At 71.0% G+C, this 57,671-nt stretch carries 48 protein-coding genes and 1 pseudogene (1 of these 49 only partly in view); 27 read left to right on the top strand and 22 right to left on the bottom strand.

Annotated elements, in window-relative coordinates:
* On the top strand, window positions 1–156 hold the end of the coding sequence (locus tag EF387_RS21500) for a vanadium-dependent haloperoxidase (RefSeq protein ID WP_128378212.1). The gene continues 1,134 nt to the left of window position 1, outside the view; the window shows 156 of its 1,290 coding nt (coding positions 1,135–1,290); its start codon lies off the left edge, out of view; its stop codon occupies window positions 154–156.
* Window positions 157–733: 577 nt separating this feature from the next.
* Here EF387_RS21500 and EF387_RS21505 read toward each other — a convergent pair.
* Window positions 734–1,090, bottom strand: coding sequence for a hypothetical protein (locus tag EF387_RS21505; protein ID WP_128378213.1), 357 nt, complete (start codon window positions 1,088–1,090; stop codon window positions 734–736).
* A gap of 259 nt (window positions 1,091–1,349) precedes the next feature.
* Window positions 1,350–3,011, bottom strand: a complete 1,662-nt coding sequence (locus EF387_RS21515; protein WP_128378214.1) for an acyl-CoA synthetase — start codon at window positions 3,009–3,011, stop codon at window positions 1,350–1,352.
* Window positions 3,012–3,232: 221 nt separating this feature from the next.
* Here EF387_RS21515 and EF387_RS21520 point away from each other — a divergent pair, with 221 nt between their 5' ends.
* The 6 genes from EF387_RS21520 (at window position 3,233) to EF387_RS21545 (ending at window position 10,583) form a co-directional block, all read left to right on the top strand.
* Window positions 3,233–4,033, top strand: a complete 801-nt coding sequence (locus EF387_RS21520; RefSeq protein ID WP_128378215.1) for a crotonase/enoyl-CoA hydratase family protein — start codon at window positions 3,233–3,235, stop codon at window positions 4,031–4,033.
* A 23-nt stretch (window positions 4,034–4,056) separates the two neighbouring features.
* The gene (locus tag EF387_RS21525) at window positions 4,057–4,998 is read left to right on the top strand and encodes a Zn-ribbon domain-containing OB-fold protein (RefSeq protein WP_128378216.1); all 942 of its coding nucleotides are present in this window, start codon (window positions 4,057–4,059) and stop codon (window positions 4,996–4,998) included.
* The gene (locus EF387_RS21530) at window positions 4,995–6,044 is read left to right on the top strand and encodes a thiolase domain-containing protein (protein WP_128378217.1); all 1,050 of its coding nucleotides are present in this window, start codon (window positions 4,995–4,997) and stop codon (window positions 6,042–6,044) included. Before EF387_RS21525 ends, EF387_RS21530 begins: the two co-directional genes overlap by 4 nt.
* Window positions 6,041–7,207 carry a thiolase domain-containing protein gene (locus tag EF387_RS21535; protein ID WP_128378218.1) on the top strand — a complete coding sequence of 389 codons (1,167 nt, stop codon included), beginning with the start codon at window positions 6,041–6,043 and terminating at the stop codon, window positions 7,205–7,207. Before EF387_RS21530 ends, EF387_RS21535 begins: the two co-directional genes overlap by 4 nt.
* 95 nt (window positions 7,208–7,302) lie before the next feature.
* Window positions 7,303–7,533: a DUF397 domain-containing protein gene (locus EF387_RS21540; protein ID WP_420802608.1), complete on the top strand. Its 231-nt coding sequence runs from the start codon at window positions 7,303–7,305 to the stop codon at window positions 7,531–7,533.
* 830 nt (window positions 7,534–8,363) lie between these two features.
* A complete protein-coding gene (locus EF387_RS21545) occupies window positions 8,364–10,583 on the top strand; it encodes an NADP-dependent isocitrate dehydrogenase (RefSeq protein ID WP_128378220.1) in 2,220 nt (739 codons plus the stop codon).
* A 56-nt stretch (window positions 10,584–10,639) separates the two neighbouring features.
* Here EF387_RS21545 and EF387_RS21550 read toward each other — a convergent pair whose 3' ends face one another.
* The gene (locus tag EF387_RS21550) at window positions 10,640–11,374 is read right to left on the bottom strand and encodes a leucine-rich repeat domain-containing protein (protein ID WP_128378221.1); all 735 of its coding nucleotides are present in this window, start codon (window positions 11,372–11,374) and stop codon (window positions 10,640–10,642) included.
* Window positions 11,375–11,773: 399 nt separating this feature from the next.
* On the opposite strand from EF387_RS21550, the gene EF387_RS21555 reads away from it, so the two are divergent.
* On the top strand, window positions 11,774–12,271 hold the full coding sequence (locus EF387_RS21555; protein ID WP_128378222.1) for a hypothetical protein: 498 nt from the start codon (window positions 11,774–11,776) through the stop codon (window positions 12,269–12,271).
* A 38-nt stretch (window positions 12,272–12,309) separates the two neighbouring features.
* On the opposite strand, the gene EF387_RS21560 is transcribed toward EF387_RS21555, so the two are convergent.
* Both EF387_RS21560 and EF387_RS21565 read right to left on the bottom strand, forming a co-directional pair.
* Window positions 12,310–14,328 (bottom strand): N-acetylmuramoyl-L-alanine amidase, encoded by a 2,019-nt coding sequence (locus EF387_RS21560; RefSeq protein WP_420802604.1) that lies wholly within the window; start codon window positions 14,326–14,328, stop codon window positions 12,310–12,312.
* A gap of 229 nt (window positions 14,329–14,557) precedes the next feature.
* The gene (locus tag EF387_RS21565) at window positions 14,558–15,733 is read right to left on the bottom strand and encodes an aminoglycoside phosphotransferase family protein (protein WP_128378224.1); all 1,176 of its coding nucleotides are present in this window, start codon (window positions 15,731–15,733) and stop codon (window positions 14,558–14,560) included.
* 235 nt (window positions 15,734–15,968) lie between these two features.
* On the opposite strand from EF387_RS21565, the gene EF387_RS21570 reads away from it, so the two are divergent.
* Window positions 15,969–17,465, top strand: coding sequence for a DNA-binding protein NsdB (locus tag EF387_RS21570; RefSeq protein WP_128378225.1), 1,497 nt, complete (start codon window positions 15,969–15,971; stop codon window positions 17,463–17,465).
* 49 nt (window positions 17,466–17,514) lie between these two features.
* On the opposite strand, the gene EF387_RS21575 is transcribed toward EF387_RS21570, so the two are convergent.
* Window positions 17,515–18,933, bottom strand: a complete 1,419-nt coding sequence (locus EF387_RS21575; protein ID WP_128378226.1) for a PP2C family protein-serine/threonine phosphatase — start codon at window positions 18,931–18,933, stop codon at window positions 17,515–17,517.
* Window positions 18,934–19,366: 433 nt separating this feature from the next.
* Entirely contained in the window at window positions 19,367–20,971 is a 1,605-nt protein-coding gene (locus EF387_RS21580) for an alpha/beta hydrolase (protein ID WP_128378227.1), read from the bottom strand.
* A 153-nt stretch (window positions 20,972–21,124) separates the two neighbouring features.
* Here EF387_RS21580 and EF387_RS50070 point away from each other — a divergent pair, with 153 nt between their 5' ends.
* Window positions 21,125–21,403 (top strand): chaplin, encoded by a 279-nt coding sequence (locus EF387_RS50070; RefSeq protein ID WP_128378228.1) that lies wholly within the window; start codon window positions 21,125–21,127, stop codon window positions 21,401–21,403.
* A gap of 85 nt (window positions 21,404–21,488) precedes the next feature.
* Entirely contained in the window at window positions 21,489–22,328 is an 840-nt protein-coding gene (locus tag EF387_RS21590; protein WP_128378229.1) for a GNAT family N-acetyltransferase, read from the top strand.
* On the opposite strand, the gene EF387_RS21595 is transcribed toward EF387_RS21590, so the two are convergent.
* From EF387_RS21595 to galE, 4 genes are all read right to left on the bottom strand, one after another.
* Window positions 22,309–23,448 carry an acyltransferase family protein gene (locus tag EF387_RS21595; RefSeq protein WP_128378230.1) on the bottom strand — a complete coding sequence of 380 codons (1,140 nt, stop codon included), beginning with the start codon at window positions 23,446–23,448 and terminating at the stop codon, window positions 22,309–22,311. The genes EF387_RS21590 and EF387_RS21595 overlap by 20 nt on opposite strands.
* Before the next feature lie 88 nt (window positions 23,449–23,536).
* Window positions 23,537–24,268, bottom strand: a complete 732-nt coding sequence (locus tag EF387_RS21600) for a class I SAM-dependent methyltransferase (protein ID WP_128378231.1) — start codon at window positions 24,266–24,268, stop codon at window positions 23,537–23,539.
* A 6-nt stretch (window positions 24,269–24,274) separates the two neighbouring features.
* A complete protein-coding gene (locus EF387_RS21605) occupies window positions 24,275–28,639 on the bottom strand; it encodes an aminotransferase class I/II-fold pyridoxal phosphate-dependent enzyme (RefSeq protein WP_128378232.1) in 4,365 nt (1,454 codons plus the stop codon).
* Between the two features lie 219 nt (window positions 28,640–28,858).
* Window positions 28,859–29,950 carry a UDP-glucose 4-epimerase GalE gene (galE, locus tag EF387_RS21610; RefSeq protein ID WP_128378233.1) on the bottom strand — a complete coding sequence of 364 codons (1,092 nt, stop codon included), beginning with the start codon at window positions 29,948–29,950 and terminating at the stop codon, window positions 28,859–28,861.
* A gap of 483 nt (window positions 29,951–30,433) precedes the next feature.
* On the opposite strand from galE, the gene EF387_RS21615 reads away from it, so the two are divergent.
* Complete coding sequence (locus EF387_RS21615; protein WP_128378234.1) at window positions 30,434–31,207, top strand: GNAT family N-acetyltransferase; 774 nt, start codon at window positions 30,434–30,436, stop codon at window positions 31,205–31,207.
* 85 nt (window positions 31,208–31,292) lie between these two features.
* Here the strand turns inward: EF387_RS21615 and EF387_RS21620 are convergent.
* The 3 genes and pseudogenes from EF387_RS21620 to EF387_RS21630 form a co-directional block, all read right to left on the bottom strand.
* Window positions 31,293–31,722 (bottom strand): annotated as a pseudogene (locus EF387_RS21620) (MFS transporter); the annotation flags it as partial.
* Between the two features lie 127 nt (window positions 31,723–31,849).
* Window positions 31,850–32,740 (bottom strand): GNAT family N-acetyltransferase, encoded by an 891-nt coding sequence (locus EF387_RS21625; RefSeq protein ID WP_128378235.1) that lies wholly within the window; start codon window positions 32,738–32,740, stop codon window positions 31,850–31,852.
* Between the two features lie 47 nt (window positions 32,741–32,787).
* The gene (locus EF387_RS21630) at window positions 32,788–33,402 is read right to left on the bottom strand and encodes a GNAT family N-acetyltransferase (protein ID WP_128378236.1); all 615 of its coding nucleotides are present in this window, start codon (window positions 33,400–33,402) and stop codon (window positions 32,788–32,790) included.
* A 103-nt stretch (window positions 33,403–33,505) separates the two neighbouring features.
* Between EF387_RS21630 and EF387_RS21635 the strand changes: the two genes are divergently transcribed.
* The gene (locus EF387_RS21635; RefSeq protein ID WP_238431620.1) at window positions 33,506–34,303 is read left to right on the top strand and encodes an ArsR/SmtB family transcription factor; all 798 of its coding nucleotides are present in this window, start codon (window positions 33,506–33,508) and stop codon (window positions 34,301–34,303) included.
* Between the two features lie 119 nt (window positions 34,304–34,422).
* Here EF387_RS21635 and EF387_RS21640 read toward each other — a convergent pair whose 3' ends face one another.
* Complete coding sequence (locus EF387_RS21640) at window positions 34,423–34,896, bottom strand: SPW repeat protein (protein ID WP_128378238.1); 474 nt, start codon at window positions 34,894–34,896, stop codon at window positions 34,423–34,425.
* Window positions 34,897–35,120: 224 nt separating this feature from the next.
* Here EF387_RS21640 and EF387_RS50075 point away from each other — a divergent pair, with 224 nt between their 5' ends.
* Together EF387_RS50075 and ssuE are read left to right on the top strand one after the other, a co-directional pair.
* Window positions 35,121–35,204, top strand: a complete 84-nt coding sequence (locus EF387_RS50075; RefSeq protein ID WP_420802609.1) for a putative leader peptide — start codon at window positions 35,121–35,123, stop codon at window positions 35,202–35,204.
* 266 nt (window positions 35,205–35,470) lie between these two features.
* Window positions 35,471–36,025: an NADPH-dependent FMN reductase gene (ssuE, locus tag EF387_RS21645; protein WP_128378239.1), complete on the top strand. Its 555-nt coding sequence runs from the start codon at window positions 35,471–35,473 to the stop codon at window positions 36,023–36,025.
* An 80-nt stretch (window positions 36,026–36,105) separates the two neighbouring features.
* Here ssuE and EF387_RS21650 read toward each other — a convergent pair whose 3' ends face one another.
* Window positions 36,106–37,146 carry an acyl-CoA dehydrogenase family protein gene (locus tag EF387_RS21650; RefSeq protein WP_128378240.1) on the bottom strand — a complete coding sequence of 347 codons (1,041 nt, stop codon included), beginning with the start codon at window positions 37,144–37,146 and terminating at the stop codon, window positions 36,106–36,108.
* A gap of 109 nt (window positions 37,147–37,255) precedes the next feature.
* Between EF387_RS21650 and EF387_RS21655 the strand changes: the two genes are divergently transcribed.
* The 3 genes from EF387_RS21655 to EF387_RS21670 all read left to right on the top strand — a co-directional run bounded on the left by EF387_RS21655 (window position 37,256) and on the right by EF387_RS21670 (window position 40,998).
* On the top strand, window positions 37,256–37,612 hold the full coding sequence (locus tag EF387_RS21655) for a YciI family protein (RefSeq protein WP_128378241.1): 357 nt from the start codon (window positions 37,256–37,258) through the stop codon (window positions 37,610–37,612).
* A 445-nt stretch (window positions 37,613–38,057) separates the two neighbouring features.
* Entirely contained in the window at window positions 38,058–39,239 is a 1,182-nt protein-coding gene (locus EF387_RS21665; RefSeq protein WP_128378242.1) for an RNA polymerase sigma factor, read from the top strand.
* A gap of 367 nt (window positions 39,240–39,606) precedes the next feature.
* Entirely contained in the window at window positions 39,607–40,998 is a 1,392-nt protein-coding gene (locus EF387_RS21670; protein WP_128378299.1) for a phosphoinositide-specific phospholipase C-related protein, read from the top strand.
* Between the two features lie 28 nt (window positions 40,999–41,026).
* On the opposite strand, the gene EF387_RS21675 is transcribed toward EF387_RS21670, so the two are convergent.
* Together EF387_RS21675 and EF387_RS21680 are read right to left on the bottom strand one after the other, a co-directional pair.
* A complete protein-coding gene (locus EF387_RS21675) occupies window positions 41,027–41,542 on the bottom strand; it encodes a mycothiol transferase (RefSeq protein ID WP_128378243.1) in 516 nt (171 codons plus the stop codon).
* A gap of 109 nt (window positions 41,543–41,651) precedes the next feature.
* Complete coding sequence (locus EF387_RS21680) at window positions 41,652–42,554, bottom strand: LysR family transcriptional regulator (RefSeq protein WP_128378244.1); 903 nt, start codon at window positions 42,552–42,554, stop codon at window positions 41,652–41,654.
* A gap of 109 nt (window positions 42,555–42,663) precedes the next feature.
* Here EF387_RS21680 and EF387_RS21685 point away from each other — a divergent pair, with 109 nt between their 5' ends.
* Both EF387_RS21685 and EF387_RS21690 read left to right on the top strand, forming a co-directional pair.
* The gene (locus EF387_RS21685; protein ID WP_128378245.1) at window positions 42,664–43,653 is read left to right on the top strand and encodes an aldo/keto reductase; all 990 of its coding nucleotides are present in this window, start codon (window positions 42,664–42,666) and stop codon (window positions 43,651–43,653) included.
* Window positions 43,654–43,795: 142 nt separating this feature from the next.
* On the top strand, window positions 43,796–44,071 hold the full coding sequence (locus EF387_RS21690; RefSeq protein WP_128378246.1) for a DUF1905 domain-containing protein: 276 nt from the start codon (window positions 43,796–43,798) through the stop codon (window positions 44,069–44,071).
* Window positions 44,072–44,109: 38 nt separating this feature from the next.
* On the opposite strand, the gene EF387_RS21695 is transcribed toward EF387_RS21690, so the two are convergent.
* Window positions 44,110–44,478 carry a nuclear transport factor 2 family protein gene (locus EF387_RS21695; RefSeq protein WP_128378247.1) on the bottom strand — a complete coding sequence of 123 codons (369 nt, stop codon included), beginning with the start codon at window positions 44,476–44,478 and terminating at the stop codon, window positions 44,110–44,112.
* A gap of 451 nt (window positions 44,479–44,929) precedes the next feature.
* On the opposite strand from EF387_RS21695, the gene EF387_RS21700 reads away from it, so the two are divergent.
* The 4 genes from EF387_RS21700 (at window position 44,930) to EF387_RS21715 (ending at window position 49,556) form a co-directional block, all read left to right on the top strand.
* The gene (locus EF387_RS21700; protein ID WP_128378248.1) at window positions 44,930–45,340 is read left to right on the top strand and encodes a hypothetical protein; all 411 of its coding nucleotides are present in this window, start codon (window positions 44,930–44,932) and stop codon (window positions 45,338–45,340) included.
* 101 nt (window positions 45,341–45,441) lie between these two features.
* Window positions 45,442–47,817 carry an ABC transporter ATP-binding protein/permease gene (locus EF387_RS21705; protein ID WP_128378249.1) on the top strand — a complete coding sequence of 792 codons (2,376 nt, stop codon included), beginning with the start codon at window positions 45,442–45,444 and terminating at the stop codon, window positions 47,815–47,817.
* A 12-nt stretch (window positions 47,818–47,829) separates the two neighbouring features.
* A complete protein-coding gene (locus EF387_RS21710) occupies window positions 47,830–48,555 on the top strand; it encodes an SH3 domain-containing protein (RefSeq protein ID WP_128378250.1) in 726 nt (241 codons plus the stop codon).
* Entirely contained in the window at window positions 48,555–49,556 is a 1,002-nt protein-coding gene (locus EF387_RS21715; RefSeq protein WP_128378251.1) for a serine/threonine-protein kinase, read from the top strand. Before EF387_RS21710 ends, EF387_RS21715 begins: the two co-directional genes overlap by 1 nt.
* Before the next feature lie 127 nt (window positions 49,557–49,683).
* Here EF387_RS21715 and EF387_RS21720 read toward each other — a convergent pair whose 3' ends face one another.
* Window positions 49,684–50,970, bottom strand: a complete 1,287-nt coding sequence (locus tag EF387_RS21720) for a streptophobe family protein (RefSeq protein ID WP_128378252.1) — start codon at window positions 50,968–50,970, stop codon at window positions 49,684–49,686.
* 197 nt (window positions 50,971–51,167) lie between these two features.
* On the opposite strand from EF387_RS21720, the gene EF387_RS21725 reads away from it, so the two are divergent.
* Window positions 51,168–52,475 carry a DUF6777 domain-containing protein gene (locus EF387_RS21725; RefSeq protein ID WP_128378253.1) on the top strand — a complete coding sequence of 436 codons (1,308 nt, stop codon included), beginning with the start codon at window positions 51,168–51,170 and terminating at the stop codon, window positions 52,473–52,475.
* A gap of 189 nt (window positions 52,476–52,664) precedes the next feature.
* Here EF387_RS21725 and EF387_RS21730 read toward each other — a convergent pair whose 3' ends face one another.
* Window positions 52,665–53,540, bottom strand: coding sequence for a dienelactone hydrolase family protein (locus tag EF387_RS21730; protein WP_128378254.1), 876 nt, complete (start codon window positions 53,538–53,540; stop codon window positions 52,665–52,667).
* A 218-nt stretch (window positions 53,541–53,758) separates the two neighbouring features.
* Between EF387_RS21730 and EF387_RS21735 the strand changes: the two genes are divergently transcribed.
* Window positions 53,759–55,027 (top strand): helix-turn-helix domain-containing protein, encoded by a 1,269-nt coding sequence (locus EF387_RS21735; protein ID WP_128378255.1) that lies wholly within the window; start codon window positions 53,759–53,761, stop codon window positions 55,025–55,027.
* 43 nt (window positions 55,028–55,070) lie between these two features.
* Here the strand turns inward: EF387_RS21735 and EF387_RS21740 are convergent, their stop codons facing one another.
* Entirely contained in the window at window positions 55,071–56,579 is a 1,509-nt protein-coding gene (locus EF387_RS21740; protein ID WP_128378256.1) for a CAP domain-containing protein, read from the bottom strand.
* A 350-nt stretch (window positions 56,580–56,929) separates the two neighbouring features.
* On the opposite strand from EF387_RS21740, the gene EF387_RS21745 reads away from it, so the two are divergent.
* Complete coding sequence (locus tag EF387_RS21745; RefSeq protein ID WP_128378257.1) at window positions 56,930–57,646, top strand: hypothetical protein; 717 nt, start codon at window positions 56,930–56,932, stop codon at window positions 57,644–57,646.
* Window positions 57,647–57,671: the final 25 nt, after the last annotated feature.

Consider the following 57,671-nt stretch of genomic DNA (forward strand, 5'->3'; position numbering starts at 1 on the left):
ACGCGCCGCTACGACAGCCTTCAGGCGGCGACAGCCGAACTCCTGGAGGCGCGAATCTGGGCCGGCGTGCATTACCGCTTCGCCTCCGAGCACGGGCACCGGCTCGGGCTGGCGGTCACCCTCGACGTCCTGAACCGCGCCTTCCAGCGGCGCTGACGCGGCCGTCCCTTCCACAACCGCCGGGAGGACAGCTCGGGACAGCACCGACACCGGCGCCCTGGCCAGTCGCCTCGAAGCCGACAGATACCCCTTAGGGCTTGCCGGGAAATAACTTGCGTGCTCCAGGTCTTGACACCGCAGCTCAGGAGCGATGCTCGCCGACGAAATATTTATCGGCGAGCCCTTAGGGCCGGTCCGTCGCCGTATTCGGTCATGCTGCCTGATTGTTGCGGGCAGGGCGCGACACTGAGCATCCAACGGAGTTCCTCGTGCGACAGAAGGATCTTGGTCGATCTCCTGTCTATGGGGAACTCCGTTGCCGCGTGGGGCTTTCGCCGGACAACCACCCAAGTGGCGTGACGCGCCGTTCGGATGGTGGTCCTGGCGGCGCTGGCGGAACAAGGACACTGCTTAGGCACGCTGCGCGGTGACGATCCGCCGTGCGCTGATGACTCTGGTCAGCCGTTTGCCTCAGTCCTGCTCCCGTGGCGAGGACGAGCCACGGGTCCGGGATCGGTCTGGCGATCATCCACGCAGCGGCTGTCTCGTGCGCCGTCGTGCACCGCGCCCCCTTTCAGGCAGCCGCCCATGGAACACGACAGATGTGCGGCGCCATGCCCTCCGGACACAGGGTCTTGATCACTGTCTTGCCGACCGCCCGCCACGTCCGTAGGGAGCACAATAAGTGGACGCGCAGCTCTATGGGTTCCCGTGCGCCGCTGCTCTGGGCAGGATGTTCCACAGCCCACTGTTCCGCCAGGTGGTCGTACACGTCAGCGGTCGACAGCTCGCTGCCGGGAAAAGTGCGGACGATGGTCTCATCGACGATCCGGGCGCTCCGGGATCCCACGGCCTCCTCGACGAGTTCGCTGACCCGTGCCAACCCCTGCTCGTCTGCGTACAAGCCGAATTTCAGGACGCGCGTCCTCATCGCATCAGGCCTTTGTGATCGTCGTCATCGCCCATGGCAACAGGCGGTGGCGAACCAGGTGCAAACGGGAGCGAGTGTCGGTGATGCGGGCCATCCATTGATCGTCGCCACGAGTTGCCAGTAGCGCTCGGTGTGTGGGTCGGTGGTTGTATGCAGGCGGGCGAGGAGCCAGCGGCGCAGATCGCCGTTGTCAGCACGCTCGGCTCGATCGAGCCGACACCGCCGGGCGACGACAGGGCAAACGTTGCTTGATACGGCCCTAGCGTGCCGCGCCAGTGGGTCCCACCCGTCCGGGAGGCTGCGACTGGGCCGCCTCCACCGCCACGCTCCGCGCCCAGCGGTAGTCCGCCTTGCCGCTCGGTGAGCGCTGGATCCGGTCGGTGACGACCAGTTGGCGCGGGATCTTGTAGCCCGCGAGGTGGTTGCGGCAGTGGGTCTGGATGTCCTCCAGGGACGGCCGGGCCGCGCCCGCGCGGAGTTCCACCACCGCCGCCACGTGATTGCCCCACTTCTCGTCCGGGACCCCGGCCACCAGCGCGTCGTACACGTCGGGATGGGACTTCAGGGCCTGTTCGACCTCCTCCGGGTACACCTTCTCGCCGCCGGTGTTGATGCACTGCGAGCCCCGGCCGAGGACGGTGACGACGCCCGCCTCGTCGACGGTCGCCATGTCGCCGAGCAGCACCCAGCGCTCGCCGTCCTTCTCGAAGAAGGTCTCCGCGGATTTCACCGGGTCGTTGTAGTAGCCGAGGGGGACGTGACCGCGCTGGGCGACCCTGCCCACCTCGCCTACCGCCACCGGCTCGTGCGTGGCCGGATCCACCACCCGGGTACGGGAGTGGACCCGGATACGGAAGCCCCGGCCGGGCCCCGAGTCGTCGGTCGCGGTGCCGTTGAAGCCGGACTCGGAGGAGCCGAAGTTGTCCAGCAGCATCACGGTCGGGACGAGTTCCTGGAACTGCTTGCGGACCGTCTCCGACATGATCGCCCCGGACGACGACACGGTGAACATCGAGGAGCAGTCGGTGCCCCGCAGCGGCCCCTTCAGGGCGTCGATGAGCGGCCGCAGCATCGCGTCGCCCACCAGCGACATACTGCTGACCTTCTCCTTCTCGATGGTGCGCAGGACTTCCTCCGGCACGAACTTGCGGTGCAGCACGACGCGTTGGCCGAAGTTGAAGGCGATGAAGGCGGTGAGGGTCGACGTGCCGTGCATCAGGGGGGGAGTGGGGAAGAAGGTGAGCCCGGCGCCCCCGGCCGCCACCCGCTCGGCCAGCTCCTCCGGCTTCTTCACCGGCTCACCGGTGGGCGCTCCGCCGCCCATCCCCGAGAAGAACAGGTCCTCCTGACGCCACATCACACCCTTGGGCATACCGGTGGTGCCGCCGGTGTAGATGATGAACTGGTCGTCGGCGGAGCGGGGCCCGAAGTCGCGCTCCGGTGATCCGGCGGCCTCGGCGTCGGTGAACGCGAGCGCATCCAGGTCGGGCGCCCCCGCGGGCGGGGTGCCGACGCGGACGAGGTGGCGCAGCTTCGGTGCCTGTGGCCGGGCCCTCGCCACCCGCTCGGTGAACTCGGCCTCGAAGACCAGCCCGACCAGGTCCGCGTCCCGGTAGAGGTAGACCAACTCGTCCTGGACATAGCGGTAGTTGACGTTCACCGGGACGAGCCGTGCCTTGAGGCAGCCGAGCGCGGTCTGCAGGTACTCGACGCCGTTGTAGAGGTGCAGCCCGACGTGTTCGCCGGGGCGGATGCCGCTGTCGATCAGATGGTGTGCGACACGGTTCGCGGCAGCGTCCAACTCCGCGTAGGTCAGGCGGCGTTCGGCACCGGTGCCGGGGTGGTCGAGGTACAGCAGGGCCTCCCGGTCGGGGACCACGTCGACGACCGACTCGAACAGGTCGGCAAGGTTGTACTCCACCGTTCCTCCTGACGCCGGACGGCACTGCCCTGGAACCTGGAAAAGATCCGCAGAAGGTCCCGGGGCGGCCCCGTGAACCTCCGCTCGCCGGTCATCAGAGCAAAGGGGGCCACAACTGTGAAGGGGCCGCGCAAGAGAAATCTGACTGACTGTCAGAAAACTCTTGAAGTGGCCCGGCGGCTCCTGCAACCTGTTCTCGTTCCTGAGACGGGAGGATGGCGATGGGTGGGACGGAACACCTCACCGTACGGCGCGAGGGCGCCACACTGGTGCTCACGCTCAACAGGCCCGAGGTCAAGAACGCGCTCTCGCTGCCGATGCTCGTCGGGCTCCACGACGGCTGGGTCGAGGCCGACGAGGACGACGAGATCCGCTCCATCGTGCTCACCGGCGCCGGCGGCGCCTTCTGCGCGGGCATGGACCTCAAGGCACTCGCGGGAAAGGGCATGGAGGGGCAGCACTACCGCGACCGGCTCAAGGCCGACCCCGACCTGCACTGGAAGGCGATGCTGCGCCACCACCGGCCCCGCAAACCGGTGATCGCCGCCGTCGAGGGGTACTGCGTGGCCGGGGGCACGGAGATGTTGCAGGGCACCGACATCCGGGTCGCGGGCGAGTCCGCGACCTTCGGGCTTTTCGAGGTCAGGCGGGGGCTGTTCCCCATCGGCGGCTCGACCGTACGCCTCCAGCGCCAGATCCCGCGCACACACGCCCTGGAGATGCTGCTGACCGGCCGCCCCTACACCGCGCAGGAGGCCGCCGGCATCGGTCTGATCGGCCATGTCGTCCCCGACGGCACCGCCCTCGACAAGGCGCTGGAGATCGCCGAACAGATCAACGCCTGCGGCCCGCTCGCGGTCGAGGCGGTCAAGGTCTCGGTGTACGAGACGGCCGAGATGACCGAGACCGAGGGCCTCGCCGCCGAACTCAAACGCGGCTGGCCGATCTTCGACACCGCCGACGCCAAGGAAGGCGCCCGCGCCTTCGCGGAGAAGCGGCCGCCCGTCTACAAGCGTGCCTGACCCTCCCAAGGAGGCAGTCCCCGATGCCCGATGTCCTCAAAGCGCCGCTCGTCGTCGAGTTCCCCTTCACCCGTTCCCTCGGACCGGTCCAGAGCGCCTTCCTGACCGGCCTGCGTGAGCGCGTCGTCCTCGGCGTACGCACCGGCGACGGCCGGACCCTCGTCCCGCCCGTCGAGTACGACCCCGTCACCGCCGAGGAGATCCGCGACCTCGTCGAGGTCGCCCCCACCGGCACGGTCACCACCTGGGCGTGGAACCACGAACCCCGCCGCGGCCAGCCCCTCGACACACCCTTCGCCTGGGTACTGGTAAAACTCGACGGCGCAGACACCGCTCTCCTGCACGCCCTCGACGCCCCAGGACCCGACGCCGTCCACACCGGGATGAGCGTCAGGATCCGCTGGGCCGAGGAACGCTCCGGCGCCATCACGGACATCGCCTGCTTCGAGCCGAACGACGGCACGACCGCCCAACCGTCCGGCCACAGCGGAGAGTTCGAGGACCAGGCGACCGGTATCGTCGCCGAAGCCCGGCTCGACTACGTCTACAGCCCGGGCCGCGCCCAGTCCGGCTACATCGGAGCCCTCTCCGAGCGCCGCATCGTCGGCGAGCGCTGCCCCTCCTGTCGCAAGGTGTACGTCCCGCCCCGCGGCGCCTGCCCCACCTGCGGTGTCGCCACGGCCGAGCAGGTCGAGGTCGGACCGCGCGGCACCGTCACCACCTTCTGCATCGTCAACATCAAGGCCAAGAACCTCGACATCGAAGTCCCGTACGTCTACGCACACATCGCCCTCGACGGAGCCGACCTCGCGCTGCACGGGCGCATCGGCGGCATCCCGTACGACCAGGTACGGATGGGGCTGCGGGTCGAACCGGTGTGGACCGAGGGCGGCCGGTACCCGGACCACTACCGGCCGACCGGCGAACCCGACGCCGACTACGAGACGTACAAGGAGCTGCTGTGACCCGCGAGATCGCCGTCGTGGCCTTCGCCCAGACCGACACCCTGCGCACCACCGAGGAACAGTCCGAGGTGGAGATGCTCATGCCGGTCCTCCACGACGTACTCCAGCAGACCGGCCTGAAGACCGCCGACATCGGCTTCACCTGCTCCGGCTCCAGCGACTACCTCGCGGGCCGCGCCTTCTCCTTCACCATGGCCCTCGACGGCGTCGGCGCCTGGCCGCCGATCTCCGAGTCGCACGTGGAGATGGACGGAGCGTGGGCGCTCTACGAGGCCTGGACCAAGCTGCTCACCGGAGACGCGGACACCGCTCTCGTCTACGCGTACGGCAAGTCCTCCCCGGGCTCCGTACGGGACGTGCTCACCCGCCAGCTTGACCCCTACTACGTGGCCCCGCTGTGGCCCGACTCCGTGGCGCTCGCCGCACTCCAGGCGCAGGCGCTCATCGACGCGGGCCACACCGACGAACCCGAGCTCGCCGCCGTCGCCTCCCGCAGCCGGGCAGACGCGCTCAGCAACTCCCGCGCCCAGCTGAGCGGTTCGGTGCCGCACGGCGACTACGTCGTACGCCCCCTGCACCGCGGGGACTGCGCGCCCATCGGCGACGGCGCCGCCGCCGTGGTCCTAGCCGCCGGGGAGCGGGCCCGCGAGCTCTGTGAACGGCCCGCCTGGATCCGCGGCATCGACCACCGCATCGAGGCACACAGCCTCGGCGTGCGCGACCTCACCGACGCACCGTCCGCCCGGCTCGCCGCCGAAAAGGCCGGAGCCTTCGAACACCCCGTCGACACCGCCGAGTTGCACGCCCCCTTCACCTCCCAGGAAGTGGTCCTGCGCAAGGCGCTCCGGCTGGACGACAGCGTGCGGGTCAACCCCTCCGGGGGAGCGCTCGCCGCCAACCCGATCATGGCCGCCGGTCTGATCCGCATCGGCGAGGCCGCCGCCCGCATCCACCGCGGCGAGTCCGACCGCGCCCTCGCGCACGCCACGTCGGGCCCCTGTCTGCAACAGAACCTGGTCGCCGTACTCGAAGGGGATCCGCGATGAGCAAGGAACCCGTGGCCGTCGTCGGAATCGGCCAGACGAAGCACGTCGCCGCCCGCAGGGACGTGTCGATCGCCGGACTCGTCCGCGAGGCGGCCGGACGCGCCCTGGAAGACGCCGAGTTGACCTGGGCCGACATCGACGCCGTGGTCATCGGCAAGGCACCCGACTTCTTCGAGGGCGTCATGATGCCCGAGCTGTACCTCGCCGACGCGCTCGGCGCGGTCGGCAAACCCATGCTGCGGGTGCACACCGCCGGATCGGTGGGCGGCTCCACCGCGCTCGTCGCCGCCAACCTGGTCGCCGCCCGCGTCCACGGCACCGTCCTCACCCTCGCCTTCGAGAAGCAGTCCGAGTCCAACGCCATGTGGGGCCTGTCGCTGCCCATCCCCTTCCAGCAGCCACTTCTCGCGGGCGCCGGCGGATTCTTCGCACCCCACGTTCGGGCGTACATGCGGCGCACCGGCGCCCCCGACACCGTGGGCGCCCTCGTCGCGTACAAGGACCGCCGCAACGCGCTGAAGAATCCCTACGCGCATCTCCACGAGCACGACATCACCCTGGAGAAGGTGCAGGCCTCACCCATGCTGTGGGACCCCATCCGCTATTCGGAGACCTGCCCGTCCTCCGACGGGGCCTGCGCGATGGTCCTCACCGACCGCAGGGGAGCCGCCCGTTCGCCCCGGCCGCCCGCCTGGATGCACGGCGGGGCCATGCGCAGCGAGCCAACTCTCTTCGCCGGCAAGGACTTCGTCTCGCCGCAGGCGGGCAAGGACTGCGCTGCCGATGTCTACCGGCAGGCCGGGATCACCGATCCGCGCCGGGAGATCGACGCCGTGGAGATGTACGTGCCGTTCTCCTGGTACGAGCCCATGTGGCTGGAAAACCTCGGTTTCGCCGAGGAGGGAGAGGGCTGGAAACTCACCGAATCGGGTGTGACAGAACTGGACGGCGACCTTCCGGTGAACATGTCGGGCGGAGTGCTCTCGACCAATCCCATCGGAGCGTCCGGCATGATCCGGTTCGCCGAGGCGGCCCTCCAGGTGCGCGGCCAGGCCGGAGAACACCAGGTGGACGGGGCGCGGCGGGCGCTCGGGCACGCCTATGGCGGCGGCTCGCAGTTCTTCTCCATGTGGCTGGTCTCGGCCGAGCCGCCGACCACCTGAATCCCTCCCCGCGCCGCGGCCTGTGCGCCGCCGGTACCGATCGCTAGGCTTGCCGCGGACGACGAACCGGGAGGAGCACGGACGTGGCCAAGAGCATGACCCAGCAGCACCCACTCACGGGCTGGGACAAGCCGGAGCTGGACCTCACCAACGCCGAGTGGCAGTCCAGCAGCCGAGGGCTGGGGGACGTTCAGATCGCCTTTGTCGAGGGCTTCATCGCGATGCGCAACAGCCGCCGCCCCGACGGAGCGTCCTTGATCTTCACGCCCGCGGAATGGGGGGCGTTCGTCTCGGGAGCCCGCGAAGGGGAGTTCGACCTGACCTGACCTACCTGATCCCGGGGGTCCGGGGGCCGGAGGACTGCCGGGGATCCGGGGGACTGCTTGGGTAACGGAAGACTGCTTGGGGTACGGGGAGTCCGCGGTTCACCTGGGGATCTGGGAGACCCGTCGGGATCCCCGGGGACTTTCGGGATCGTCGAGGACGGCGGCCCGCGCAGCGGTGTGGTGCGGTGAACTCCGAGTCCGCGCCGAGCACGGGGTCGTGCCACGGCCGTCGGTTTCTCGGGTTTCTCGGCGACTGCTGAGGGATTCTGAGATTTGCGGGGACGACTGCATCCGGATCCGGGGCTTCCCGGGATCCGGGGATTGCCGGGGATCCGGGGATCCGGGGACCGGATTCGCGGATTCCGGGACCACTGGGGAATCGGATCCGCGAGACCCCGGGATCCCGCGACCCCGACCCCGACCCCGATCCCGACCCCTGAGAATGCCCCCGCGCTCGGAAATTCGCGGGGCCACCGGGGATCGGATCCGTGGGGCCACCGGGGATCGGATCCGTGGGGCCACCGGGGATCGGATCCGTGGGGCCGCCAGGGATCGGATCAACGGGGTCCGAGGGATGCCGGGGACCACCGGGAGTTCCGGTGACGGGCGGACTGTTCGCTCCGCGTGGGACCGGTCGGGAGCCGGGGCGGGTGGACGGGGATGCGGGGTGCGGGGTCTGCCGGAGTCCGGAGTACGCACTCCGCGCCGACAGGAACCCGACCGGCGCGGGCCCCGGGTCCCGCCGAGCGGGCCCCTGTCGAGCCGCGCTCGAACACGAGATATCTTGATGTCGAGCAATGTTGCAGACGTGGAGCGGAGCGGAGCACCCGGTGACTGACTCGACCATCATCTACACGCACACTGACGAGGCGCCCGCCCTGGCGACGTACTCGTTCCTGCCCGTCGTCCAGGCGTACGCCGGGGCCGCCGGAGTCGCCGTGGAGACCCGCGACATCTCCCTGGCCGGACGGATCATCGCCGTCTTCCCCGAGTACCTCGAGGAGGGCCAGCGCATCCCGGACGCCCTCGCCGAGTTGGGTGAGCTCGCCAAGACGCCCGAGGCCAACATCATCAAGCTGCCGAACATCTCGGCGTCCATCCCGCAGCTGAAGGCCGCCGTCGCCGAGCTGCAGGAGCAGGGCTACGCCCTGCCGAACTATCCGGACGACCCGAAGACCGACGAGGAGCGCGAGATCCGCGCCCGCTACGACAAGGTCAAGGGCTCCGCCGTGAACCCGGTGCTGCGCGAGGGCAACTCCGACCGCCGCGCCCCCGCCTCGGTCAAGAACTACGCCAAGACCCACCCGCACCGCATGGGCGCCTGGTCGCCCGAGTCCAAGACCAACGTCGCCACCATGGGCGTGGACGACTTCCGCTCCACCGAGAAGTCCGTGGTGATCGCCGAGGACGGCGCGCTGCGCATCGAGCTTAAGGGTGACGACGGCTCCACCACCGTGCTGCGCGAGTCCGTACCCGTACTCGCCGGCGAGGTCGTCGACGCCTCAGTCATGCGCGTCGCCGCGCTGCGCGAGTTCCTCACCGCGCAGATCGCCCGCGCCAAGGCCGAGGGCGTGCTGTTCTCCGTGCACCTCAAGGCCACGATGATGAAGGTCTCCGACCCGATCATCTTCGGTCACGTGGTGCGCGCCTTCTTCCCCAAGACCTTCGCGAAGTACGGCGAGACCCTCGCCGCCGCGGGCCTCACCCCGAACGACGGCCTCGGCGGCATCTACAAGGGCCTGGAGTCCCTGCCCCAGGGCGCCGAGATCAAGGCTTCCTTCGACGCCGAGCTCGCCGAGGGCCCGGAGCTCGCCATGGTCGACTCCGACCGCGGCATCACCAACCTGCACGTCCCGTCCGACGTGATCGTCGACGCCTCCATGCCGGCCATGATCCGCACCTCCGGCCACATGTGGGGCCCGGACGGCCAGGAGGCCGACACCATCGCCGTCCTCCCGGACAGCAGCTACGCCGGCGTCTACCAGGTCGCCATCGACGACTGCCGCGCCAACGGCGCCTACGATCCGTCGACCATGGGCTCCGTCCCGAACGTCGGCCTCATGGCGCAGAAGGCCGAGGAGTACGGCAGCCACGACAAGACCTTCGAGATCCCGGTCACCGGCACCGTCCGCCTCGTCGACCAGGCCGGAAACGCCCTCATCGAGCAGACGGTCTCCGCGGGCGACATCTTCCGCGCCTGCCAGACCAAGGACGCCCCGATCAAGGACTGGGTGAAGCTGGCCGTCACCCGCGCCCGCGCCACCGGCGACCCGGCCGTCTTCTGGCTGGACGAGACCCGCGCCCACGACGCCAATCTGATCGCCAAGGTCAACCAGTACCTGCCGGAGCACGACACCGAGGGCCTGGACATCCGGATCCTCTCCCCGGTCGAGGCGACCAAGCTCTCCGTGGAGCGCATCCGCCGTGGCGAGAACACCATCTCCGTCACCGGCAACGTCCTGCGCGACTACCTCACCGACCTGTTCCCGATCCTGGAGCTGGGCACCAGCGCCAAGATGCTGTCGGTGGTCCCGCTGATGGCGGGCGGCGGCCTGTTCGAGACGGGCGCCGGCGGCTCCGCGCCGAAGCACGTCCAGCAGCTGGTCAAGGAGAACTACCTGCGCTGGGACTCCCTCGGTGAGTTCTTCGCCCTGGTCCCGTCCCTGGAGCAGTACGCGACCGCCACGGGCAACGCCCGCGCCAAGGTCCTCGCCGACACCCTGGACCGCGCCACGGCGACCTTCCTCAACGAGGACAAGTCCCCGAGCCGCCGGCTCGGCGGCATCGACAACCGCGGCAGCCACTTCTACCTGGCCCTGTACTGGGCCCAGGAGCTGGCCAAGCAGACCGACGACGCCGACCTCGCCAAGGCGTTCGAGCCGCTCGCCGAGACGCTCACCGCACAGGAGCAGACGATCGTCGACGAGCTGATCGCGGTCCAGGGCAAGCCGGCCGACATTGGCGGCTACTACCAGCCCGACCCGGCCAAGGCCGCTGCGGTCATGCGCCCGTCGGCGACCTTCAACGAGGCGCTCGCGACCTTCGCCTGAGCCTCAGAGCTGTGTCACATTCCCGGCGGGGCGCACGGGTGATGTGACACAGCATCTCACCGTAGGACGACGCACCCGCGTGCGCTGAGGTCCCGCCCGAGCCCGGGCGGGACCTCAGCGTCGTCCAGGTCGTTCCAGCGCAGATCGAGTTTCTCCAGGGCGGGCAGTTCGGCGAGCCAACTCGGCAGCCCCCGCAGTCGGTTGGACCGCAGATCCAGTCGCCGCAACGCCGGGAGGCCGCGCAGGGCCTCGGGAACCTCGCCGAACTCGTTGTCGCGCAGCTCCAGTTCACGCAACTCGCGCAGACTCCCCACGGAGCCGGGGAGGGTGGTCAGGCGATTCCCGCGCAGCCAAAGCTCACGCAGTGCGGTCAGGCCGCCGAGTGAACGGGGCAGCTCCGTCAGCCGGTTGTGCTGTGCCCGCAGCTCGATCAGACCGGCCATGGAACCGATCTCCTCGGGGAGTTCGGTGAGCCGGTTCTCGCCCACGTTGAGGTAGCCGAGCCTGGTCAGTCGGCCCAATGTGGCGGGCAGAGCGGTGAGTTGGTTGTCATGGAGGTACAGGCAGCCGGTGAGGCCGGTGAGGTCGCCCAGTTCCTCCGGGAGTTGCCAAAGTTCGTTGTGTCCGAGGTCCAGCGTACGGAGAGAGGTGAGGGTGCCGATGCTGGTGGGGACGCGTGTGAGCCGGTTGTCCGCCAGGATGAGCACCTCCGGCGCGGGCTCCTCCCACACCTCGTCCGGCACCTCGCCGAGCCCGGCGCGCCAGTAGTCACGTACCCGCGGGTCGCTCACGATTTTCTTCGCCCCCTCCGCCGCTACCCGTCCCTCCCCCGAGCTCTCGGCTTCGCTCGAGCAGGGGGGACTCCCATCGGGGCGCTCGCTGCCCCGGACTCCGCTCCTCAAACTCCCCCAAGCTCTCGGCTTAGCTCGAGCAGGGGGACTCCATGAGGGGCTGGGTGGTTCAGCCTGTCCTGCGTTCGAGGACGAGGCCGAAGGCCGATACGGGGGTTGGGGGCGGAGCCCCCAGGTACGGGACAGGTAGGGGCGGAGGGGGCGAAAAACCTACCCCGCCCACCGGGGCAGCGGGTCGCGAGGAGGGGCGCGAGTGAGGCGGAGGGGCGCGCGATGTGCGGAGGAGAGTGGGACGCGCCCCCCGGGCGCTCCACCCCACCGGGCACGTACCATTGCGGCATGTCCTTCCTCCGCCGCCGCAGCGCCACCCCCGCCGGCCCCGACTTCGACGTCCTGGCCATGGATCCCGGGGACTGGCCGGGCAATCTCGGTGCGGGCCTGCTCCCCGCCCCCGACGGCAGTTGCCAGGGTGTCTTCCTGCGCTACGACCTGTTCGGCGGACGGGGCCCCGCGATGATCATCGGCAATCTGCCGGAGGGTTCCCCGGCCCGTGACGTCGCGGAAGGAGAGGTCCCGTTCGAGGTGGCCCAGCTGCTGCTGGCGCTGGAGAACGAAGAGGAGATCACGGTCGTCGAGACCGAGGACATGCCCGTCATGCAGGGTGACAACCTGCTGATCGTGCGCCGCCTCAAGCTCTCCGAGAGCCGGATCTCCTGCGTCCAGTTCGACCGCAGCGACAAGGTCCTGGTGACCATCGCCGCCTGGGACCGCCCCATCACCGATGATCTGTACGCCCTGCTGAAGCCGCTGCCGGCGGAGCTGTTCCAGCAGGGCTGAGGGCACGCGGGCGGCCGCGCGGGCCCCGAGGCGTCCCGTCACGGCCGGGACCCCACCACCCGCACATCGGCTGCCCGCACGAACGCCACCCGGTGCCCGTACTGGATCTCGTAGTACTCGTCCTTACCGATCACGACCCGGTGCTCCGCCGGATCGAACGACGGCGCATGGAAGTACTCGCCCGGGACGCTGCCGCCGATCACGTACTTCTGGCCCGCCGGCACCGTGTAGGGGAGCGGGGAGAGCGGCTGGGCGGGTACCCCTGGCGGGTAGGCGGTGGTCTCCGGGTAGGCGCGGCCGTACACGGCGATGTCGGTGCGGCCCGCCGTGGGAGTGATCACCGGGCCGGTGGCCTCCACCGCGGTCGGCCGGCTCTCCGGGTTCTCGAACCACGCCTTCCGGCCGAGATACCAGATGGCCGTCCAGTCGCCGCGGCGTTCGGCGACCGCGAACTGCTGACCGGTGGAGACCCGCGATCCCAGGTCGTTCACATCGGTGGTGGACGTACCGGTGCCGGGGTGGGTGCCGATGTCCTTGACCAGGGGGGCGTCCCGCCGGGGCTCAGAGTGCAGACGCACCGCGCTGGAGCCGTGCGCCGCACACCGTGCGTTCCCCGCGGCACAGCCGGTGAACTCCGGCCGGTTCTCGGCGAATTCGGGCAGCACGGTCACCAGGCCGCCGTTCGGGACCGGAGGGCTTCCCAGCGGTGCGCCGAGCAGTTCGAAGTAGTGCCGCCAGTCCCAGTACGGGCCGGGATCGCTGTGCATCCCGGGGATGTCCGAGGTCGTCGGCCCCGGCACGGTGTCATGGCCGAGGATGTGCTGCCGGTCCAGCGGGATGCCGTACTTCCGCGCCAGGTACGCCACCAGCCGGGCCGAGGCCCGGTACATCTCCTCCGTGTACCAGGCGTCCGGTGAGGCGAGGAAACCCTCGTGCTCCAGGCCGATCGACGTGGCGTTGACGTACCAGTTGCCCGCGTGCCAGCCCACGTCCTCGGCCTTCAGATGCTGGGCGATGTGTCCGTCCGTGGAGCGCAGGGTGTAGTGCCAGGAGACGTAGGACGGGTCCTGGGTCAGAGCGACCGAGCTGTCGTAGTACCCCTCGACGTCGTGGACCACGATGTACCTGATCTTCTGGGAGCGGGGCCGGTCGCCGAGGTCGTGGTTGCCGTAGTCCCCGTCGCCCAGTTCCGCGTAGGCCGCCGGGATCCACTCGCAGGCCACGGTCGCCGGGCATTCCGTCTCCTGCGCGGCCGTCGGTCGCAGCCGTGCCTGCTCCAGTTGTGCCACCTCGGGGCGCAGCCCGGGCCGGGCGGTCAGCGTCACCCGCTCGCCGGTGTCGGTGAGACGGGTGACGCCGTCCCGGATCACGGCGAAGACGTCATTCGCGTACGCCGCCGCAGTGGCCACGTCGTCCGCGCCCGAGAACCGGGCCACCGCCGCGTACCAGTCGGCCGGGTCGTCGCTCCAGGGGTCGCCCAGCCGCTTCCGGGCGTCCGCCAGGAGAGCGGCGCCGCCCGCGACATTGGCGGACGCGTCCGTGCGCAGCCGCCGTGCGGGAAGACCGGTCAGCTCGGCCGCCCTGCCCAACGTCTGGAGCCGGGCGGGAAGTTGGGCTTCGGAGAGCACCCGGGCTCGTGCGGCCGGGCCCGAGCGGGAGCCGTGACCGCGGGCGCCCTCCGCGCCGTGGCCGCGCGACACAGAGGCGAGTGCGGTGCGGGCGTCGGTGAGGTGCATGGGGCCGTAGCCGCCGCTGACACTCGGTGCCCCGCCGTGGGTGTCCCAGCGCGACTGCACATAGGCGACACCGAGCAGCACGCTCCGCGGAACCTCGTACTCGGCCGCGGCCGCCGTGAAGGCGTCCTCCAGCCGGGTGGCGGACGTGCCGCCGGGGGCCGCACCGGCGTTCGGCGCGGCGCCGAGCAGCGGCAGCAGCAGCGCCGCCGAGCCGAACGCGCCCGCCACCCTGCGGGTACGTCTGCAAGCGGAGACGGGAACGGGGGCGGCGAGGACGGGAGCGGTGGGGACGGGAAAGGGGTCGGTGGGGGATCTTCGCACGGCGGCCTCCTGGAACGGTCGAGCATGCTGACGTCCCGTCAATCCTGGCCGTGGCGAGGCGATGTCCCATGGCAGCGAAATGCCGGTGAGCGGGCGGCGGTGCGGTGAGCAAGCCCTCCGGGCGTAAGGGGAGTAGCCCAGAAGGACGCCACCCGTGACGTGGGCCCGCGACGCACCGCTCTCGCAGCGCATCGCGGGCCCACGTCAGGCCGCTGAGGTCCGTCGTCCCTCAGCGCGTGCCGACCGCCGCTCGTACGGCCCTACGGGCCATCTGGCAGTCGTCGTGCAGTCGCCTCAGCAGCAGCCGCTGCTCCTCACCGGACGGCGCCGTACTCGGGTGGCCCGCAGGTGCCGTCGGAGCCGCCTCGTGCAGGGAACGCTGCACCGCCGTTTCGTACGTACGGATCTCCCGGGTGAGTACCAGCATCAGATTGACGAGGAACGCGTCCCGGGCCGCCGGGCCCGCCGACTGCGCCAGCTGACTGATCTGCCGCCGGGCCACGGGCGCGTCGCCGAGGACCGCCCACAGCGTCGCCAGGTCGTACCCGGGCAGGTACCAGCCCGCGTGCTCCCAGTCCACCAGCACTGGACCGGCTGGTGAGAGCAGGATGTTCGACAGCAGTGCGTCGCCGTGGCAGAACTGGCCCATGCCCTGCCGTCCCGCAGCGTGCGCGATGCCGTGCAGCAGCTTCTGCAGGTCGCCCATGTCGCGGTCGGTGAGCAGCCCCAGGTCGTGGAAGCGGGAGATTCGTTCGGCGTAGTCGAGAGGGGCGTCGAACGTGCCCACCGGTGGCCGCCACGCGTTCAGCCGGCAGATCGCCGCCAGCGCCGCCCGGATGTCCGCGCGGGGCGGGGCCTCGGACGGATGCCGCTGCAGCGCCGCGACGCGGCCCGGCATGCGTTCGATCACCAGGGTGCAGTTGTCCGGGTCCGCCGCGATCAGCCGGGGCACCCGGACCGGCGGCCGGTGCCGCACGAAGGACCGGTATGCGGCTATTTCGTGCCGGATCCGCTCCTCCCAGATGGGGGAGTGGTCCAGCAGGCACTTGGCCACCGCGGTGCTGCGCCCGGTGGTGCCGACGAGCAGCACGGACCGTCCGCTGCGCCGCAGTACCTGCACCGGAGAGAACTCGGGACAGATCCGGTGCACCGAGGAGAGCACCGTACGCAGCTGAGCGCCCTGAGGGCCGGACAAGTCGAGTCTGCCGCTGAGCGGTTGAGTGCCGACCCCCGGAACGCGCCGCGTCCGGCCGACACCGAGCACGGCGGCCGCGGAGCGCGCGGGGTCGAGGTAGGGGCCGCCGCCCGCCGCCGGGCTCTCCCCCGGCCGAGCCGGGCCAGGAGCCTGTGGACGGGGACGCAGCGACCTGGGCGGGGCGGACACGGAGGACGATGCTGCGTACATGGGCGATACAGATCCCTTCGTGTGCCTGCGAGTTGCGTGCGCCACCCGGCCCGGCCCCCGGTTCGCACCCTGGGGAGTGATCCCACGGGAAACCGGGTCGAGGTGGCGCACTCCTACCTGACACCCGATGGCCCGTGGCACACCATCTGGCGAGGCCTGGCGAACCCTGGCGAATAGTCGCCCGGCAAGTTGCGGCGGGCTACTGTCAACTCAGCCGAGAACCTGGGGGCTTGACGTGAGCGGACAACCCAACACCCGCCTTGCGGATCTGTTCGGCCTCGCCGGCTGGTCCAAGGGCGAACTCGCGAGAGCGGTCAACCGGCAGGCGGCGGCCATGGGCCACCCCCAGCTGGCGACGGACACCTCGCGGGTGCGGCGCTGGATCGAGACGGGTGAGATCCCGCGCGATCCGGTCCCGCGGGTGCTGGCGGCGCTGTTCACCGAGCGTCTCGGTCGTGTCGTGACCATAGAGGATCTCGGTCTGACCCGGCGCGGGCGTACGGGTACGCGGCGTGACGACGGGAGTGTGGAGCATCCCGACGGTGTGCCGTGGGCGCCCGACCGGACGGCTGCGGTCCTCACCGAATTCACGGGAATGGACCTCATGCTCAACCGACGCGGCTTGGTGGGCGCGGGCGCCGCGCTCGCCGCAGGATCCGCACTCTCAGGCGCCATGCACGACTGGCTGCACTCCGATCCGGCCCTGACGGCCGACGCCCCCCGCATCGACGATCCACTGCACGCCGACCCCGCCGGGTTCGACCGTTACGAGGCCGCTCCCATCGGATCCCAGGAGATCGAAGAGCTCGAACGTTCGGTCGAGGTCTTCCGCGCCTGGGACGCGGCCCGCGGCGGCGGGCTGCAGCGCAAGGCCGTGGTGGGCCAGCTCAACGAGGTGGGGGGCATGCTCTCCTACCGGCACCCCGACCATCTGCAGCGGCGCCTGTGGGGCGTCGCCGCCAACCTCGCCGTCCTCGCGGGCTGGATGTCGCACGACGTCGGTCTGGAGCCCACGGCACAGAAGTACTTCGTCATCGCCGCACACGCGGCGCGGGAGGGTGGCGACCGGCCCCGCGCCGGAGAGGCGCTGTCCCGCGCCGCCCGTCAGATGGTTCACCTGGGCCGGCCCGACGACGCCCTGGACCTGATGAAGCTCGCCAAGTCGGGCTCGGGCGAGGCCACTCTGCCCCGGACGCGGGCCATGCTCTTCACCATCGAGGCCTGGGCCCAGGCCTCGATGGGCCGCGGCCAGGCCATGCGGCGCACCCTGGGCCAGGCGGAGGACCTCTTCGTCTCCGACAAGGGCGATGTGCCACCGCCGAGTTGGATGCAGATGTTCGACGAGGCGGACCTCCACGGTATGCAGGCCCTGGCGTACCGCACCCTCGCCGAGCACGACCCGGCGGCGGCCGGCACGGCCCAGCGGCACGCCAAGGAGGCGCTGCGGCTGCGGGAGAAGGGCCGGGACCGGTCGAAGATCTTCGACCACCTCTCCCTGGCGTCGGCCTGTTTCATCGCCGACGACCCCGAGCAGGCCGACCGGTACGCGCGCCTGGCCCTCGCCTCGATGGGGGCGAACTCCTCGCACCGCACCTGGGACCGGCTGCGCGAGATGTACCGGCTGACGGGTCAGTACGCCACCTACCCGAAGATCAACGAACTGCGTGAGGAGATCGAACTGGCGCTGCCCAAGGGCCTTCCGAAGCCCCGTGGCGGGAGCGCCCGGGCCTAGCCCGGGCGGAGGGCGACCTTCGAACGGCAACCTTGCGAACGGCGACCCCTCAGGAACCGACCCTGGCGATGAGCACGCAGGCGTCGTCCTCGCGCTCGGTCTCGCCGAACTCCTCCACCACCGCCCGTACGCAGTCCTGTGCGGTGCGCGCCTCGTCGAACCGCGGGGCGAGTTCCAGCAGCCGGTCGACCGCTGCGTCACCGCTGCGCCGGGGGACCAGTCCATCGGTGTGCAGCAGCAGCAGGTCGCCCGGTTCGAGCGGTACCTCGGCCTGTCCGTAGACGGCACCCGAGGTGGCGCCGAGCAGTACTCCGTCCGGCGGGGGCAGTGCACTCCCCGTCCCGCCCCGGAACAGCAGCGGGGCGGGGTGTCCTGCCTGCGACCACACCAGCGTGCGGGTGCGCGGCTGGTAGCGGCAGCAGACGGCACCGCCCAGCGCGGGCTGGACGGTGGTGTCCAGTAACCGGTTGAGCAGGCCCATGAGCCGGCCCGGCTCGGTGCCCGCCACGGCCATCCCGCGCAATGCGCCTATCAGCAGCGCCATGCCCGAGGTCGCGGTGACGCCGTGGCCGGTGAGTCCGCCCACGGTGAGCAGGGTCTGCCCGTCGGGGAGTTCCAGGGCGTCGTACCAGTCGCCGCCGATCAGCGCGCTGCTGGACGACGGCAGATAGTGAGCGGCCAGGTCCAGCGCCTCGGCGCACTGGCGCGGGAGCCGCAGGGGGCCGCGCCACGGCGGCAGCACGGCCTCCTGCAGCTCGACCGCGAGCCGGCGCTCCGTCTGCGCGATGTGCCGTTCGCGCTGCAGCGAGTCACGGGTCTCGCTCACGGCACGCTGGCTGCGTCGCAGCTCGCTCACGTCCCTCAGCACGGCCCACATCGAGGCGGTGCTGCCGTCGGAGTCGAGCACGGGTTCGCCCATCATGTGTACGGTCCGGACTTCGCCGTCGGGGCGGACGATCCGGAACTCCCCGTCGATGGGTCTGGCGTCGACCAGGCAGTCGGTGACCATCGCCGTCAGCTTCGGCCGGTCCTCGTCGAGCACCAGCGAGGGCAGTTCGTCCAGGGTGAGGGCGGGGGCGGACGGCTCGCGGCCGAGGATCTGGTACAGCTCGCCGGACCAGGTCGCCTCGTCGGTGAGCAGGTTCCACTCGGCGCTGCCGACCCTGCTGAGCAGGGACTCGCGGCTGGGGATCGCGGGCACGGCCGGGGCGGCCGGAGCCATGGTCACCTCGGGCGGGCCGTCCCGCAGCTGAGCCAGGTGCTCGTCGAGGTCGTTCAGCTGGTGCAGCGCCAACTCGCACAGCGCGCGCTGCCAGCGGCTCTCGGGGTCGGTGCCGTCACCGGGTGCCTCACGGCGCACCGCGTCCACGTCGCCGCGCAGCCGTCGCGTCTGCGAAATCAGCGCGTCGACCGCACCGCGCGGAGGCGGCTCGGCGGCGGGGTGGTCCGCGGACACATGGGACGGCATGACGTACTCCGATGCAGGCGGTTTGCGACCGGACTCACGGAAGCGCAGTTACGACTCTTGCACAGCCTGCGACGCCCTGTAAGGGATTTGGCAACACCCGATTCGGCGGTGCTTCTGGCATATGCCAGCGTCCCGATCGACGGTCTGACCAGGGCGGATTCGGTACGCGGCGAGCCCGGTGCGAGCGTAGGAGACCTACGCGCCTTGGTGCGGATCCGGGGTGGACAGGGGCTACGTCCAGCCATGCGTTCGATGGTCGCTTGTGCGATCACGCGCCCCGGGCGCCCCGGCCGATGCGAGCACCGCGGCAACCTGGGCACTCCGGCGACCCGACCGCCCCATGGGCCCCAAAGACCCCAATCGGACCCCAAAGCCCCAGACGCCCACAAAGGCGCCCAGAGGCCCGAAGCCCCCAGGCGCCCCGGACCGACGGTCATTCCTCGCCAGGGCCGCACGAACTCCCGTTCGCAGGGAGGGAACCGTACAGCAGGAACTCGTCCACCGCCTCGTGCACACACTCGGAGGACGCGTATCCGGTGTGCCCCTCGCTCCGGTTGTCCAGGACGACGGCCGAGGAGCCGAGCCGTCGCGCGGTCTCCACCGTCCAGCGGTACGGGGTCGCCGGATCGCCGCGCGTGCCGACGAGCAGCATCTTCGGGGTGTCGAGGTCACGCACCCGGTCGCGGATGAAGTCGGTACCCCTGGGGCGGCCGTAACACATCAGGGTGAAGGTGAGCTGGTACTGCCCGAAGACCGGGGAGGCCTGCTCGTACTCGTCGCGGAGCCGCTCGATGTTCCGGCCGAGTTCGGCGCCGCTCGGCCGGTCGGGGTTGTCCGCACAGTTGATGGCCAGCAGCGCGGCCTGGAAGTTGTCCGCCGGGACCTGGTTCTCGTCCACGACGTCCTCGTCGCCGCGGCCGCCCGGCGACGCGCCGACGGTGCCCGCGAACTGCATCAGCGCCTGGGGCTCGCCGTGCTCGACGAGCAGCGCGATCGCCCGGGACAGTGCGGGCCACCACTGCTTGGCGTAGAGCCCCTGGGCGAGGGCGGCCACGAAGTCCTGGCCGGAGAAGGAGCCGCCGGCGTACATGGGCACGGGGTGCGCGTCCAGCGAGCGGACCAGTTCGACGACCTGCTCCCGGCCTGCCCGCGGGTCCTGCCCGAACGGGCAGGCGACGTCCTCGGCGCACCAGGTGATGAAGTTGTCCAGGGCGGTCTGCTGGCCCTCAGCTGTCGCGCGCCCCTGCTCGGCCAGGGGTTCGGTGAGCGTGTCGACTCCGTCCAGCACGAACCGGCCCACCCTCCCGGGGAACTGGGCCGCGTACACGGCGCCGAGCCGTGTGCCGTACGAGAAGCCGAGGTAGTTGAGCTTGTCGTCGCCGAGCGCTTGGCGCAGTACGTCGAGGTCGCGTGAGGTGTTGACGGACCCTATGTGGTCCAGGACCGGGCCGGAGTGCTCGGCGCACCGTTGCGCGGCCTTCCGCAGCCATCGCAGATCGGCCTGCGTCCGCTGCTCGTCCGGGGTGGAGTCGTCCGGTCCCTGCATGACCTCGTCGAACCCCTCGCCGCAGCTGACCGGTGACGACCGGCCCACGCCGCGCGGATCGAAGGTGACCACGTCGTAGTTGTTGGTGAGGCGCATGAACTCCTTGCCGCCGTACGCGAGCTGCGGCACCCCCGCGCCGCCGGGGCCGCCGAAGTTGAGCACCACGGAACCCTTGGAATCGCCCGTCGCCCGGTAGCGTGCCAGCGCGAGTTCGAGCGAGCCCCGTCCGGGGCGGGCGTAGTCCAGCGGGACCCTGACGGTGCCGCACTGCAGGTCCTTGGGTGTCTCCTCACCCTTGCAGGCGGACCAGCGGACCCTCTGGTCGTAGAAGCGGTCGAGGTCGGGGTCGTCGGCCGACGCGGGCAGCCCGGCGCCCAGCAGAGCCAGCGTCGCGGCGCTCGCGAGCGCACCGCACGTGTGCCACGTGGGTATCCGGTGCTCGCGCCGTGCGGAGCGCCTGTGCCGTATGTGGCCTTTGTGCCGCTTGTGCATGGAGCCTCCAGGACGCCCCCGGTGTGCGGACCGGGGATCTCCCCCGGATCACGATAAGCGGGACCCGCCGACCGCGCCTGTTCGAGAGCCGGAGGGGGCGAAGGGGGCGGAGGGGCACGGAGGACTAGAGGGTCCGGTGAGACAGCGGGGTCCGTGGGGCGTCGCGACGGGACCGTAACCCGGACGGCGCATTCGCGTTCTAGAGGTCGCGGGCGGCCGCCCGCGACCGTCTCGGCAAGGCAGGGAACCGATGAGACAGCCGCGGGTGGTCCGACGGGCTCTCCGGGGCCGATCGCGGCGACGCCGTCCAAGTTGCCGTTGGAGGTCCCGGTGGGTCTGTGCGGTAACACCGGGAAAACGGCCGGAGCACTGAGCCCCGCCGCCGGAAACCGGTGCCCGACCGTGCAAGACCGCTCCCGCCCGTACGGGTGACGTACGGACTGCACGGGCGACACCCGGCAGGGCGGTCGACTGCCCGCCGATCCATTGACCGCCCGCCCGCGGACAGGAGCAACCGATGAACGCCGCAGACCTCGTCATCAGCACCGCCACCCTCGAGGACTGGGAGGTGGTCGGCGGATGGGCGGCCGAGGAGGGATGGAATCCGGGAGTGGGGGACGCGGCCAGTTTCTTCGCGCAGGACCCGGAAGGGTTCTTCATCGGACGGCTCCACGGGGAACCCGTCTCGGCCGTGTCCGTCGTCAACTACGGCGCCGACTACGCCTTCCTGGGGTTCTACCTGGTGCGGCGCGATCTGCGCGGACAGGGCCTGGGCATCGCCACCTGGAATGCGGCGCTCGCGCACGCCGAGGCCCGAACGGTGGGGCTCGACGGAGTCCCCGACCAGCAGGACAACTACCGCCGGTCCGGCTTCCGGCTCGCCTACACGAGCGCACGGTTCGGCGGCACCGCCCCGGCGGGCGGCACCGCCCCGGGTGTCCGGCCCGCCGCGCCGGAGGACTTCGCGGACATCGTGACCTACGACAACGCCTGCCACCCCGCCGACCGGCCCAGGTTCCTGCGGCGATGGCTCGGCGCGCCCGGCCACCGCGCCCTGGTCCGGGTGGTCGACGGGCGGCTCACCGGATACGGGGTGATCCGGCCCGCGCGCGACGCCGCACGCATCGGTCCGCTGTTCGCCGACACGGCCGAGGACGCGCGGGCGCTCCTGACCGCGCTGACCGCCGACGGTAAGCCGTTCGCCATCGACGTACCCACCACCAACACGGCCGGTGTCGCCCTCGCCGAGGAGTTCGGGCTCACCCCGTCCTTCGACACGGCCCGGATGTACACCGGGCCCGTTCGCCCCTACGCGGAGGACCGCGTCTTCGGCGTCACTACGCTCGAGCTCGGTTGAACGCCCAGTCCATGCGTGGTTCGACCACGGACCGGAACACCCGCCGGACCGGACTCGTGCACAGCAGCGTGATCCCGGCGACCGCGATCCCCGTGACCAGCAGCTCACCCAGCGGGGTGTGCAGCCACGGACGGTCGTACCACCCCCAGAACCGGGACGCCTTGATGATGAAACCGTGCAGCAGATAGCCGTACATCGTCCCCGTGCCGAGCGCCGTGCACCACATGTGCCGACCCGGGACCCAGGCCAGGAAACAGGCCGTCAGCACCAGCGCCAGCGCGAACAACGCCGGCGTGCTGACCAGTCCGACCCACCGTGAGACGCCGAGGCCCTCCACACTGCCGCGGTGGTAGAGCCAGCCCGCGTCGAACCACGGCGACGCCCAGTACGCGGCGGCCAGGGTGAGAGCCGCCACCGGAAGCGCCGCGACCCGCACCCGCCAGGTGCGCAGTCGCGAGAAGTGCTCGGCCCGAAGCCTCAGTCCGAGCACGAAGTACGGCAGGAAGGACAACACGCGCTGCAGGGACAGATCGCCCCCGAGGTCCGGCGAGACCGACGCCAGCACCGCCACACCGAGCGCGATCGGCACCGGATGGCGCAGCGCCAGCCAGATGGGCGTGGTGAGCCGCCAGATGAACAGTGCGACCAGGAACCACATGACATACCAGGGATCCAGCAGGCTGAACGGGTAGCCGGGATCGTCCTGGGCCGAGCGGTAGAACAGCGTGTACGCCGTCTCGAACACCAGGTACGGTACGACCACGCCCGTGAGCAGCCGCTTCAGCCGCCCCGGCGCCATGTCGAAACTCCGGGAGAAATAGCCGGAGATGAGTGCGAAGGCGGGCATGTGGAAGGCGTACACGGTGAGGTACGCGGCATGCACCGCCCGGCTGTCGTGCGTCAGCGGCTCCCACGCGTGACCGCAGGCCACTAAGACGATGGTCAGGTACTTCGCGTTGTCGAAGTAGGCGTTCCTGTGCGCGGTGCCGGGCGGCCGGCCCGTCGGCGGCGGACCCGAGGAACGGGCGGGGGGCTCGGCGGCCCCGGACTGGGGTGCGTCGGGCGGCCGTGGTGCCTTGGGCCGTTCCGTCGTCGGGGCCGGGGAGTTGTACTGCGCCACGTGTCGAGTCCCAGGGTCGGAGGATGGAGGACCCCAGCCGCCTGCCCGGACCGGTGGATCTCACTCCTCCACGTGGCCACGACGTGGCCTATGTCTCGTCGGCGATCGCGGTGAGCAGCACCATCCCGGAGTCCCCGTAGTCCGGCAGGGTGGGGTCGGCGTCGATACGGGTGACGGAGAGCTCCCGGGTGAGCGGTGCGAACACCTCGGTTACCGTGTCCGGGCTCACGGGACAGGCCGGCCAGGACGCCTGGCCGAGATGGTAGGAGGGCAGGTTTTCCATGAACGCCGCCACCAAGCGCCCGCCGGGAACGACCGTGCGGACGAAGGCATGGCAGAACGCGGTGAACTCCGCGAAGTCCTCGGTGGCGCCCTCGGCGACGAAGTTCATCGACGCGAGGTCGTATGTGCCGGGCTCAAGGGCACGGACGTCGCTGTGGACGACATGGACGCGGGCCAGTGACTCGGGCAGTGTCGCGGGCACATCGGGATTGAGCCGTCGGCACAGCTCGTGGAACGGCCGCCAGCTCTCCTCCGGCCCTTCCGCCAACTGCCGCCTGAGATAGGCGACGTTGGCCGCACCCGCCTCCACCGCGTCGATGTGGCGGCACGCGGCGGACGCGACCATCAGCGGATACAGATTCGGCCCGGCGCCGAACTCCACCGACCGGCCGATGCTGTCCGGGGCGAGCCGACCGTAGAACTCCGAGTGGTGGGCGATGACGGCGGCGTCCGCGGCATGCAGCTCGCGGTAGTTGTCGGCGAGGTAGTCCTGCACCGGCCAGTGGTCCCAGTTCACATCGTCGTTGAAGATCACCATGCGGTCTCAGCCCTTCTTGCGCAGGGGGAAACGCGCCGACAGCCGCGTCAGCGTGTCGTTGAGCCGGTCGATGTCGTCGTCGGAGTTGAGCGCTGTGATCTGAACGCGGAAGCCGACCCTGTCACGGGGAACGAGAGGGTAGGCGGCCAGGGTCACATAGATGCCCTCTTCCCACAGGAACGCCGCGACCGCGTCCAGGTCCTCGTGGTGGGCGAGGGGGAGCTCCACGATGGGCAGCTGGTCCGTGTTGAGGGTGGCCAGGCCGAGGGTGTCGAGGTGGTCGAGCACCCTGAGGGTCTTGCGGTGCAGATCGGCTCGGATGGCGTCACCCCGGCGGTCGTTGACGTCCAGCCCGGCGAGAGCCGAGGCCAGTGACGCCGTCGGGGAGGGACCCGAGTACAGGTACGGTGCCGCCGCCGTCTTCAGCTGGTTCTTCAGCGCCGTGGGCAGGGCCAGGAACGCGAGCAGCGACGAGTACGCCTTGGAGAAGCCGGCCGCGAGGACGATCCCCTCGTACGACTCCCCGGTGTGCCGGATCACGCTGTTGCCGCGGGAACCGTACGGGCACGGCTCCTGCGGCCCGCGTTCCCCGATCACGCCGAATCCGTGTGCGTCGTCGACGTACAGCGTCGCGCCGTGCTCGCGGCAGACGGCGGCCAGGGTGGGCAGGTCCGGCACATTGCCCGTCATGCTGTTGACCCCGTCCAGACAGACCAACCGGGTCTCCCCGGGCGGCGCCGCGGCCAGCAGACCCTGCAACTCGTCCGGGCGGTCGGCGTGGAACCGTTGCAGCCGGGCGCCCTGACCGTGGGCCGCGACACAGCCGTCGTACAGCGTCCGGTGCGCGGTCGCCTCGATGAACACCGTCCCCTGGTTCGCCAGGACCGGGATCACCGCGGAGTGGATGAGGGTCAGGGTGGGCAGCAGCAGTGTGTCCGGCGCCCCGAGGAGCGCGGCGAGCCGGTCCTCGATCTCTGGATACAGCCGAGGACTGCCCAGCAGCCGGGACCAGCTCGGGTGCGTCCCCCAGCGCCGCACGGTGGGTTCGATCGCTTCGATGATCTCCGGGTCCCAGTCGAAGCCCAGATAGTTGCAGGAGGCAAAGTCGATCAGCCAGTGGTCCCCGCTGCGGATGTGCCGGCCGCGCACCTCGTCGAGGACGGCGTCGCTCATGCGGCTGGTCCGCCGCAGACGCTCCAGCTCCGCCGCGCGCGGGTCGCTGCGCACCTGCGAGGCCTCCCGTTCGGGGCGCTCGGACGGTGCGTCGTAAGCCTCGTGCGCGGGCCCCGCTGCCGTGCCCCCGTCCGCTGTCCCGCCGGCCGTCACGGGCGGTGCGAACAGTGCGCCGCTGCGCTGACGCAACACGGACTCGCTCTGGTCCACCGACATCGGCCGGAAGAACAGATAGCCCTGCCCGAACTGGCAGCCTATCTGGGTCAGCAGGTCACGCTGGGCGGGCTCCTCGATGCCCTCGGCGATCACCTGCAGGCCCAGTGTGTCGGCGATGTGGACGATGCCCTCGACGAGCGCGACCTGCTGGGTGTCCGCGGCGATGTCGTCGATGAACGACTTGTCTATCTTCAGTACGTCGATGGGGAAGTCCCGCAGATAACGCAGCGAGGAGAAACCCGTCCCGAAGTCGTCGACGGCGATGCGCACCCCCATGTCCTTCAGCGAGTGCAGCACGCCTTCGATCTGGTCGTCACGGCGCAGCAGGACCGTCTCGGTCAGCTCCAACTGCAGCGAGCCGGGCGCGAGTCCGGGTGTCCGCAGCACCTTGCACACCTGCTCCAGGAAACCCGCGTCGCGGAACTGCCGGGCGGAGACGTTCACGCTGACGTACGGCAGTGGATCCGACTTGCTGGCCAGCCGTTGCAGGTTGGCTATGTCGAACGTGGCGGTCTCCATGACCCATGCGCCCAGCGGTGTGATGTAGCCGGTCTCCTCGGCCAGGTTGATGAACTCGTTGGGGGAGACCCGGCTGCGCGGTGCCCGAGGCCAGCGGGCCAGCGCCTCGAAACCGACGACCTCCCCCGCGGTGATGTCCACCACGGGCTGGTACTGGACGGTGAACTCCTTCTCCGCGATCGCCCGGTCGAGACGGCTCTGCAGATCGTGGCGCTCGACCATGCGCATGTGCAGCAGGGGCTGGAAGCGGCGCCACTGGCGTTTGCCCGCCGCCTTCGCCGCGTACAGGGCGAGGTCTGCGTGGGCCAGCAACTCGTCCGCGTCCGTGCTGTCCTTCGCGGTGGCCACGCCCACACTGGCGGTGATGCTCACCGACTCGTCGGGCAGGGTGAACGGCCTGGCGAGCGTCTGGATCACCTGCGCGGCCAGCAGCTCCGCGTCCAGCGGTTCCTTGGCGTCCTCCATCAGTACGGCGAACTCGTCGCCGCCCAGCCGGGCCGCGGTGTCGCTGCGGCGCAACGCCTTGGACAGCCGGTCGGCGACGGAGACGAGCAGATGATCGCCGGCGGTGTGGCCCATGGTGTCGTTGACCAGCTTGAAGTCGTCCAGGTCGATGAAGAGCAGACAGGTGAGCTTGGACTCGCGGCGGCCACGCAGCAGCGCGCGCTGGATCCGCTCCAGCAGCAGGGTCCGGTTGGGCAGACCGGTCAGCGAGTCGTGAAAGGCCCGCTGGGTCAGCTCGTGTTCCAGCCGACGCTGCTCGGTCACGTCCCGCAGGGTGACGACCAGGCCGCCCACGGTGCGCTCGTCCCGGAAGTCACTGCACCGCACCTCGACTTCGACCCTGTCGTCGTCCCGCCGCACCCACCAGTGGTCGTGTGCGGCCTGGTGCCCGTTGTTGCGTACGGCCCGCAGTTCCCGGGCCGCCCGCTCACGGTCGCGGGGGTCCACCAGGTCGGGCAGCAGCGAACCGACCAGCGGCACCTGGCCGAACACGGCCCGCGCGGAGGGACTCGCGTACCGCACCGTGTCGTCCTCCTCGACGATGAGGATGACGTCCGAGGCGTTGCGCACCAGCGTGCGGAAGTACGCCTCGTTCTCCTGGCGGATGACCTCTTGGCGCAGGGCGAGGCGTTCCACGGCGAGTCCGGCGTGCGAGGCGAGGATCTCCAGCGAGCCGTGCATCTCGGCGAGCTGTTCCTCGGGACCGGCGACCAGCAGCACGCCCGGCACCGATCCGACCTGCTGGCCGGCTTCCGTCTGGTGTTCGGGCGGAATCATGGGGCACACCAGCACGGTCCGCAGCCCGTCGAACTTCGCGGCGACGGCCGGCTCGAGAGAGTCGGTCGTGGTCAGCCGTGTGCGGCCACCGGTCAGATCCGCCGCGTGGTCGGCCGGCAGCAGCAGCGTCCGGTGCCGGTTCCGCTTGCCGAACAGGGCCTCGACCGTGGTGTCGCAGACGTGCGTGACCTCCTCCTGCCGGGTGGCCACGACGAGTGACGCGGCCGCGTCGCGCAGGGCGTGTTCGCGTGCCACGGCCTTGCGGTGGGCCACGACCATTCCCGTGAACCGGAGGATGACCAGGAAGAACAGCACGCCGAGGAAGGCGGCGATCACGGCCGCGTCGTTGACGCCGCCGGTCAGCCCCTCGATCAGCAGGATCGCCGGGGCGATCAGTGTCGCGGCGGCAAGCAGCAGGAGCCGCCGCGGCGGCGGGATCAGGGTGTCACCCTGCGGGACGGACGCCGTCAGTTCCACCATGGAGGGGTGCAGCCCGGCGAGGCCCCACGCCGTGTAGAACATGATCCACCCGGCGTCCATCAGCGTTCCCGCCTGCCAGGTGGCGTTCAGTTGCAGGATCCCGTAGACGACGTCGGAGAGGAGAAGGATCGCCGTGCCCAGGAACAGCAGCTGCACGGAACGGTTGTGGCCGCGGTTGGTGCCCGGCGTCACCAGCCGGGCCAGCATGGCGAGGACCAGGACGTCGCCGAGCGGATAGGCGATGCTGATGGCCCGTTGCACCCATGTCAGCCCTTCCAGCACGGAGAGCGGCTGCACGAGATACACCCACACGGGCAGTGCGAGCGCCGCCGTGAAGATCAGCGCGTCCAGCAGGCTCGGCAGGTCGTGGCCTGACCAGCGGTACCGTACGAGGCCGAACAACCCTATGGCGAACAGCACATAGACCATGAGGTAGCAGGCGTCGGCCGGGGAGGGGAACGGGTTGGAGGTCTGGAAGTACTGCTCCACCGCGTAGTAGTACGTGTCGCCCGCAACGAAGGTGAGCAGAGCCGCGGCGAGGAACCACCAGGGCCATCGGTGAGCGGGGCGGTGGATGGCGGCGCCGGTGAGCACGGCGATGCCACCGGAGACGCCGATCACGGCCCAGCTGGGCGTGCGAGCCTCGGGCATCGTCATGAAGACGCTCGTGGCGATCGCGACCAGTACGACGTAAGCAGCCATCAGCCGATGTACCGGCAGCAATGGCACCTCCCGGGATCGGAGGAGAACGGCCGTCTGCCTGAACTGGGTCTCGCTCGATCGTAGGCACGGGCGGTGCGGCGGTGCATCTCGGAACGCGCCTGTCACGCCCGGCCGCACCCGGCTCGGCCCTGGTACGGCCGGGGCGGCTCGGGCGTGGTCGGCGGGCGCGCGGGAAGGGACTTTGTCCCTCCGCCGCGGTCACCTCTTGGTGCTGGGGCGTCGGGCCGAGCCCGCGTAGCCGTTGGGATTGAGTTGTTCGAAGTGCCAGGCGTCCCGGCACATCGCGGTGAGGTCCCGGGTGGGGTGCCAGTCCCAGGCGCGGCGTACCGCGCTCACGTCCGCGATCAGCTCGGGGACGTCGCCCTCCCGGCGCCCGACGATCTCGTACGGAATCGGCCGGCCGCACACCGCCCCGAACGTGTCGATCACATCGAGGACCGAACGGCCCAGGCCCGAACCGATGTTGAACACCCGCATGCCGGGCCCGTCGGAGAGCCGGTCGAGGGCGACACGGTGGGCCTCCACGCTGTCCATCACATGGACGTAGTCGCGGATCGCGGTTCCGTCCGGAGTCGGGTAGTCCCCGCCGAAGACGTGTACGCGCGCCCTCCGTCCGGCGGCGACCTGTGCGACGTTCGGCACCAGGTTGTCGGGGACGCCACTTGGGTCCTCGCCGAGCAGCCCGCTCGGATGGGCGCCCGCCGGGTTGAAGTGGCGCAGGCACAGGACGGTGAACTCGGGGTGACGGCGGCAGACGTCGGCGAGTATCTGCTCGCACAGCCACTTCGAGGCGGCGAAGGGGTTGGCGGGCCGGGCGGGTGTCGACTCGTCGAGCGGGCCGCCGTCCGCGTCGCCGTAGAGGGAGCCGGTCGAGGAGAAGACCAGCTGATGGACGGCGTGCTCCCGCATGGCTGACAGCAGGGAGATCGTGCCCGCGACGTTCGTGTCGTAGTACTCGATGGGCATCCGCGTCGATTCGCTCACGGCCTTGTGCGCGGCGAAGTGCACGACGGCGTCCACGGAGTGCCGGTCGAAGACGGCCGACAGGGCGCGCCGGTCGCGGATGTCGAGTTCGTAGACGGCGCCCACGAAACGTCCGGCGAGCCGTTCCACGCGGGTGAGCACCTGGGGGGCGCTGTGCGCGTAGTTGTCGACCACGATCACCTCGTAGCCGTGGTCGAGGAGTTCGACACAGGCGTGGCTGCCGATGAAGCCGGCCCCGCCGGTCACGAGGACCGTCGCCGGTGGGTTCGCGGTCCAGGACCTCTCCTGTGGCGGCTGGGTGTCCACCGGTCTCACCGGCCCGGCGGGGCGGCGGGGTCCGGGTGTGGGTAAGGCTCCGTGATCACTGGAACTCCCGCGTGATCAGGTCGGCGAAGTCCGGCGCGCCGCGGAGCGGCCGATGAGCTTGGCATGATCGTCGAACGTCGTATGCCAACATCGTATGTTTACGAGGTATATGCACCACTCTTCCACCTTCTGCCCGTCGGCTCCCGGCGTCAAGTGGAGGCGGAAGCGGAGGCTGAGACAGCTGACCGGCAGGCGGGGCACGCACGCGGCTGTCCCAGCCCTTGGGGGTGGCACTGCCTGAGTTGTGCGGAGGAAGCCATGCAACGATGCGGCTGGGCCCCGCAGGCGGCTGCCGGGCCCTGCTTGGGCGGCTGCCGAGACCTGTACGGGTGGCTGCCGAGACCTGCTCGGGCGGGGCTCGCTCGCGGCGCCGGGGCCCAATAACCGCTTGCCGCCCCCGGCCGCGGCTGCTGGAGTGGCCGAATGGATCACGCTTCGGTATTGGCTTTGTTCGACCGCGACATGCGGCAGGACGCCCGGCCCGACGGGCCCCGGGCACGGATCGAGCGGGTCGAGGGCGTGGTCCGCCAGGTCGGGGGCGAGGCCGGCTGGAACGGTGTGCTCTGGTCGGAGCTGGGCGAGGTCGGGGCGGAAGGGGTCATCGACGAGCAACTGCGCTACTTCACCGGACTCGGTCTCTCCTTCGAGTGGAAGCTCTACGCGCACGACACGCCGTACGACCTGGGTAAACGGCTTCGGGCGGCCGGGTTTGCGCCCGAGCCGGAGGAGACGCTGATGGTCGCGGAGGTCGCCGATCTGGACCTCGGCCTCCCCGTCCCCGAAGGCATCGAAGTGCGTCCGGTGACCGATGCCACCGGCGTCGGCCTCGTGGTGGAGGTCCATGAGCGGGCCTTCGGCTCCGACGGCTCCCAGCTGAGACGGCAGATGCTCGACCGGCTCGCGGCGGACCCGGAGGCGGCGGTCGCCGTGGTCGCCCTCGTCGACGGCGAGCCGGTGAGCTCGGCACGGATGGATCTGCCGCCCGGCGCGCGTTTCGCGGGACTGTGGGGCGGTGGCACGGTCGAGGAGTGGCGCGGGCGGGGTCTGTACCGGACGCTGGTCGCGTACCGGGCCCGAGTCGCCGCCGCACGGGGCTACCGCTACCTCCAGGTGGACGCGATGCCCACGAGCCGCCCGATCCTGGAACGACTCGGCTTCGCGTCGCTGACCACGACGACGCCGTACCTGTCGCCCTGATCGTTCCGGGAAGCCGGAACGGCCCGCCGGACATCCGGCGGGCCGTCGGGGACGACCCGAGGCCGGAACGGCTCCGACCCGGATCTCACATGTGCACCACAGGGTGCCGCGTCGGGGTCGGTGGCCGGTACGGAGCGGCGGTAGAGCAGCACGCGGACGATCAGGCCGGCGGCGAAGAAGACGGCCGACCACCAGCAGGCGGTGGAGTAGGCCTCCAGGCCGGCCTGGGCCTGGACGGCAGGATCCCTGGGGTCCTTGCCGACGACGTAGTCGGTGGCGGCGCCGGTTGCAAGGGTGTTGAGCAGGGCCGTGCCGATCGAGCCGCCGACCTGCTGCATGGCGTTCACGGTGGCGGAGGCCGCGCCGGCGTTCTCGGCGCCCACGCCGGCGGTGGCCGGGCTCATGGCCGGGGCCATCACCAGGCCGAGACCGAGGCCCGCCACGATCAGCGGGGGCAGGATGTCGCCGGTGTAGCCGCTTCCCATGTCGAGGCCTGTCAGGTGGTGAGTCCCCGCGTCGCGGGGGGCGGTAGCGCCGGTCTCGACGCTTTCGCCGAGGTGCGGTGAGTGACCGTACAGGAGACGATCCGCGTGGCGGGGACCCTTGACGAGGCGCGGCGGCATGCGCGGGCCGTGGCACCGCTCAGTGGGTGAGCAGGTCCAGTTGGTACTCCAGGGCCTTGTGGGTCGGTACATAGCCGAGGGCCTCGTTGATGGCGCGCATCGGGCCGTTGCTGTCGGCCGTGTCCGTGAGCAGGCCGGACAGTTCCGGGTGGTGCTCGCGGGCGCGGCGGATCGACTCCGCCTTCATCCACAGGCCGAGCCCGTGTCCGCGGTGCTCGGGCAGGACACCGGTTCCGTAGTGCTGGGCGTTGCCCCGGCCGTCGCCCGGCACGACCAGTTCGGAGAACCCGGCGATGGTGCCGTCGGACATGTCCACCGCGGCCACGGTCTGCAGCCGGTCCCCGCGTCTGCCGATCGCCTCGGCCGCCGCCACGACGCGCTCGACGTCCCAGTCCACGGTGCCGTAGTCGGTGTCGTCCATGGGCATGTCGTCCATCGCGCGCCGTGAGTCGGCGAAGGTCCGCGCGAGCTGTGGCGGGACGACGCCCTCCCAGTACGTCAACTCGTAGCCATGGTGCGACCGCAGGGCCGTCCGCGTGATCCGCTCCAGGTCGGCGTCGGCCAGGGACAGCCGGGCATACGTCAGGGCCAGCACGCGGCGAAACCCGCGCACCGCCAGGAACCCGTCACCGGGCGAGCCCTCGCGCGCCTGTGCGAGCACCGTCCGGCGGCCCTCCGCCCGGGCCGTGGCGATGACCGCGTCGAGCAACCGCCCACCGACACCCCGCCGCCGTTCGGCCGGGTGCACGGTGACGTCGGCCTCGGCGAGATGCTCCTGACCTCCCCCGGTGAACAGGCGCAGAAAAGCGGACCCGACGGGGTGTCCCTCGGCGTCGGAAGCCAGCCACGCGAGGCGACGGCTCGACGCTCCCCGCTCCGGATCGGCGAGCGGGGTGATGTGCACGGTCAACGGCGGGCCTGCCTTTCGGTCCTCAACGACGGGACCCAGAAGCCTAGTTACCGCCCCGTGCGTCGGCCCGGAGTTTCAGCGCGCCGTCCGCTCTCCCGGCTGCCGCCGGGCCAGCAGCCGTACTGCCAGGTCCGCAGCACGAGTCGCCGACCCTTCGACGTACGGATCACCGGGGCGTCCTGGGCGAGCTCGAAACCGCTCGCGCGGGCCACCCCCGCACTCGGGACGTTGGCCTCCTCGATGCACAGCACCAGGCGGCGCGGGCGCAGGCGGCGGACGGCGTAATCCGCGAGCAGGCGAACCGCCCGGGTGGCGAGCCCACGCCCGCGGAACGGGGCGGCGACGCCATAGCCGATCTCCGCGTCGCGGGGGTCCACGTCGCTGCGGAACAGCAGCACCTCGCCGCGCGGCCGCAGTCCGTCGGTGGTGATGGCGAGTTGCACCTTGCGCCCCTCGGCCCGCGCCACCCGGGCCTCATGCAGGTAGGTACGTGCGGCAGCGGTGTCGAAGGGCGAGACGATCGGTGTCCAACGGTCGATCTCGGGGTCGTCGTACAGCTCGACGAGCGCAGGCACATCGTCGTCGGCCCACTCGCGCAACCGTATTCCGTCACCTTCGAGGCGCAACTGCTCGGGGAAAGCCCAAGTCGGCTCGGTGTCCATGTGCCCCGATCCTGCCTTGCGCCGGGCCCGAGACCAAGAGCGCGGCAACGTCCTGAGGGGACGCCCGATTGACATGCAGGTAATTGCCTGCATAACGTTGAGTGTGCACACCAGTGATGAGACGGACGACGAGACGGACAAGGCCTTCAAGGCGCTGGCGGACCCGACGCGCAGGCGGCTGCTCGACCTGCTGCACGAGCGCAGTGGGCAGACGCTGGGCGAGCTGTGCGGGCACATCGACATGGCCCGGCAGTCCGTGACCCAGCACCTGGCCGTCCTGGAGGCCGCGAACCTGGTCAGCACCGTGCGGCGGGGGAGGGAGAAGCTGCACTACCTCAACCCGGTGCCGCTGCACGAGATGCAGGAACGGTGGATCGAGAAGTTCGAACGCCCGCGCCTGCGAGCGCTGAGCGCAGTCAAACGACGAGCCGAGGAAGTCATGAGCGACAAGCCCACATTCGTTTACGTCACCTATATCGAGAGCACCCCGGAAGCGGTCTGGCGCGCGCTGACGGATGCCGAACTGACCGCCTCCTACTGGGGTCACAGCAATGTCTCCGACTGGCGGCCGGGCTCTCGCTGGGAGCACCGTCGCACCGACGGCTCCGGCATCGCCGACGTCGTCGGCACGGTGCTGGAGAGCGAACCGCCCACCCGCCTCGTGACCGTGTGGGCCGATCCCGCCGACGAGGACAACCCCGACAAGCAGTCCCGGGTGACGTTCGACATCCATCCGCACGCCGACATCGTCCGGCTCACCGTGACCCACGAAGACCTCCCGGACGAGACCGCGCGCGGCGAGGTGGCCCTCGGCTGGCCGGCCGTCCTGTCCAACCTCAAGTCCCTGATCGAGACCGGCAGTCCGCTGCCGCAGGAGCCTTGGCTGGTGCCGAGCCGCTGACCGCGACGGTTCGGTCCGCCATTGTGGTCCGCCGTGGTCCGCCACGGTTCGGGGTCCACGATTCGGAACCCCACGGTTCGGCCGGTCCGCGGTGTGCGGGCCGGCCGAGATTTCCGCGGCTACGCCATGGGCGGGGTCGCATCGCGGTAGGACCGGGAGGTGCCGCCCCTCCTCATGGTCGCCGCGGCGCACACCACCCCGAGGACGACGGCCAGTGCGCCCACAATGATGTTGTTGACCACGACTCCGGCGTCCGGGTCCGTCCCGACGATCCACGGCGAGATGATCAGCCAGGTGCCGATCGCGCACATGGCCCAGCTCAGTCCGTACATCCTCGACGGAGTGGTGGTGAACCCGAGGGCCAGTGCACCGAGTGCTATCCCGATGATCAGGTTGTGCGTCACCAGCGGAGGCTGGCTCGTCGTGTAGTGGAGGATCCACGGGGATGCGGCGCAGTACAGACCGAGCAGGAACACCGGTCCGTCGACGAGCGCCACATCGTGACCACCGAGCACGCGGGCGTATCTGTCCCGCATCTCGGTCACATCGGGGTGGGTGGTGATGTCACCTCTCGAGCGTGAGACGTCGGCCATCACTCGCCTCCTTCGTTCTCCGCGAAACTGACCGCTCTGGTGCGATATGCAGAGAAGCGCGGCTTATAAATATTCTGCTCTTATTTTTTCCTTATGTGTAGCGGAGTGGAGCGCTGCGCCCGGCAGGGCGGGGCGTCGGGGGGACTCTCCCGACCGGGTCCGGCATACGAGACCGAACGACCACTCCTTGACTGGCCGGAAGTACCACTGCGACGATCCTTGGCATGAACAAGCAGCTGGACCTCACGCGGCGACGCCACGTCGACCTCGCGCGCGTCTCCAGCGCCTTCTGTTGCCGCGCAGCCTGACGAACAACAGGGCCCCTCTCGCGCGGAGCGTCGACGGAACCACTCGCCTCGCCATCGATCGGGGCTGTCCACCGGGCACCGAGACGGCATTCCCTAACGCGTTTCCCGGTGTCCGCGCAAGCCGTCCGCTCCCGGGTCCGGTTTCCCGCCCGAGGCGGGCCACCACGTCCGTCTGCCATCCGCACCGGTGCACACGCACCGGACCGCGGGGCGGAGCGCGCTCGTCGCGCCGTTCCGTTCCCGCACCCGCCACGAAAGAGGGCCCCATGGCCACCGTCCTGTCCGTCTCCGGCAGCCCCTCCGTCTCCTCCCGCACCGCCAAGCTGCTGCGCCACCTCGACACCCGGCTCATCGACCAGGGCCACGACGTCATCCCGCTCGACGTCCGTACCATCCCCGCCGAGGCCCTCCTCGGCGCCGACTTCCGGCATCCGGCCATCGTCGAGGCCACCGCGCTCTTCGAGCGCGCCGACGGCGTGGTCATCGGCACCCCCGTCTACAAGGCGGCCTACTCCGGTGTGCTGAAGGCGCTGCTCGACCTCCTCCCGCAGTACGCGCTCACCGGCAAGACCGTGCTGCCGCTGGTGACCGGCGGCAGCACAGCCCATGTCCTGGCCCTCGACTACGCGTTGCGGCCGGTCCTCAACTCCATGGGTGCCGCGCACATCGTCCAGGGCTGGTTCACCCTCGACAAGGACATCACCGCCGACGAGGACGGCCGCATCACCGTGGCCCCGGCCACCGACCGCCAACTGACGCAGGTGCTCGACCAGTTCTCGGCGGCCCTGGGCCGGACATCGCTGTTGGCCCCGGCGGGCTGACCGTCGTGGGCTGACGGGGGTGGGCTGACGGTCGTGGGCTGACGGTCGCGGGGGCGGGTGCGCTCGGACCGGCCGGCGGCCTACCGCGCCGGGCTGGTCAATGCCTCCAGGTGTGCTCGGCGTGATTCCGCAGTCTGGCCCTGGACCAGGAGGAACAGACCCTCGCGGGCGAGTCGCTGGGCCCTGTTGGCCAAGGTCATCGCGCGGCCGCCGCCCGACACCACCGCCGCCGTCGTGGCCGCCTGCAGCAGTTCGTAGGCCTTCGTCCTGAGGGCCAGGCGCTCCCGAAGGTGCTCGTGCGGCACCGGGTGGTCGGCCAGGGCGTAGGCCCGGCGCCTGACCTCGGCGAGGCGAGCGCGCAGGGGCTCCGCCCTGTCCTCGTCCAGCAGGGTGAGCGCCGCCTCGGCGACGCCGAAGACCGCCGGTGGGGTGTTGACCGTCTTCGGGCGGTCGGTGGCGGCCCAGGTCTCGTACGGCGTGCGCTGCACCAACGCCTCCTCGGGCAGCCACAGCCCGTCCAGCTCCAGCGACACCGTGCGCGCGGCACCGAGCGCGGCCAGGCGCAACGGGGGCGAGGGGCGCACGCCCGGCTGTTCCCGGGCCTCGGTGAAGGCGAGGACCACCTCGTCGTCCTCCGTCAGGCCCGCGATCAGCATCACGTCGTTGAGGCCCCAGCCCGTGTACCAGGGGATCCGGCCGTCGAAGCGCAGGCCGCCACGCTCCCGGCCGACCCGTACGCTCACCCGAGGATGCGCGCGCAAGTAGGCGTACGCCACCCCGGACAGCAGTTCACCCCGGGCCAGCGGGCCCAACAGGCGTTCTCTCACCGGGAGTCGGCTGCCCGCCAGGGTCGCCAGAGGCGTGTTGTGCTGGGTCTGCACGAACCAGGTGGAGCAGCACGCCCCGGCCAGGATCTCGGCGGTCTCCCGGGCCACCGCGGCGGGCGCGCCCGAGCCGCCGTACTCGACGGGGGCGCTCAGCCCGAGCAGCCCCGACCGCTTCACCGCCTCGATGCTGCTCATCGGCACGCCCTCCTGGTCGACCCGCTCCGCCTGCGGTGCGAGCACCTCCGCGGCGAGGCGGCGCGCACGGTCGACCAGGGGGTGTGGCGGGGTGGTCATCGAAAAATCTCCCGGTGGTGTCGTGGATGGTGTCGATCCGGCGGTCCGCTGTTCGTGTAGGGAGTAGAGCCTCACCAAGACGACCAGCACCGACCAAGAAGGACACATCATGAAGTACTACCTGCTCAGCGTGATGCAGCCGGTGGGGGACCCACCCCCGCCCGAGTCCATGCGAGAGATCATGCACAACCTCGAAGTGTTCCACGCGGAGCTGCGCGAGGCCGGGGCCTGGGTCTTCGCGGACGGACTGCACGGCCCGGAGTCGGCCACCGTGCTGCGGGCGAAGGACGACGGCGAAGTACTGATCACCGACGGCCCGTACACCGAGAGCAAGGAGTTCCTGGGCGGGATCGTCCTGATCAAGGCCCCGGACCTGGACGCGGCGCTCGACTGGGGCCGCAAGGCGACGCTGGCGACCACGCTGCCGATCGAGGTGCGCCCCTTCCAGCACGAGGCAGAGGACTGATGCCCACGGACCCCGACCCCGACCCCGACCCCGAGTCCGAGTCCGAGTCCGAGTCCGAGTCCGAGTCCGAGTCCGAGTCCGAGTCCGACCCCGAGTCCGAGTCCGACCCCGCCCCCGAGCCCGAGCCCGAGCCCGAGCCCGAGCCCGAGCCCGAGTCCGAGTCCGACCCCGAGTCCGACCCCGAGTCCGACCCCGAGTCCGAGTCCGAGTCCGACCCCGAGCCGGCTCCCGGCCATGACGCACGTCCCGATACCGATCCCGGCCCTGGCCCTGGCTCCGCCTCGGGCGCTGGCGTCGGCTCCGCCTCGGGCGCCGGCTCCGCCCCGGGCGCTGGCGTCGGCTCCGCCTCGGGCGCCGGCTCCGCCCCGGGCCCTGGCGCCGACCCCCACCAGGCCCCGGCACCCACCCCGGCAGTCGCGGTGATTTCGGTGCCGGCGTCGAGGCGATCTTCCGTGCGGAGTACGGGCGCGCGGTGGCCGTTCTGGTCCGTTTCCTCGGTGACATCGACCTCGCCGAGGAAGCGGTTCAGGAGGCCTTCACCACGGCACTGGTGAACTGGCCGGTGGCGGGTGTGCCGCCGAGCCCGGCCGGCTGGATCATCACCACTGCCCGGAACCGCGCCGTCGACCGGCTGCGCCGCGAGGCCGGACGTGCCGAGCGGCACGCCGAGGCGGCCCTGCTGCACGCCCCCGACGCGCCCCCCGAGGAGGGCCCCGTGCGCGACGACCGGCTCCGTCTGATCTTCACCTGCTGTCACCCCGCGCTCGCCACCCGGGCGCAGGTTGCCCTCACCCTGCGCCTCCTCGGGGGCCTGAGCACCGCACAGATCGCCCGCGCCTTCCTGGTTCCCGAGCCGACGATGGCCCAGCGCCTCGTCCGTGCCAAGGCCAAGATCCGCGACGCCCGCATCCCCTACCGCGTCCCCCGCGACGCCGACCTCCCGGACCGCCTGAAGGGCGTGCTCGCCGTCATCTACCTGATCTTCACGGAGGGACATACGGGCGAGGCGGAGCTGAGTGCCGAGGCCGTACGACTCGGCCGCCTGCTCGCCGACCTCATGCCGGACGAGCCCGAGGTCATCGGCCTCCTCGCGCTCATGCTCCTCATCGAGTCCCGGCGCCCGGCCCGCTCGGGCCCCGCCGGCGAACTGGTCCTCCTGGCCGATCAGGACCGCCGCCGCTGGGACCACGACCTCATCGCGGAGGGCCGGCGCCTGGTCCGGCTCTGCCTGCGCCGCGGGCGGCCGGGCCCGTACCAGATCCAGGCCGCGATCAACGCCGTGCACAGCGACGCCCCGGCCATCGCCGACACCGACTGGGCGCAGATCGTGCGGCTCTACGACCAGTTGCTGGCCCTCGCGCCCAGCCCTGTCGTCGCCCTCAACCGGGCCGTCGCCGTGGCGGAGACCGAGGGGGCGGCGGCGGCCCTCGCCCTCGTCGACGAACTCGACCTGGACCGCTACCACTCCTTCCACGCCGTACGAGCCGAACTGCTGCGCAGACTGGGAAGAGTCACCGAGGCTGCGCGGGCGTACGAGACCGCCAGCAGGCTGACCCCGAGCCCGGCCGAGCGGGCGGCACTTGAACGCGGCCGTGCCGCGCTCGGCACTGAACGGCCGCAGCACTAGCCTCCAACGGCGGTCCCCGAAGGCCGCTGTGCCGGTCTCAACAGCGATCCCCGACGGCCGCTGCACCAGCTTCAACAGCGATCCCCGACGGCCGCAGCACCAGCCTGAAGGCCGGTCCCCTGACGGGCCGTTGCACTGGCCCCCAGCACCAATCTCCGAGGGGGCCGTTGCACCACTCTCAACAGCGGCCTCCCGACGACCGCTGTGCCGGTCTCAACGGCGGCCTGCCGGTGACGAGTTGATGTCATCATCGGGATGATTGATCTCCTCTATTGACCGGTACATACCAACACGCTTGAGTGTCCCCGCAGACCCCACCCCCGGCCGCCCACGTCAACGGCGCGCCGCGCTGCTGAAGGGACACCTCATGCGGATGAGTCGCTCCGTGCTCGCCACCGTCGTCGCCGCAGCGGCGGTGGGTACCTTCCTCGCCGTGCCCGCGCACTCCGCCGCGGTACCGGCCGAGGGCGTGTACTACGTGCAGAGCGCGACCACCGGGCTCAACGCCGCCGTCAACGGCACCGCGGTGGAACAGCACAACCCCAAGGGCAACGAGGACCGCCAGCAGTGGACCTTGCGGGCATCGGGGTCATCCCGCTCGAGCGAGGCGGAGGGGGCGTACGTCCTGGAGAGCACGGACGCGGCGGGCACCTGCCTGGGCCGGTCCGCGGGCCAGGCCCGGACCGTGGCCTGCACGAGTTCCGACGCGGCGTGGACCATGACACCCGTCGGTTCGGACCGGTACACGCTGAAGGACCCCTCCGCGGCCTCGTACCTGACCGTGGGTGCCAAGGCGTCCGGTTCCAACTATCCCGCCCAACTCGCCCTGGGCGCCGCCGGATCCCTCGCCAACTGGTATCTGACCCCGGTGGCCTCGCCGACCGCCCCGATGCCCTCCCCGGCCGAACGAACCCTGGACCAGGTCACGTTCCTCACCACGCACAACGCCTACGCCAACGGCGTCGACGGCGGATTCGCCCCGCCCTTCGTCAACCTGGTGCCCAACCAGACGCGTGGCATCAACCAGCAACTCGCCGACGGAGTACGCGGGTTCATGCTGGACATCCATCAGACGTCCGACGGCGCGATCCTCTGTCACAACAGCTGCACCCTGGTGAGCAGGCCGGTCGCGCTCTGGGTGGACCTCCAGCGCATGGTGGACTTCCTCAAGCGGAACCCGGATCAGGTAGTCACCGTGTTTCTGGAGGACTACGTCGACGCGGGTGTGCTGCGCAGTGAACTGGCGCGGGTGAGCGGGCTGTCGGACGTCCTGTACCGCCCCGACCAGACGGGTGTCCGCCAGAACGGCTGGCCCAGGATGGCGGATCTGATCGCCGCCAACCGCCGACTGCTGATCTTCAGCGACCACAGCCGTGCCTCGGACCAGTCGGCGGGCCTGACCCGGGACTCCTTCGGGGTGATGTATCAGAAGGAGTGGACCGTGGAGAACTACTGGTCCATGGGCGGGGGCGTGGGCGACTCCAACTGGGCCTGCTACAGCCGCTGGTACGACGCGAACACCAACATCCCGCTCACCCGCACCGAGCCCAACTTCCGTCCGCTGTTCGTCATGAACCACTTCCGGGACGTGGGGATCACCGGGACGGCCACCACGGACAACACGAAACTCACCGACCGCGCCCAGCGCTTCTGCCAGCCGGCCGCCCGCAAGAAGCCCAACTTCCTCGCCGTGGACCACTACGACCGGGGAAACCCGGCCGCCGCGGTGAACACCCTGAACACCTACGTCTATCCGTAGGGTCACGAGGCAGTGTCCTGAGACAGCGTCAGGAGGCCGTGCTCCGCAGCAGCCCCCGTACATAGGCGGCCTGGCCGACGTGCTGGAGGTCGTCGGCGAGGACACTGACCAGCCGTACGCCCAGGGTCACGGGCGGCTCCCAGCGTTCGTCCACGACGCGTTCGAGGTCCTTCGCGGTCAGCCCGCGCAGGAAGACGAGGGTCTGTTCGTGCACGGCGTCGTAGTACCCGAGGAGCGGCTCCCCGGAGTCCACACGCACCTTGGCGACCTTCGCGGAGCTGTGCCCGTAACCCGTGTCCCGCCGGGACAGGCCCAGCCCGAAGCGCTTCTCCCAGCCGTCGGCGAGCCAGACCTGCTCCTGTCCGGAGGCGTCGGCCACATGGTCGTCCTGGATCCGGGTGAGGTGCCAGACGAGCCAGGCGACGGAGTTGGTGTCGGGGGCGGGGCGGGCGGCGAGCTCGTCCGCGGTCAGACCGTCGACGACCGCGTGGACCTCTTCCTGGATGCGGCCGAACGCGTCGGTGAGGATGTCCTTTGCGTGCATGCCTCCACCATCGCGCATCGAGGACCGGAACGCTCGGGGGCCAACCGCAGCGGGGCCGACCGCAGCGGGGCCAATCGCACGGGGGCCGACCGCACCGGGGCCGGGAGGGTCATGCCTGCGGGGCGGAGAGGAGCGCCATCAGCGCCCGCGCCGCCGGGCTCGTGGCGTCCGGGTGCGGCAGCATCGCCACCGTCTCGTACTCCGCGCCGCCCTCGAGCGGCCGCGCGGTCAGCCCCGCGGCCTGGCGCTTGTGCGCGAAGTGCGCGGGCATCACGGCGATACCCAGGCCCTCGTGCACCAGCTCCAGCAGGGTGTGCACATCGCTCACCTCGAGCGAGACCGTGCGGCGCACACCCGCCGCCGCGAAGACCGCGTCCGTGGTGCGGCGCGGACCCCAGTCCGGGTGGAAGTCGACGAAGGCCTCCCTGTCGAGGTCGGCCGGCTTCAGACGGGCGACCCCGGCGTTCCGGACGGCGAGCGGATGACCCGGATGGCAGAGCACCGTCATCGACTCACGGGCCAGCGGGACCGTCCGCATCTGCTGCATCAGCTCCGTGTTGCTCCCGGTGGCGACCCCGAACGCCAGATCGAGCCGTCCCGCCGCCAGATCCTCGGCGAGCGAGGCCGAACCCGCCTGCCGCAGCCGGATCTCCACCTCGGGATGACCGCGCCTGAACCCCGCCAGCAGCCGCGCCACGTCGACGCCGGCAATGCACTGCTCCGTCCCCAGCGCGAGCGTGCCGCGCAGCACGCCCTGCACGGCGGCCACCGCCTCCTGCGCCGCCCGCACCTGGGCCAGCACCCGCTCGGCCTCACCGAGCAGCGCCCGCCCCGCCTCGGTCAGCGTGACCCGGCGCGTCGTACGGACGAACAGCGGGGCCTGCAGCTCCCGTTCCAGCGCCCGGACGGAGGCCGAAAGGCCGGACTGGGAGACCATCAGCCGTTCCGCGGCCCGCGTGAAGTGCTGGTCCTGGGCGACGGCGACGAAGTGCTCGAGATGGCGCAGTTCCACGATTCAGAAGCGTAACCGCTGAATCCCATCCGATTCTCCTGTTGGACTGCTGCCCACCGCACGCGCGAGAGTGGGGTGACACGTCGGAACAGTCATCCTGGAGTGCACGTTGTACACAGCCGATCCCGGCCGATACGAGTCCATGCCCTACCGGCGTACCGGGCGCAGCGGTCTCAAGCTGCCCGCGCTGTCGCTGGGCCTGTGGCACAACTTCGGGCCCGACCGGCCGGTCGACCTGCAGCGGCGGATCCTGCGCCGTGCCTTCGACCTGGGCGTCACCCACTTCGACCTGGCCAACAACTACGGTCCGCCGCCCGGCGCCGCCGAGTCGGCCTTCGGTGACGCACTCAAGGCCGACTTCGCCCCCTACCGGGACGAGCTGGTCATCTCCACCAAGGCCGGCTATCTGATGTGGCCCGGCCCCTACGGCGAGTGGGGTTCGCGCAAGTACCTGCTCTCCTCGCTGGACCGGAGCCTGAGCCGGATGGGTCTCGACTACGTCGACATCTTCTACTCGCACCGCCCCGACCCCGAGACGCCCCTGGAGGAGACCATGGGCGCCCTGCACTCCGCGGTGGTCCAGGGCAAGGCGCTCTACGTCGGCGTCTCCAACTACTCCCCGGAGCAGACCCGCGAGGCGGCCCGCATCCTGGGCGAGCTGGGCACCCCCCTGCTGATCCACCAGCCGCGCTACTCGATGCTCGACCGCCGCCCCGAGGAGGGCCTCCTCGACGTCCTGGACGAGCTGCAGGTCGGCTCCATCGTCTTCTCGCCGCTGGAGCAGGGCCTGCTCACCGGCCGCTACCTCGACGGCATCCCGGCCGGCTCCCGGGCGGCGGGCGCGAGCCCCTTCCTCAGCGCCGACCAGGTGACCGAGGACCTGGTGCGACGGCTGCGGGCCCTCGACGACGTGGCCAAGTCCCGCGGGCAGACGCTGGCGCAGCTGGCCCTCGCCTGGGTGCTGCGCGGCGGCCGCGTGACCTCGGCCCTCATCGGCGCGAGCAGCCCCGAGCAGGTGGAGGACTGCGTGGCCGCGGCCCGCACGCTGGAGTTCTCCGAGGAGGAGCTGACCCGGATCGACGAGATCATCGGAGGCTGAGCGCCTAGCCCGCGATGAGTTTCCCCGCCTTCGGTGGTCTGTACTGGTGGCAGACCACCGAAGGCCTGGTGGCGGACCACCGAAGGCCTGGTGGCGGACCGCCGCAGGCCCGGTGGCAGACCACCGGAGAGCGGAGGACACCATGAGCTCGGCCCTGGACGAGGAGTTCACCGCGGTACTGCGGAAGAGCCCGGCCGCCGGTGGCTGGACCTATCTGGTCTGGCCCGATTCCGTCGAGTTCTTCGGGACCCGCGGCCTGGTCAAGGTGCGCGGCACCATCGACGGGCATCCCTTCCGCAGTTCCTTCATGGCGCTGGGCGACGGCCGGCACATGCTGCCCGTGAAGGCGGAGGTGCGCCGCGCCATCGGCAAGGAGGAGGGCGACTCGGTGACCGTGCACCTGGAGGAACGGGTCTGACCCGCCCGTGACCTGTGGCCCGTCCGACCCGGAGGTGCCTAGGAGGGCACCCGGTCCAGGAAGCCCAGTACGCTCCGGATCCGCCCGTCCTCGGCCAGGGTGATCACATCGAAGCCCGCGGCCGGAGCCGAGCCGTCCGGAGCCACGAGTTCCCAGCCGAAGCGGGCGGTCTCGTGGTGCCCGTCGACCTCGCCCAGCGGGCGGAAGACGAAACCGGGGAACTGCTCGTGCGCGGCGGTGATCACGGCCGCCACCGCGTCGTGTCCGGTGACGTCGGCGAGCGGGTCGGTGTAACCGCCGTCCGCCGTCCACGCGTCGGCGACCGCCTTGGCCACGGCCTCCGCCGAGGTGGCGTTCCAGGCCTCGAAGTAGCGGGCGACAGCGGTCTCGTAACGGTTGGTGGACATGGTCGATCAGCCTCCGTCAAGGTGGTGGTCGCGGTTCGGGGTCCGGCTCCCTAAGCGGTGCCGCCGCCCCGGAGCCGGTGACTACGACGATGCCCGGCCGGGCCCGGCGGGTCGATTACCCGGCGGGTAATGGCGGGCACCTGCCCGACGCGTAATGGCGGGCACCGCGCATCGGGCGGCGCACCCCTGGGCACGCTCCCCGGGGAACGCAAACCGGCGCCCCGAAGGATTTCGGCCAGTTGAACATGTGAATATGCCAAGAGACTGGCTAGAAAGGCATGGTGACAGTGCGTCAGGAGTTGCGATACTCATGGTGAGGAAACTTGAACGGCGAACGTCGGACGACGACTGAAAAGCTTCCACGGCTCCCACCGTCGCCCGCGCGTGCGCAAACCCAGCCGCAAAGAGAGTGAGGCCCGGCGGGCTGCGAACAACGCAACGGGGGCGGATCGTGCACGACGAATTCCTGTGCCATGTCACCGCGTACGGAATGTGTGGAGGTCAGCGTGTCGGAGTGCCCTTAGGTACCTACCGCGCGCCAACCCTGGCGCTGGCCATGTGGTGGCTGCGGGACCGTGCCTCGTGGATCGCGGAGCGCCTCGACCCACAGCCTGAGGACCCCACCTTTCCCCCGCGTTCCATCGCGCCCGTGCCGGACAACGTACCTGACGTCCCCGGCATGCTGCGTGCCTGGTGCGGTGATCCCGCGCAACAGGAGCTGGTGGCCGACGAGTTGGCCGCCGGGCGGCTCATACGCATCGCCGCCAGCGACGACACCACCGAGTACGAGTTCCTCGCGGAATCGGTCGACGCGCTGCGGATGCAGCGGACCGCCTCGGCCCTGGCCACGCCCGCCGCCTGACCGGCCCCCGGCCGGCCGGGCCCGACCCGGATCCCGTCCGAGCGGAACCCGGAGCGAAGCCTGGCCGGGCGCCCATCTGGGCAAATAGTTAGAATTCGGGCATGGGAGAGCGATCCTTCGCGCCCTCGGCGCCCGAGCTCGTCCTGCAGACCGCTACGGGCTCCACCGTCATGAGCCCGGAGCGGGACTACCGCGTCGGACGCGACCCGATGAGCGACATCGTCATCGACGACGTCCGGGTCTCCTGGCACCACGCCGTCCTGCGGACCGAGGCGGGCCAGTGGCGGATCGAGGACGCGGGCAGCACCAACGGCACCTACGCCGACGGCCGTCGTGTCCACGCCCGGACCGTCGGGCCCGGCTGCGAGATTCGCTTCGGCAACCCCGCGGACGGGCCGCGCGCCCTGCTCATCGGCAGTCCGCCACCGGATCCGGGGCCCCCGCCACCCGCCCCGGAGCGCCCGTCCGTCGTCGCCGCACCCGCCTCGACCGGCACTTTCCGGCAACCCACCACCGTACGGCCACTGCCCTCGCGTACCGTCCGGATCGGCCGCTCCGCCGACAACGACCTGGTCATCGACGACCTGGTGGTCTCACGCCGGCACGCGGAGCTGCGCGCGCTGCCCGACGGCGGCTACGAGATCGTCGACGTCGGCAGCCACAACGGCACGTTCCTCAACGGCAGCCCCGTGGAACACGCCCCGATCGCTCCCGGGGACATCGTCGGCATCGGGCACTCGGCGTTCTGCCTGGTCGGCGACGAGTTGCAGGAGTACGTCGACACCGGTGAGATCTCGCTCGACGTGCGGGACCTGACCGTGCAGGCCGACCGGGGCCGCAAGATCCTGCTCGACGGTGTCTCGTTCCCGGTCGGCGCGAAATGCCTGCTCGCGGTGGTGGGACCGAGCGGTGCGGGCAAGTCCACCCTGCTCGGCGCCCTCACCGGCCAGCGACCCGCCGACCACGGCACGGTCCTCTACGACGGACGCGACCTCTACCGCGACTACGCGGAGCTGCGCCAGCGCATCGGACTCGTCCCGCAGGACGACATCCTGCACACCCAGCTGACCGTCCGCCGCGCCCTGAGATACGCCGCGGAACTGCGCTTCCCCCAGGACGTGGCCAGGGTGGAACGCCGGTCGCGGGTCGAGGAGGTCATCGCCGAGCTCGGGCTGGAGCAGCGCGCCGGGCAGCCCATCCACTCCCTCTCAGGCGGACAGCGAAAACGCGTCAGTGTGGCCCTCGAACTGCTCACCAAACCGTCGCTGCTCTTCCTCGACGAGCCGACCTCCGGCCTTGACCCCGGCATGGACCGATCGGTTATGCACATGCTCCGCGGGCTCGCCGACGACGGCCGTACGGTGATCGTCGTCACCCACAGCGTGCTGAGCCTCGACGTGTGCGACCGCCTCCTGGTGCTCGCGCCGGGCGGCAGGACCGCCTATTACGGACCGCCCGACGACACCCTCGCCTTCTTCGGCTTCCGGCAGTGGCCGGAGGCGTTCGAGGCCTTCGAGCGCGACCGTGACCGGGACTGGGCGGGGGAGTACCGCGACTCGCCGTTCCACCGGCACTACGTCACCGGTTCCGCCGCCCCGGACCTGCCGACGCCGGCCGACGCCCCCGATGCCTCCGCCGCTGCCGTCGGGCCGCCGCCGAAGGCCCAGAGCTGGGGCGCCCAGCTCGGCACGCTCGTACGGCGGTACGCTGCGGCGCTCTCCGCCGACCGGACCTTCCTGGTCATCATGGTGGCGCTGCCGTTCGTCATGGGGGCGATGGCGCGGGCACTCGCCGGCAGCCGGCTGACCCAGGAGACCGCGATGAACGCGCTGCTCATCCTGTGTGTCGGCGGCGTGCTCACCGGGGCGGCCAACGCCGTGCGCGAACTGGTCAAGGAACGGGTGATCCACCAGCGGGAGCGCGCGGTCGGACTGTCCAGATCCGCGTACGTGATGTCCAAGGTCGTCGTCCTCGGCACCATCACCGTGGCGCAGGCCGTCGTACTGACCCTGGTGGCCCTGCTGGGCGTCGACCTGAACGCCCCCGGCGGCGAAGGGGTGTTGCTGCCACCGCTGTTGGAGATCACCGTCGCGGTCGCGCTGCTGGCCTTCACCGCGATGATGCTCGGCCTCCTCGTCTCGGCGCTGGTCCGCAAGGAGGAGGTCACCATGCCGCTGCTGGTGCTGCTCGCCATCGTCCAAGTGGTGTTCTGCGGCGCTCTGCTCAACCTCGACGGGGTGCCCGGCATCGCACAGCTGTCGTGGCTGGTGCCGTCGCGGTGGGCCCTGGGCGCGATGGCGAGCACGATCGGGCTCGCCCGGATCGTGCCCGGCGACCTCACCGACGACGCGCTGTTCAGGCACTCGACGGGGGTGTGGCTGCTCGACATCGGCATGCTCGTCGTCCTGTCCGCCGTCTTCGGATACGTGGTCTCGCGGCTGCTGCGGCGGCACGAGCCCGTGGTCATGCGGAAGTAGGAAGTAGGTGACATGACGACGCCCGGCTTCCACCCCACCCACGTCGTCCCCCGAGAGGGCATGCCCGCCTGGGAGGCCCCGGACCCGTCCCGGCCGACGGTGCCGCTGGACGCCCTGCTCCCGGTCGAACTCGTCGAACGGCGCGGGGACTGGGGCCGCATCCTGTGCGCCAACGGCTGGTCGGCGTGGGTCGACGGCCGTCTGCTGGTGGCCGTTCCGCAGGACCCGCCCCGGGCGGGCAGCCCGCTCGCGCGCACCGCCGACCCGCGACCGCTGCTGGAGAGGGCCGAGCACGCCCTCGCCGAGTACCGCCGCGCGGTCGCCGACCTGGCGGCGGGCGGCATGGACGCGGAGTCCTTCCACCGCCGCACCCGGGGACTGCGGATCGGGATGGTCGTCGACGGCGAGTCGCTGTGGCTGTACGAGGCGGAGCACGAGCGGTGGGTGTACTGCGACGGGGAGCGGCTGAGCACCTACGCCGCCGAGCGGGACCCGGGCGCCCAGGGCGATCCGGCGTACGGCGGTGACGCGCACCACGGCGGCGGGCCGGCGACACGACGGACCAGCGCGGCACGCGCGCCGGGCGGAGGGATGGACGAGGCGACCCGGGTGGTGGACTCCGGCGCCTTCCGTGTGCGGGGCGAGCCGGGTGCTGCGGGTGACCCGGGTGGCCCACCGACGGCCGAGGAATCGCACGGGTATGACTCCACCCGGCCCGTGTCGCCCCGGGAGCGGTGATGACGGCACATGACACCGGGCCCTTCTCCGGGCGGCTCTCCGAGCTGATTGGTCAGCAGATCGCGGGCTACCGGATCGAGCGCGAGATCGGCCGCGGCGGTATGGCCGTGGTCTACCGTGCCCGGGACCTGCGCCTGGACCGGACCGTCGCGCTCAAGCTGCTCGCACCCGAACTCGCCCGCAACGACACGTTCCGGCGGCGCTTCACCCATGAGTCACGGGTGGCCGCCGCCATCGACCACCCGCACATCGTCCCGATCTTCGAGGCGGGGGAGACGGGCGGGGTGCTCTACATCGCCATGCGGTACGTCGCCGGGCGCGATCTGCGCCATCTGCTCGACCAGGAGGGGCCGCTGACGCCCACGGTCGCCGCCCGTATCGCCGCGCAGGTGGCCTCCGCGCTGGACGCCGCCCACGACCACGGCCTGGTGCACCGGGACGTCAAACCCGGCAACATCCTCGTGGCCAAGGGCACCGACAGCGACCACCCCGAACACGTCTACCTCACGGACTTCGGGCTGACGAAGAAATCGCTGTCGCTGACCGGCTTCACCACCGTGGGCCAGTTCGTCGGCACCCTCGACTACGTGGCGCCGGAGCAGATCGCCGGCCGCCCGGTGGACGGCCGCTGCGACGTCTACAGCCTCGCGTGCGTGGTCCACGAGACCATGGCCGGCGGGCCGCCCTTCCAGCGCGACGACGACATGGCGCTGCTCTGGGCGCACCAGTACGACCAACCGTCGCCGCTGACGGAGCAGCGCCCGGACATCGCCCCCGAGGTGGACGGTGTCCTCGCGAAGGCGCTGGCGAAGAGCCCCGAGGCCCGCTACGGCTCCTGCCTGGAGTTCGTCGCCGCGCTGCGGGCCGCGGCATCGGGGCCGGGGCCAGGACCGGCGGGGCATCCACCGACACAGGTCGACCTGCGGGTCGTCGGGGTTCCGGAGGCGCCCGGGGCCCCGCCGGAGCCCCCGGACTGGGCACGTCCGGTCTTCGTGCACTGATCTCGCGTGCACTGATCTCGTATCCACTGATTTCGTGTGCACTGATCTCGTTCGCGTGCACCGACCTCATGTGCACTGACCTCGAGTCGGGCACCTCCGGGGCATGGACCCGGCCCCAGCCCTCGACTCAGTCCACTCGCTGCCCCGCGCCGACCCCCCGGCCCAGCGCCACCTCGCCGCGCCTGCGGACCCCCGCGGCCAGCAATCCGCCCAGCGCCCCCGTCACCAGCCCCCACACGGCGGCGAGCCCGAGGGCTCCCCACCACTGGGGCCGCAGCAGCACCCGGCCGGACAGAGTGCCGCCCACGTCCCCGATGCCCAGCAGGGACAGTCCGTAGTGGGCGGAGACACGACCGACCACGCAGATCGTCAGGACCGTCAGTACCAGCGCCACAGCCATGTGCACCGAGTGCTGCCACCACCGCATCCGGGCCGGGGAGCGGGCCGCCATCAGGAACGCGGCGGCCAGCACCAGCACGGCGGCGACGACCAGCAGCCACCACACCCGGCCGTCCTGCTCGGCGAGCGTCGACAGACTGAGTTCGGAGACGTCCTCGCCGCGCAGTGCCTCGTCCAGCACGTGCGGCATGGGCAGCCCGAACGGCCCCTCCACCTGGCCCTCCCAGGTGGCGCCGAGGCCCAGGGTGAACGCCAGCCAGACCAGGTTCGGCAACCCCAGCAGGAGTACCGCGAAGGTCTCGGCGGGCTGCCCCCGGGTCGCCGCCACCACCAGCCCGATCAGCACTCCCAGGGCGACGTACGACAGCAGCAGCACGACCATCGCGTACGCGGCCGGCCGCACCGGCTCCTGGAAACGCAGCAGACCGGCGGGCAGCGGCGCCCCGCGGGAGACCAGCAGTGCGAGCACGAGCACGCCCGCGAGCCACAGCAGCCCGAAGACGACCGTCTCGAACACCTCGGCCTCGAAGCCCACCCGGGGCGCGGCGTCCAGCAGGTCGCCGATGTCGCCGAGCGTCCCCTCGCCGAGCGAGACGGCGAACTGCTGGCGGGCCACCAGGGCCAGCCCGACCAGCACGAGCAGCCACAGGACACCGATCCGGGCCGCCCAGCCACCCAGTTCCCGGGCGCCCGCGACCGCCCGGTGGCGCAACGGCCACAGGAAACCCGCGGCGATCACCAGGGCCCCGGTGAGCGTGACCGAGAGCGGCACGACGGTCAGCCCGCCCGTGGTCTCGGCGAGGAAGCCGGCGCTGCCCGAGATCGTCACCGACCCCCCGACCGCGGTCACGACCGTGGCCGCGACCACCCGGGGGAACGCCTGGTCGGGCAGGTCCGCCGCGCCGGCGGCCCACAGGCCCAGTGCGGCGACGACCACCATGGCGAGCAGCCCGGCGCACACCACCAGGAGGGCCTGTGGCCAGCCGTGCGCTGCTCGCGACGTCTGTCGGCTCACGGTGCCACGCTAAGCAGGGCACGCGCGGCTCGCCCGTCGGGAACGGCCGGACGCGTCCGCGGCAGGGAGGGACCGGCCCGCCCGGTTCGGCTTGCGGGCCATGCCCACCCGATATGGAATGAATCGGTATAAACGACACGTTCAGCTCATACCACTTCCGTGGGAGACAAAAGTCCGTTTCTGTGGGAGAAGAGTCCGTGAGCGTCGACCCCCCGTCGTCCGGCCGCCCCACCGGACCCCCTTCCGGGCCCCTGTCGCAGCCGCCCGCGCATGATCCCACCCAGGTGGGAGGCACTCCGCCCCCGCCACCCGCTCCGGGCGGCGGCGGGGCCGGCGGTCCTGCCGGGCCGCCGTCCGGCACCGGCGGTGGTTCGTCCGGGGGCGGCGGTCCCTCCGGACCCGGTGGCCCGTCCGGACCCGGTTCCGGACCAGGTGGCCCCTCCGAACCCGGTGAGCCCAAGCCGGTCGGAAGCCGCGCCTGGTGGAAGTCGGCACCGAGGATCGCGGGCTTCACCGCCCTGGTCGTCGCCGTGGTCGTCGGCGCCCTCCTCTTCGCCCGTCCGGGCGGCTCCGGCTCCGGCGGCGGTGGCGGTGGCGGTGGCGCGGTCCGCCTCCAGGCGGCGGGGGAGACGGGACCCAACCCGTTCACCAAGTCGACGGCCGAGGAGAGCTCGCCCCCGGCGGCCACTCCGAACGTCGGCCGCGAGGCCCCGAAGGACGACCCGTACAGGGCGAGCGGGTCCCAGCCCGGCCTGTACGGCGGTACGCGCAACGCCACCAGCTGCGACGTCGAGCGGCAGATCACCGCACTGCGGGAGCAGCCGGCGAAGAACCGGGCGTTCGCGTCGGTCGCGGGGATCGGCCCCAACCTGGTCCCGACGTATCTGCGGTCGCTGACACCCGTGCAACTGCGGGTCGACACCCGCGTCACCAACCACGGTTACCGTGACGGGGCCCCCACCGCCTACCAGGCGATCCTGCAGGCGGGGACGGCAGTACTCGTCGACTCCCGCGGTGTGCCGCGGGTGCGCTGCGCCTGCGGCAACCCCTTGAAGCCGCCGGCTCAGGACCAGAGCTCGATGAAGGTGACGGGACGGGCCTGGCCCGGCTTCAAGGCGTCGAACACGGTCGTCGTGGAGCCCGCTCCGGATGTGGTCAAGGTGTTCGTGATCTTCGATCCCGACCGCAGGGAGTGGATCGAGCGCCACAAGGGCGACACGGGCCGGCATGACAAGAAGACCGACCCGCCGAAGGAAGACAAGTCGCCGTCGCTCACCGAGTCCCCGTCCGCGTCGACCAGCCCGCCCAGCCCGACCAGCCCACCCACGTCGTCGACCTCGCCATCCAAGCCGACGCCGGAGACATCGCCTGAGACATCGCCGGAGACGCCGCCGGAGACCACCGGCACCACGGACACCACGGACACGACCAACGGAACAACCACGGACACGACGGGCACGACGGACACGACCAACGAGACAGCGCCGGGGACGACGACCCCGTAGCGCGGCCACCCGGCAAGGGGCGCGGCGGTGGGGCGGTGCAGCGGTGCGGCGGATGCGGCGGTGCGACGGAGCCGCTGTGGCCCATAGCGGTGCGGCGGAGCCGCTGTGGCCCATGAATGAGGCCCTCCCGTCGGGGGAGGGCCTCGCACGCACCGGACTGTCCCCGGCCCGGCGCGGGTACTGCGGGATTCAGTCGTTGGGGCAGGTGTCGCGGTACTGGCTGATCGCGGAGTTCGGCGCGGGCGCCGGGCAGAGGAACTGGTCGTAGCGCGTGTCGTCGTCGACGAACCGCTTCAGCCAGGACAACGCGTACTTGGCGGTGGTGCTGTTCTCACTGACGGGGGCGAAGTGGTTGCCGTTCTTCATCTCCAGGTACGCCTTCTCGGGCGCGGCGGTCATGCTCGTGTACTGCGGAATGGACATGGAGCCGACCGGGGCGATGGCGTCCGTCTGTCCGCCGATGATCATCGTGGGCACCTTTACGCCCTCCCAGGTGGTGTCGAGTTCCCAGGGTGCCAGCGGGATCGCCGCCTGCAGCGACGGGCGGTTCTGCGCGGCCCACAGTGAGCCGCCGCCGCCCATCGAATGCCCCATGACCGCCAGGCGGGTCGGGTCGACGCGGTCACGGACGGTGCTGCGCGTGGTCAGATAGTCCAGCGCCGCGAGCAGTTGGCTCCCGCGTGACTCCGGCAGGTCGCCACCCCCGTTGGTGTCCAGGGTGAAGACGACGAAGCCCTGCGAGGCCAGCCGGGGGCCCAGCCACTGGATCACGAGCTGCGGTGAGATGAATCCGGGGATCACCGCCACCGCGCCGAAGGTGCCCTGACTCGTGTCGGTGGGGTAGTAGATCGTGCCGTTGTTGAAGCCCGTGCCGCTGCCGGACGGCACCGAGACCTGCGCGATGGCGAACGGGCCGCGGGCGGCGGTGACGCTGGCCTCGGTGGGGGCGGGGCCGCGCTCGTAGGGGTTCTGGGCAGCCTCGGCCGGTGTGTTGACGCCCAGCAACGCGGTCAGGGACGCACCGGTGAGCAGCAGTCCCAACCGCTTCCTCAGTGCTGAATTCACGGGGAGTCCTCTCGTGGGGGTGCCGGTTCGAGAGGAATCGTGGAATCCGGGAGGTGATTGTGCTGCTCGGGGCGACGGGAAATTCGGGGCCTGACTTATAGGTTTCCGGCAAGTGCGGCGTCGAACCGACAAATTGATCAATTCCCCTTGTCAGTCAAGTGAGTTGACGCGAGTGCCGGTGTGACAGGACGATCCGGGGGACGGAAGGGGAGGCTGTGATGACTGTCATCGACCCACCGTTAGCGAAATCGCTCTCGAGCATGCTCCGGCCGCATCTCCCGGACGCCATCGAGGAGATCGAGCGCGAGGTTCGGACGCACGTCCACGAAGGCGGTCCGCCGGTCGACACCGAATACCGCCGGGCCGTCCACCAGGTCATCAACGAGACCGTCGCCCACTTCGTCGACTCACTCGGCCAGGCGACCACCGACTCGACCCAGCTGACCGTTCTCTACAGCCAGCTGGGGGCGGAGGCGGCACGGCGGGGGTACAGCCTCGACCGGCTGCAGACGGCGCTCAGACTGAGCGGCCAGGTCGCCTGCCGCCGGTTCATCAAGGACGCCTACCGGTTCTCCTGGTCCAAGGAGACCCTCGCGTCACTCACCGACAACCTCTTCGGGCTGCTCGCCCGGGCCGCTGACGCGGGCGCCCAGGGATACGCGCGCCAGCAGGGCCATCTGACCACCGACCGGGAACGCCGCCGCCAGCGCCTGCGGGACCTGCTGGTCCGTGAACCGGCGCCCGACCCCGCTACCGTCCATGAACAGGCCAGGGCAGCGGACTGGAAGCTCCCCGGTACCGTCGCGGCGGTCGCCCTGCTCTCGGCGACCCGGCCGCCGAGCCGCATCCTGCCGCCCGATGTGCTTGCCGACTGGAACGCGTCGTACCTGATCGTCCCCGACCCCGACTCGGCCGGGCGTGACTGGCTGCCCACCCTGCTGCTGCGGCTGGGCGCCGCCGCCATCGGGCCGACCGTGCCCACCGAACGCGCCGCCGTCTCGCTGCGCTGGGCCCGCCACACCGTCGCCCTGGCGGAACGCGGCATCCTGCCCTCCGACCGCCCGCTGAGGGCGGCCGACCACACCGCGCTGCTGGCCGCCGCCATGGTCGAGGACCTCATCGACACCACCTCGGCCGCTCATCTCGCTGCGCTCCTCGCCCTCCAGCCGCGCCGCCGGGTGCCCCTGCTGACCACCCTGCTCACCTATCTGCAGTGCGGTGACAACGCCGTCATCACCGGCGCCCGGCTCCAGGTCCACGAGCAGACCGTCCGCTACCGGTTGCGCCGGATCACGGAACTGACCGGCACGCGCTGCTACGACCCGGCCGACCGGCTCGACCTGATGATCACGCTGACCTGGCTGCTGCACTCCGACGGGGTCAACGCCGGTGGAGCCAACGTGAACGGAGTCAACGCCGGCGGCGTCACGGCCCTGGGCAGCGCCGCCGGGGTCACCGCCAACGGGGCGTCGCCGCACGCGCGTTGAGGGTGACCGGCTGCCCGAGGACGGTCGGACGGAGCCCCGCGCGTCAGGCGCCGAAGAGTTGCGTCCAGTACGTGCCCGCCTTGCCGCCGCCCGCGAAGCCTATGCCGATGTGGGTGAAGGCCGGCTTGAGGATGTTGGCGCGGTGGCCGGGGCTGTTCATCCAGCCGTCGACGACCTCGGCGGGGGAGCGTTGTCCGCAGGCGATGTTCTCCCCGATGGTTCGCCGGGTCGAGCCCGCGGCGGCCGCCCGGTCCCAGGGCTCGCTGCCGTCCGGCGAGGTGTGGGAGTAGAAGGCGCGGACGACCATGTCCGTGCTGTGCGCCTGGGCCGCCGCCGTCAGCAGCGCGTCGACGGCCAGCGGCGGCAGTCCGGCCCGGGACCGCTCGGCGTTGGTGAGCCCGACGACCTCCTGTGCCGTCCGGGACAGTTCGGCGGGACTGAAGGGGCGGGCCCACAGGGCGGTCCAGAACACGTCACCGGAGCGCCGGTCGGTGATGTGCCCGACCCCGGTCTGTGTGACGGCCGGGTCCTGCAGCGTATGGCGCGCCTGCTCGGTGGACAGGCAGTACTCGACGAACTCGGCCGGGGTACGTGGGCCGGAGACGAGGTGCTCGCCGACCGTGATGTACGCGTATCCGGTGGCCGTGACCCGTTGGAAGACGGAGGTGCCGTCGGGGCTCTCGGAGCCGAGTCGGCCGCGGTCGGCCATGGTGGCGGCGTGCGCCTTCGCGGCCTCGGTGAGCCGCGCGTCGAACGAGACGGGACCCGAACCAGCCCTCATGCGGGCGGAATTGACCAGGTCGAGGAATCCGTCCATCGCCCCGCCACCCGGGTGGGCGGCCGGATCTCCGTCGCCGGGGAAGCCGTATGCGTGGCCGGTGGCGGCGCCGGGCACGGGGTGTGCGCCGAGACCTGACGAACTGCGTGTGCCGAGACCGGACGAGAGGCGTGTGCCGAGGCCGGGGAGGAGACGTGCGCCGATGCCCGACGGTCGGCGCGGGCCGCTGCCCGGCGCGGGGGCTCCGGTCACCGGCCGCCGAACCGGACTCGGTGCGGCGGGCGGTGGGCCCGCGTCCTCGACGACGTCGACGCCGAAGTCCCGTGCTATGCCCGCGAGTCCTTCCGCGTACCCCTGGCCCAGGGCGCGCAGCTTCCAGCCGGGGCCGCGGCGGGAGATCTCGGCGATCAGCAGCACGGTCTCCTGCTGTGGCCGCGGCGGGGCGAACCGGGCGATCCGCCGACCGCCCGGCGCGGTGACCTCCAGCACGGGCGCGGGCAGCCGGTTCAGCGGGACCCCGGGATCGGCGGGGCTGACGACCACGGTGACACGCTCGGCACCGGCACGCAGCCCGCCTGGGTCGAGGGTCAGTGTTTCGCCGCTGAGCCGGGCTCCCGGGGCGCTCGGCTGGTTGTAGAACACGAAGTCGGCGTCGCCGCTCACCTTTCCGCTGGCGTCGGTGACGAGCGCCGACACGTCGAAGGGTCCCCCGACCCGGAGGGTCAGGGCGCCGCCCGGCAGCGGCATGTTGCCCCCGGGGACCAACTCGGACATCAGCACCGCCTGTTCAGAGGTATGGGAAAGGAGAGCGGAGCGGGAAGGGCTTCCGACCCGGCTTCGGACTTCGGACTTCGGACTTCGGACTTCGGACCGCCAGGACAACGTCCGGGCGAGGGCCGGAGGTTCCTGCGTCAGCACGGGGACGTTCTACGTCCTGGGGCCGCGGGAATCGGCGACCTCGCGATGACATACCCGGGGTTGGGCAGTGTGCCGCCCAGGTAACCGCCCAGGTAACGGGATGTCAGGTGTGACCCGGATTACAGGTTCCGCGTTGAGTGGGCTGTCCATACGGGTTTTCCGTACACATCGCTGAGCATGGGCAATGGATGCGAGGATGAGCCGCCATGACGATGGGGTGGGGATCTCGCGCAGTGCGGGCCGCGGTGTTCGCGGCCGTCTGCGTGCTGCTCGCCGCCCTCGGGCACGTGATGATGTCCGGCGCTCCGGTGCCGGGATGGCTCCTAGCCGTCGCCACGGTGACGACCGGAGCCACCGCCTGGTTCCTGGCGGACCGTGAGCGCGGACTGCCCCTGGTGGTCTCTCTCGCGGTCGGTTCCCAGGCTGTGCTGCACACGGCGTTCTCGCTGACGCACGCTGCCGGCCGTGGTGCCACGTCCACCGGCGGTATGGGCGGTACTGGCGATACCGGTGGTGCCGGCGGAATGGGCGCGATGGGCCACGCCGGCATGGGTGGCCCACTGTCCGTGGACTCCGCCCACCTGCGGTCCATGCCCATGGAATCGATGGGCGCCAACCCCCTGGACCACCTGCTCCCGGCCCCGTTCGGCACCGCCTCCTCCGGAATGCTGGCCGCCCACCTCCTCGCCGCGCTCCTGTGCGGTGTGTGGCTGGCGCACGGGGAGCGGGCGGCCTTCCGGATCCTGCGTGCCCTCGGCGGCTGGCTCGTCGCGCCCCTGCGGCTACCCTTGCTGCCGCCGGTGCCCCCGCACCGCCCGCGGGTGCGCGTACGCCGGGACCACACGGTCAGCCGGCCGCGGGATCTTCTGCTCGTCCATGCCATCACCTCTCGGGGACCGCCTGCCGGGACCGCTGTCGTCTGAGACAGCCGGTTCCCCGGGGCCGTCC

The organism is Streptomyces cavernae (genome assembly GCF_004023625.1).
In the GTDB taxonomy this organism is placed as follows: domain Bacteria; phylum Actinomycetota; class Actinomycetes; order Streptomycetales; family Streptomycetaceae; genus Streptomyces; species Streptomyces cavernae.

Bases quoted from the DNA above. Each gene is read 5' to 3' on its own strand.
- EF387_RS21505 (WP_128378213.1), bottom strand. From the start codon at position 1,090: ATGAGGACGCGCGTCCTGAAATTCGGCTTGTACGCAGACGAGCAGGGG.
- EF387_RS21520 (WP_128378215.1), top strand. From the start codon at position 3,233: ATGGGTGGGACGGAACACCTCACCGTACGGCGCGAGGGCGCCACACTG.
- EF387_RS21525 (WP_128378216.1), top strand. From the start codon at position 4,057: ATGCCCGATGTCCTCAAAGCGCCGCTCGTCGTCGAGTTCCCCTTCACC.
- EF387_RS21535 (WP_128378218.1), top strand. From the start codon at position 6,041: ATGAGCAAGGAACCCGTGGCCGTCGTCGGAATCGGCCAGACGAAGCAC.
- EF387_RS21540 (WP_420802608.1), top strand. From the start codon at position 7,303: ATGACCCAGCAGCACCCACTCACGGGCTGGGACAAGCCGGAGCTGGAC.
- EF387_RS21555 (WP_128378222.1), top strand. From the start codon at position 11,774: ATGTCCTTCCTCCGCCGCCGCAGCGCCACCCCCGCCGGCCCCGACTTC.
- EF387_RS21565 (WP_128378224.1), bottom strand. From the start codon at position 15,733: ATGTACGCAGCATCGTCCTCCGTGTCCGCCCCGCCCAGGTCGCTGCGT.
- EF387_RS21575 (WP_128378226.1), bottom strand. From the start codon at position 18,933: ATGCCGTCCCATGTGTCCGCGGACCACCCCGCCGCCGAGCCGCCTCCG.
- EF387_RS21580 (WP_128378227.1), bottom strand. From the start codon at position 20,971: ATGCACAAGCGGCACAAAGGCCACATACGGCACAGGCGCTCCGCACGG.
- EF387_RS21590 (WP_128378229.1), top strand. From the start codon at position 21,489: ATGAACGCCGCAGACCTCGTCATCAGCACCGCCACCCTCGAGGACTGG.
- EF387_RS21600 (WP_128378231.1), bottom strand. From the start codon at position 24,268: ATGGTGATCTTCAACGACGATGTGAACTGGGACCACTGGCCGGTGCAG.
- EF387_RS21605 (WP_128378232.1), bottom strand. From the start codon at position 28,639: ATGGCTGCTTACGTCGTACTGGTCGCGATCGCCACGAGCGTCTTCATG.
- EF387_RS21615 (WP_128378234.1), top strand. From the start codon at position 30,434: ATGGATCACGCTTCGGTATTGGCTTTGTTCGACCGCGACATGCGGCAG.
- EF387_RS21630 (WP_128378236.1), bottom strand. From the start codon at position 33,402: ATGGACACCGAGCCGACTTGGGCTTTCCCCGAGCAGTTGCGCCTCGAA.
- EF387_RS21640 (WP_128378238.1), bottom strand. From the start codon at position 34,896: ATGGCCGACGTCTCACGCTCGAGAGGTGACATCACCACCCACCCCGAT.
- EF387_RS50075 (WP_420802609.1), top strand. From the start codon at position 35,121: ATGAACAAGCAGCTGGACCTCACGCGGCGACGCCACGTCGACCTCGCG.
- ssuE (WP_128378239.1), top strand. From the start codon at position 35,471: ATGGCCACCGTCCTGTCCGTCTCCGGCAGCCCCTCCGTCTCCTCCCGC.
- EF387_RS21650 (WP_128378240.1), bottom strand. From the start codon at position 37,146: ATGACCACCCCGCCACACCCCCTGGTCGACCGTGCGCGCCGCCTCGCC.
- EF387_RS21655 (WP_128378241.1), top strand. From the start codon at position 37,256: ATGAAGTACTACCTGCTCAGCGTGATGCAGCCGGTGGGGGACCCACCC.
- EF387_RS21670 (WP_128378299.1), top strand. From the start codon at position 39,607: ATGCGGATGAGTCGCTCCGTGCTCGCCACCGTCGTCGCCGCAGCGGCG.
- EF387_RS21675 (WP_128378243.1), bottom strand. From the start codon at position 41,542: ATGCACGCAAAGGACATCCTCACCGACGCGTTCGGCCGCATCCAGGAA.
- EF387_RS21690 (WP_128378246.1), top strand. From the start codon at position 43,796: ATGAGCTCGGCCCTGGACGAGGAGTTCACCGCGGTACTGCGGAAGAGC.
- EF387_RS21695 (WP_128378247.1), bottom strand. From the start codon at position 44,478: ATGTCCACCAACCGTTACGAGACCGCTGTCGCCCGCTACTTCGAGGCC.
- EF387_RS21705 (WP_128378249.1), top strand. From the start codon at position 45,442: ATGGGAGAGCGATCCTTCGCGCCCTCGGCGCCCGAGCTCGTCCTGCAG.
- EF387_RS21710 (WP_128378250.1), top strand. From the start codon at position 47,830: ATGACGACGCCCGGCTTCCACCCCACCCACGTCGTCCCCCGAGAGGGC.
- EF387_RS21715 (WP_128378251.1), top strand. From the start codon at position 48,555: ATGACGGCACATGACACCGGGCCCTTCTCCGGGCGGCTCTCCGAGCTG.
- EF387_RS21735 (WP_128378255.1), top strand. From the start codon at position 53,759: ATGACTGTCATCGACCCACCGTTAGCGAAATCGCTCTCGAGCATGCTC.
- EF387_RS21740 (WP_128378256.1), bottom strand. From the start codon at position 56,579: ATGTCCGAGTTGGTCCCCGGGGGCAACATGCCGCTGCCGGGCGGCGCC.
- EF387_RS21745 (WP_128378257.1), top strand. From the start codon at position 56,930: ATGACGATGGGGTGGGGATCTCGCGCAGTGCGGGCCGCGGTGTTCGCG.